This window comes from Micromonospora sp. NPDC005254 (genome assembly GCF_042872525.1).
GTDB lineage: Bacteria > Actinomycetota > Actinomycetes > Mycobacteriales > Micromonosporaceae > Micromonospora.
In genome coordinates, this window is sequence record NZ_JBIAKM010000005.1 from 279,577 (window position 1) to 335,246 (window position 55,670).

General features: G+C 72.2%; 54 protein-coding genes (1 of these 54 running past the window's edge). 33 read left to right on the forward strand and 21 right to left on the reverse strand.

Annotation, left to right across the window (positions count from 1 at the left end; genetic code table 11):
• Positions 1 to 746 carry the 5' portion of an NADP-dependent succinic semialdehyde dehydrogenase gene (locus ACFYPR_RS17725; RefSeq protein ID WP_387260898.1) on the reverse strand. Its footprint begins 670 nt before the window's first position, so the window shows 746 of its 1,416 coding nt (coding positions 1-746); the start codon lies at positions 744 to 746; its stop codon lies off the left edge, out of view.
• A 12-nt stretch (positions 747 to 758) separates the two neighbouring features.
• Positions 759 to 1,022, reverse strand: a complete 264-nt coding sequence (locus tag ACFYPR_RS17730) for a DUF6343 family protein (protein WP_354858297.1) — start codon at positions 1,020 to 1,022, stop codon at positions 759 to 761.
• A 187-nt stretch (positions 1,023 to 1,209) separates the two neighbouring features.
• Here ACFYPR_RS17730 and ACFYPR_RS17735 point away from each other — a divergent pair, with 187 nt between their 5' ends.
• A complete protein-coding gene (locus tag ACFYPR_RS17735) occupies positions 1,210 to 2,061 on the forward strand; it encodes a GDSL-type esterase/lipase family protein (protein ID WP_355065590.1) in 852 nt (283 codons plus the stop codon).
• A 19-nt stretch (positions 2,062 to 2,080) separates the two neighbouring features.
• Here the strand turns inward: ACFYPR_RS17735 and ACFYPR_RS17740 are convergent, their stop codons facing one another.
• The 3 genes from ACFYPR_RS17740 to ACFYPR_RS17750 all read right to left on the reverse strand — a co-directional run bounded on the left by ACFYPR_RS17740 (position 2,081) and on the right by ACFYPR_RS17750 (position 3,975).
• Positions 2,081 to 2,830 (reverse strand): EcsC family protein, encoded by a 750-nt coding sequence (locus ACFYPR_RS17740; protein WP_387260901.1) that lies wholly within the window; start codon positions 2,828 to 2,830, stop codon positions 2,081 to 2,083.
• A gap of 46 nt (positions 2,831 to 2,876) precedes the next feature.
• Complete coding sequence (locus ACFYPR_RS17745; RefSeq protein ID WP_354858304.1) at positions 2,877 to 3,023, reverse strand: hypothetical protein; 147 nt, start codon at positions 3,021 to 3,023, stop codon at positions 2,877 to 2,879.
• Positions 3,024 to 3,129: 106 nt separating this feature from the next.
• Positions 3,130 to 3,975 carry a peptidase M23 gene (locus ACFYPR_RS17750; RefSeq protein WP_387260903.1) on the reverse strand — a complete coding sequence of 282 codons (846 nt, stop codon included), beginning with the start codon at positions 3,973 to 3,975 and terminating at the stop codon, positions 3,130 to 3,132.
• A 401-nt stretch (positions 3,976 to 4,376) separates the two neighbouring features.
• On the opposite strand from ACFYPR_RS17750, the gene ACFYPR_RS17755 reads away from it, so the two are divergent.
• The 4 genes from ACFYPR_RS17755 to ACFYPR_RS17770 all read left to right on the forward strand — a co-directional run bounded on the left by ACFYPR_RS17755 (position 4,377) and on the right by ACFYPR_RS17770 (position 6,688).
• Positions 4,377 to 5,297, forward strand: coding sequence for a PAC2 family protein (locus ACFYPR_RS17755; protein ID WP_354858309.1), 921 nt, complete (start codon positions 4,377 to 4,379; stop codon positions 5,295 to 5,297).
• A 37-nt stretch (positions 5,298 to 5,334) separates the two neighbouring features.
• Positions 5,335 to 6,132, forward strand: a complete 798-nt coding sequence (locus tag ACFYPR_RS17760; protein ID WP_354858311.1) for an exodeoxyribonuclease III — start codon at positions 5,335 to 5,337, stop codon at positions 6,130 to 6,132.
• 26 nt (positions 6,133 to 6,158) lie between these two features.
• Positions 6,159 to 6,476, forward strand: coding sequence for an antibiotic biosynthesis monooxygenase (locus ACFYPR_RS17765; protein WP_354858312.1), 318 nt, complete (start codon positions 6,159 to 6,161; stop codon positions 6,474 to 6,476).
• A gap of 71 nt (positions 6,477 to 6,547) precedes the next feature.
• Positions 6,548 to 6,688, forward strand: a complete 141-nt coding sequence (locus ACFYPR_RS17770) for a hydrolase (RefSeq protein ID WP_354858314.1) — start codon at positions 6,548 to 6,550, stop codon at positions 6,686 to 6,688.
• A 20-nt stretch (positions 6,689 to 6,708) separates the two neighbouring features.
• Here the strand turns inward: ACFYPR_RS17770 and ACFYPR_RS17775 are convergent, their stop codons facing one another.
• Together ACFYPR_RS17775 and ACFYPR_RS17780 are read right to left on the reverse strand one after the other, a co-directional pair.
• Positions 6,709 to 7,374 carry a class F sortase gene (locus ACFYPR_RS17775; protein WP_355065584.1) on the reverse strand — a complete coding sequence of 222 codons (666 nt, stop codon included), beginning with the start codon at positions 7,372 to 7,374 and terminating at the stop codon, positions 6,709 to 6,711.
• Between the two features lie 178 nt (positions 7,375 to 7,552).
• Positions 7,553 to 8,269, reverse strand: a complete 717-nt coding sequence (locus ACFYPR_RS17780) for a hypothetical protein (protein WP_354858356.1) — start codon at positions 8,267 to 8,269, stop codon at positions 7,553 to 7,555.
• A 130-nt stretch (positions 8,270 to 8,399) separates the two neighbouring features.
• On the opposite strand from ACFYPR_RS17780, the gene trmB reads away from it, so the two are divergent.
• Together trmB and ACFYPR_RS17790 are read left to right on the forward strand one after the other, a co-directional pair.
• Positions 8,400 to 9,101 (forward strand): tRNA (guanosine(46)-N7)-methyltransferase TrmB, encoded by a 702-nt coding sequence (gene trmB / locus ACFYPR_RS17785; protein WP_387181968.1) that lies wholly within the window; start codon positions 8,400 to 8,402, stop codon positions 9,099 to 9,101.
• Positions 9,102 to 9,177: 76 nt separating this feature from the next.
• Complete coding sequence (locus ACFYPR_RS17790) at positions 9,178 to 11,691, forward strand: DEAD/DEAH box helicase (RefSeq protein WP_387260905.1); 2,514 nt, start codon at positions 9,178 to 9,180, stop codon at positions 11,689 to 11,691.
• 14 nt (positions 11,692 to 11,705) lie between these two features.
• Here ACFYPR_RS17790 and ACFYPR_RS17795 read toward each other — a convergent pair whose 3' ends face one another.
• Positions 11,706 to 12,809: an LPXTG cell wall anchor domain-containing protein gene (locus tag ACFYPR_RS17795; RefSeq protein ID WP_355136191.1), complete on the reverse strand. Its 1,104-nt coding sequence runs from the start codon at positions 12,807 to 12,809 to the stop codon at positions 11,706 to 11,708.
• Positions 12,810 to 13,212: 403 nt separating this feature from the next.
• Here ACFYPR_RS17795 and ACFYPR_RS17800 point away from each other — a divergent pair, with 403 nt between their 5' ends.
• The 3 genes from ACFYPR_RS17800 (at position 13,213) to ACFYPR_RS17810 (ending at position 16,627) form a co-directional block, all read left to right on the forward strand.
• Positions 13,213 to 14,436 (forward strand): CynX/NimT family MFS transporter, encoded by a 1,224-nt coding sequence (locus ACFYPR_RS17800; protein ID WP_387260908.1) that lies wholly within the window; start codon positions 13,213 to 13,215, stop codon positions 14,434 to 14,436.
• Between the two features lie 450 nt (positions 14,437 to 14,886).
• Entirely contained in the window at positions 14,887 to 15,531 is a 645-nt protein-coding gene (locus tag ACFYPR_RS17805) for a hypothetical protein (protein ID WP_354858325.1), read from the forward strand.
• 190 nt (positions 15,532 to 15,721) lie between these two features.
• Positions 15,722 to 16,627 (forward strand): type IV toxin-antitoxin system AbiEi family antitoxin, encoded by a 906-nt coding sequence (locus ACFYPR_RS17810; RefSeq protein ID WP_387260911.1) that lies wholly within the window; start codon positions 15,722 to 15,724, stop codon positions 16,625 to 16,627.
• A gap of 129 nt (positions 16,628 to 16,756) precedes the next feature.
• Here ACFYPR_RS17810 and ACFYPR_RS17815 read toward each other — a convergent pair whose 3' ends face one another.
• The 4 genes from ACFYPR_RS17815 to ACFYPR_RS17830 are packed head-to-tail and all read right to left on the reverse strand — an operon-like array spanning position 16,757 to position 20,788.
• Positions 16,757 to 17,704 (reverse strand): ABC transporter substrate-binding protein, encoded by a 948-nt coding sequence (locus ACFYPR_RS17815; RefSeq protein ID WP_387260914.1) that lies wholly within the window; start codon positions 17,702 to 17,704, stop codon positions 16,757 to 16,759.
• On the reverse strand, positions 17,704 to 18,627 hold the full coding sequence (locus ACFYPR_RS17820; protein WP_354858330.1) for an ABC transporter ATP-binding protein: 924 nt from the start codon (positions 18,625 to 18,627) through the stop codon (positions 17,704 to 17,706). The genes ACFYPR_RS17815 and ACFYPR_RS17820 overlap by 1 nt, the downstream gene beginning before the upstream one ends.
• A 20-nt stretch (positions 18,628 to 18,647) precedes the next feature.
• Entirely contained in the window at positions 18,648 to 19,745 is a 1,098-nt protein-coding gene (locus ACFYPR_RS17825; RefSeq protein WP_387260917.1) for a FecCD family ABC transporter permease, read from the reverse strand.
• Positions 19,742 to 20,788 (reverse strand): iron ABC transporter permease, encoded by a 1,047-nt coding sequence (locus ACFYPR_RS17830; protein ID WP_354858335.1) that lies wholly within the window; start codon positions 20,786 to 20,788, stop codon positions 19,742 to 19,744. The genes ACFYPR_RS17825 and ACFYPR_RS17830 overlap by 4 nt, the downstream gene beginning before the upstream one ends.
• A gap of 147 nt (positions 20,789 to 20,935) precedes the next feature.
• Between ACFYPR_RS17830 and ACFYPR_RS17835 the strand changes: the two genes are divergently transcribed.
• Positions 20,936 to 21,295 (forward strand): YciI family protein, encoded by a 360-nt coding sequence (locus ACFYPR_RS17835; protein WP_354858338.1) that lies wholly within the window; start codon positions 20,936 to 20,938, stop codon positions 21,293 to 21,295.
• Between the two features lie 15 nt (positions 21,296 to 21,310).
• On the opposite strand, the gene ACFYPR_RS17840 is transcribed toward ACFYPR_RS17835, so the two are convergent.
• The gene (locus ACFYPR_RS17840; RefSeq protein ID WP_354858340.1) at positions 21,311 to 21,679 is read right to left on the reverse strand and encodes a cytidine deaminase; all 369 of its coding nucleotides are present in this window, start codon (positions 21,677 to 21,679) and stop codon (positions 21,311 to 21,313) included.
• Positions 21,680 to 21,799: 120 nt separating this feature from the next.
• Here ACFYPR_RS17840 and hrpA point away from each other — a divergent pair, with 120 nt between their 5' ends.
• Positions 21,800 to 25,864, forward strand: a complete 4,065-nt coding sequence (gene hrpA, locus ACFYPR_RS17845; protein WP_387260920.1) for an ATP-dependent RNA helicase HrpA — start codon at positions 21,800 to 21,802, stop codon at positions 25,862 to 25,864.
• A gap of 49 nt (positions 25,865 to 25,913) precedes the next feature.
• On the opposite strand, the gene ACFYPR_RS17850 is transcribed toward hrpA, so the two are convergent.
• A complete protein-coding gene (locus ACFYPR_RS17850; protein WP_354858343.1) occupies positions 25,914 to 26,843 on the reverse strand; it encodes a LysR family transcriptional regulator in 930 nt (309 codons plus the stop codon).
• An 83-nt stretch (positions 26,844 to 26,926) separates the two neighbouring features.
• Here ACFYPR_RS17850 and ACFYPR_RS17855 point away from each other — a divergent pair, with 83 nt between their 5' ends.
• The 9 genes from ACFYPR_RS17855 (at position 26,927) to prcA (ending at position 37,613) form a co-directional block, all read left to right on the forward strand.
• Positions 26,927 to 27,610 (forward strand): succinate dehydrogenase cytochrome b subunit, encoded by a 684-nt coding sequence (locus ACFYPR_RS17855; protein WP_354858344.1) that lies wholly within the window; start codon positions 26,927 to 26,929, stop codon positions 27,608 to 27,610.
• A gap of 1 nt (position 27,611) precedes the next feature.
• Entirely contained in the window at positions 27,612 to 29,549 is a 1,938-nt protein-coding gene (locus tag ACFYPR_RS17860; protein ID WP_387260922.1) for a fumarate reductase/succinate dehydrogenase flavoprotein subunit, read from the forward strand.
• On the forward strand, positions 29,546 to 30,307 hold the full coding sequence (locus ACFYPR_RS17865) for a succinate dehydrogenase/fumarate reductase iron-sulfur subunit (RefSeq protein WP_354858349.1): 762 nt from the start codon (positions 29,546 to 29,548) through the stop codon (positions 30,305 to 30,307). Before ACFYPR_RS17860 ends, ACFYPR_RS17865 begins: the two co-directional genes overlap by 4 nt.
• Positions 30,308 to 31,362: 1,055 nt before the next feature.
• Positions 31,363 to 33,321: a hypothetical protein gene (locus tag ACFYPR_RS17870; RefSeq protein ID WP_387260924.1), complete on the forward strand. Its 1,959-nt coding sequence runs from the start codon at positions 31,363 to 31,365 to the stop codon at positions 33,319 to 33,321.
• Positions 33,322 to 33,447: 126 nt separating this feature from the next.
• Positions 33,448 to 34,965 (forward strand): depupylase/deamidase Dop, encoded by a 1,518-nt coding sequence (dop, locus tag ACFYPR_RS17875; protein ID WP_354863300.1) that lies wholly within the window; start codon positions 33,448 to 33,450, stop codon positions 34,963 to 34,965.
• 104 nt (positions 34,966 to 35,069) lie between these two features.
• A complete protein-coding gene (locus ACFYPR_RS17880) occupies positions 35,070 to 35,285 on the forward strand; it encodes a ubiquitin-like protein Pup (protein WP_088948111.1) in 216 nt (71 codons plus the stop codon).
• Positions 35,286 to 35,291: 6 nt separating this feature from the next.
• Positions 35,292 to 35,963 carry an endonuclease VII domain-containing protein gene (locus tag ACFYPR_RS17885; RefSeq protein ID WP_354862551.1) on the forward strand — a complete coding sequence of 224 codons (672 nt, stop codon included), beginning with the start codon at positions 35,292 to 35,294 and terminating at the stop codon, positions 35,961 to 35,963.
• Entirely contained in the window at positions 35,882 to 36,721 is an 840-nt protein-coding gene (gene prcB, locus ACFYPR_RS17890) for a proteasome subunit beta (RefSeq protein WP_234581940.1), read from the forward strand. Before ACFYPR_RS17885 ends, prcB begins: the two co-directional genes overlap by 82 nt.
• A gap of 61 nt (positions 36,722 to 36,782) precedes the next feature.
• Positions 36,783 to 37,613 (forward strand): proteasome subunit alpha, encoded by an 831-nt coding sequence (prcA, locus tag ACFYPR_RS17895; protein ID WP_354862553.1) that lies wholly within the window; start codon positions 36,783 to 36,785, stop codon positions 37,611 to 37,613.
• Positions 37,614 to 37,755: 142 nt separating this feature from the next.
• Here prcA and ACFYPR_RS17900 read toward each other — a convergent pair whose 3' ends face one another.
• The 4 genes from ACFYPR_RS17900 to rfbB all read right to left on the reverse strand — a co-directional run bounded on the left by ACFYPR_RS17900 (position 37,756) and on the right by rfbB (position 41,299).
• On the reverse strand, positions 37,756 to 39,066 hold the full coding sequence (locus ACFYPR_RS17900; RefSeq protein ID WP_354862554.1) for a polysaccharide biosynthesis protein: 1,311 nt from the start codon (positions 39,064 to 39,066) through the stop codon (positions 37,756 to 37,758).
• Positions 39,063 to 39,764: a glycosyltransferase family 2 protein gene (locus tag ACFYPR_RS17905; RefSeq protein ID WP_007459917.1), complete on the reverse strand. Its 702-nt coding sequence runs from the start codon at positions 39,762 to 39,764 to the stop codon at positions 39,063 to 39,065. The genes ACFYPR_RS17900 and ACFYPR_RS17905 overlap by 4 nt, the downstream gene beginning before the upstream one ends.
• On the reverse strand, positions 39,757 to 40,128 hold the full coding sequence (locus ACFYPR_RS17910) for a DUF2304 domain-containing protein (RefSeq protein ID WP_354862556.1): 372 nt from the start codon (positions 40,126 to 40,128) through the stop codon (positions 39,757 to 39,759). The genes ACFYPR_RS17905 and ACFYPR_RS17910 overlap by 8 nt, the downstream gene beginning before the upstream one ends.
• 169 nt (positions 40,129 to 40,297) lie before the next feature.
• Positions 40,298 to 41,299, reverse strand: coding sequence for a dTDP-glucose 4,6-dehydratase (gene rfbB, locus ACFYPR_RS17915; protein ID WP_355068955.1), 1,002 nt, complete (start codon positions 41,297 to 41,299; stop codon positions 40,298 to 40,300).
• 88 nt (positions 41,300 to 41,387) lie between these two features.
• Here rfbB and rfbA point away from each other — a divergent pair, with 88 nt between their 5' ends.
• The 5 genes from rfbA (at position 41,388) to ACFYPR_RS17940 (ending at position 45,826) form a co-directional block, all read left to right on the forward strand.
• The gene (gene rfbA / locus ACFYPR_RS17920; RefSeq protein ID WP_354862559.1) at positions 41,388 to 42,275 is read left to right on the forward strand and encodes a glucose-1-phosphate thymidylyltransferase RfbA; all 888 of its coding nucleotides are present in this window, start codon (positions 41,388 to 41,390) and stop codon (positions 42,273 to 42,275) included.
• The gene (rfbC, locus tag ACFYPR_RS17925) at positions 42,272 to 42,895 is read left to right on the forward strand and encodes a dTDP-4-dehydrorhamnose 3,5-epimerase (protein ID WP_363940569.1); all 624 of its coding nucleotides are present in this window, start codon (positions 42,272 to 42,274) and stop codon (positions 42,893 to 42,895) included. The genes rfbA and rfbC overlap by 4 nt, the downstream gene beginning before the upstream one ends.
• Before the next feature lie 68 nt (positions 42,896 to 42,963).
• Positions 42,964 to 44,322 (forward strand): Pup--protein ligase, encoded by a 1,359-nt coding sequence (pafA, locus tag ACFYPR_RS17930; RefSeq protein ID WP_234581936.1) that lies wholly within the window; start codon positions 42,964 to 42,966, stop codon positions 44,320 to 44,322.
• A 68-nt stretch (positions 44,323 to 44,390) separates the two neighbouring features.
• Positions 44,391 to 44,594 (forward strand): hypothetical protein, encoded by a 204-nt coding sequence (locus tag ACFYPR_RS17935; protein ID WP_354862562.1) that lies wholly within the window; start codon positions 44,391 to 44,393, stop codon positions 44,592 to 44,594.
• 206 nt (positions 44,595 to 44,800) lie between these two features.
• On the forward strand, positions 44,801 to 45,826 hold the full coding sequence (locus ACFYPR_RS17940; RefSeq protein ID WP_354862564.1) for a cupin domain-containing protein: 1,026 nt from the start codon (positions 44,801 to 44,803) through the stop codon (positions 45,824 to 45,826).
• Between the two features lie 177 nt (positions 45,827 to 46,003).
• Here ACFYPR_RS17940 and ACFYPR_RS17945 read toward each other — a convergent pair whose 3' ends face one another.
• Together ACFYPR_RS17945 and ACFYPR_RS17950 are read right to left on the reverse strand one after the other, a co-directional pair.
• Entirely contained in the window at positions 46,004 to 47,089 is a 1,086-nt protein-coding gene (locus tag ACFYPR_RS17945; RefSeq protein WP_387184512.1) for a DUF3866 family protein, read from the reverse strand.
• Between the two features lie 55 nt (positions 47,090 to 47,144).
• Positions 47,145 to 48,152, reverse strand: a complete 1,008-nt coding sequence (locus ACFYPR_RS17950) for a cation diffusion facilitator family transporter (protein WP_354862721.1) — start codon at positions 48,150 to 48,152, stop codon at positions 47,145 to 47,147.
• A 118-nt stretch (positions 48,153 to 48,270) separates the two neighbouring features.
• Here ACFYPR_RS17950 and ACFYPR_RS17955 point away from each other — a divergent pair, with 118 nt between their 5' ends.
• The 6 genes from ACFYPR_RS17955 (at position 48,271) to ACFYPR_RS17980 (ending at position 53,205) form a co-directional block, all read left to right on the forward strand.
• Positions 48,271 to 49,269 (forward strand): helix-turn-helix transcriptional regulator, encoded by a 999-nt coding sequence (locus ACFYPR_RS17955; protein WP_387184515.1) that lies wholly within the window; start codon positions 48,271 to 48,273, stop codon positions 49,267 to 49,269.
• The gene (locus ACFYPR_RS17960; RefSeq protein WP_354862724.1) at positions 49,266 to 50,324 is read left to right on the forward strand and encodes a YafY family protein; all 1,059 of its coding nucleotides are present in this window, start codon (positions 49,266 to 49,268) and stop codon (positions 50,322 to 50,324) included. Before ACFYPR_RS17955 ends, ACFYPR_RS17960 begins: the two co-directional genes overlap by 4 nt.
• 10 nt (positions 50,325 to 50,334) lie before the next feature.
• Positions 50,335 to 50,580 (forward strand): hypothetical protein, encoded by a 246-nt coding sequence (locus ACFYPR_RS17965; RefSeq protein WP_354862726.1) that lies wholly within the window; start codon positions 50,335 to 50,337, stop codon positions 50,578 to 50,580.
• A 181-nt stretch (positions 50,581 to 50,761) separates the two neighbouring features.
• Positions 50,762 to 51,076, forward strand: a complete 315-nt coding sequence (gene tatA / locus ACFYPR_RS17970) for a Sec-independent protein translocase subunit TatA (RefSeq protein WP_007459946.1) — start codon at positions 50,762 to 50,764, stop codon at positions 51,074 to 51,076.
• Positions 51,077 to 51,094: 18 nt separating this feature from the next.
• Complete coding sequence (tatC, locus tag ACFYPR_RS17975) at positions 51,095 to 52,048, forward strand: twin-arginine translocase subunit TatC (RefSeq protein ID WP_387260928.1); 954 nt, start codon at positions 51,095 to 51,097, stop codon at positions 52,046 to 52,048.
• A 212-nt stretch (positions 52,049 to 52,260) separates the two neighbouring features.
• Complete coding sequence (locus ACFYPR_RS17980) at positions 52,261 to 53,205, forward strand: diacylglycerol kinase family protein (protein WP_387261242.1); 945 nt, start codon at positions 52,261 to 52,263, stop codon at positions 53,203 to 53,205.
• On the opposite strand, the gene ACFYPR_RS17985 is transcribed toward ACFYPR_RS17980, so the two are convergent.
• Positions 53,168 to 54,085 carry a DMT family transporter gene (locus ACFYPR_RS17985; RefSeq protein WP_387260931.1) on the reverse strand — a complete coding sequence of 306 codons (918 nt, stop codon included), beginning with the start codon at positions 54,083 to 54,085 and terminating at the stop codon, positions 53,168 to 53,170. The two genes, ACFYPR_RS17980 and ACFYPR_RS17985, sit on opposite strands and share 38 nt — an antisense overlap.
• A gap of 319 nt (positions 54,086 to 54,404) precedes the next feature.
• On the opposite strand from ACFYPR_RS17985, the gene ACFYPR_RS17990 reads away from it, so the two are divergent.
• The coding region (locus ACFYPR_RS17990) for an MFS transporter (protein ID WP_387260933.1) at positions 54,405 to 55,670 on the forward strand (1,266 nt) is incomplete at its 3' end.

The following is a 55,670-nucleotide window of genomic DNA, read 5'->3' on the forward strand; positions in this document are numbered from 1 at the left end:
GCGTCCAGGTCGGCCGAGGGCATCACCACGAACGGGTCGCTGCCGCCCAGCTCCAGCACGGTCTTCTTGACCTCCCGGCCGGCGATCTGGGCGATGGAGCGCCCGGCCGCCTCACTGCCGGTGAGGGTGGCCGCGCGGACCCGGGGGTCGGCGAGGATCCGCTCGACGGCGTCCGAGCCCACCAGCACTGTGGTGAACGCCCCCTCGGGGAAGCCGGCGCGACGGAACACGTCCTCCAGCAGCAGCGCCGTCTGCGGCACGTTCGAGGCGTGCTTGAGCAGGCCGGTGTTGCCGGCCATCAGCGCCGGGGCGGCGAAGCGCATCACCTGCCAGAGCGGGAAGTTCCACGGCATCACCGCGAGCACCACGCCGATCGGCTGGTAGCGGATGAACGCCCGGGTCGCCTTCACGGCGGCGGCGTCGGCCGGCTGGTCGGCGAGGAACGCGGGCGCCTTGTCGGCGTAGAAGCGGGCGGCCGTGGCGCACTTGGTCACCTCGGCCTGGGCCGCGACGTACGTCTTGCCCATCTCCGTGGTCATGATCCGGGCGATCTCGTCGCGCTCGGCGTCCAGCAGGTTGGCGGCGGCGTTCATCCACCGGGCGCGCTGGTCGACGGTGGTGCCGCGCAGCTGCCGGTACGCGAGGTTGGTGCGCTCGATGGCGGCGTCGAGCTGTTCGGTGGACATCGCCTCGTAGGTTTTGAGCACCTGGCCGGTGGCGGGGTTGGTGGTGGCGATGTGGGGCATCTCGTCCTCCTGTCACTCGAACAGCGAGTGTCGTACGCCCGGCTCCTCACGGCGGCGAGCGGCGCGGCGGCGCTGGATCACGACCAGGTCGACCACGGCGACGACTGCGAAGATCGCGCAGAGCACGCCGAGCCAGGCGAGCCCCGCCCAGAACGCCAGCACCGCGAACAGCACCATGATCACCAACCCGAAGCCGGCGAGGGTGAGCCGGAGGTTCAGCGCGCTGTACGCGTGGCCGACCGTGCCACGGGCACGCCGGGGCTGCGATCTCGTCATACCTCCTGAGCTACCCCCGATCGGCGCTGTTAACCGGTAGCAATCGCGCGCGCTGGTGGCGCTTATAGCACTCATGCGGCTCTTTCGACGGCGCTCGGCCACATACCCGACAGCAACTTCCCGCCCGACCACGTCCAGCGCATAGAGTTACCGCGCTGTCGCTCTGTGCTGCGAGACGGGGGATGTCATGCCTCGACGCTGGGTTGCCGCCCTGGCCTGTCTCGCCGCGCTGGTCGCGCTGGCCTGCGAGGGCGGCACGTCGGCCTCCCCCCGTCCCACGAAGAGCCCGCCGTCGTCCGGCGGGCCCGGCGGCATCGCCGCGCTCGGCGACTCGATCAGCACCGGCTTCGCCTCCTGCCTGGTGCTCACCTCCTGCGAGCGCAACTCCTGGTCGACCGGGGACGGCCTGCGGGTGCAGAGCCACTATCGCCGGCTGCTCGACCAGAATCCCGCGATCCGCGGCAAGGCGTACAACCACGCCCGGCCCGGCGCCCGCGCCGACGCCCTCGAAGGCCAGGCCCAGGCGGCCGTACGCGACCGCGCCGACTACGTCACCGTGCTGATCGGCGCCAACGACATCTGTCGGGGCGGCGTGGACGCGATGACCCCGGTGACCCAGTTCCGGGCCGACGTCGACCGGGGCCTGCGGGTGTTGCGGACCGGCCGGCCGAAGGCCCGGGTGCTGGTGGTGAGCATCCCCGACCTCTACCGGCTCTGGGAGGTGGGGCACGGCGACGCGCGGGCGGCACGAGCGTGGCGGCGGGGCATCTGCCCGGCGCTACTGGCCAACGCGACGTCGACGGCGCCCGCCGACAAGGCCCGCCGGGCCGCCGTCCGGGCCCGGATCGACGCGTACAACGCGCAGTTGGTGGCGGCCTGCCGGGCGTACGGGTCGCGCTGCCGGCACGACGGGGGCGCGGCGCACAAGGTCCGCTTCACCCTGGACCTGCTCAACCCGCTGGACTGGTTCCACCCCAACGCCACCGGTCAGGGCCGGCTGGCCGAGGTGACCTGGCGCTCGTCCGGCCTGGCCGACTGAACCACCCCGCCCAGGCGTTTCAGGAGCGGCGAGGCTCCGGGACGGCGGTGCCGCGCCGACGGTAGAGCGCCCGGGAGCGCTCGGCCAGGTCCTTGGTGGCGGACGAGTTGGCCCAGGTGCCGAGCACTATCGCCGCACCCGGAACGATCTTGGCGACGAGTCGCTTGGCGGCCCGGACGCCGGCCATCTGCGCCAGCCGGACGCCGAGCTGCAACATGACCCGCCCGAGCGGGCGCTGGCCGCCCAGGCCGAAGAGCGCGTCGGCGCGTTCCCGGCCGGCGGCCACCCCGAGCGCCAGGCGGGCGCTCTCGGCGACCTTGTGCACCCGCTGGAGCACGAGCAGGTCGGTGGCCCGGTCGCTGTGCAGCGGGTCGACGTCGTACGCGGCGGCGATGTGCAGGACCATGCGCGCCTGGGTCCAGGCCAGCACGCCGACGTCGAGGACGGCGCCGGGCAGCCCGGCCGCTCCGGAGACCGCCCCGGACAGGCGAGCCAGGTTGACGAACTTGCGGGCCGCCTGGTCGGCCAGGACGTCGGACGAGACACCGGGGTGCTCGCTGCGGGCGCGGGCGGCCCACTGCGCGGCCTCCGGCCCGAGCCGGCGCACCGCCTCCAGGGCGAGGTGCTCCGGGGCGTACTGCGGATCGTCGCGCATCCGGTCCCAGAGTCGGGCCGGCGGGCCCTCGGGCGCGGCCGCCGGCACGGCCGGCAGGCCGGCCGACGGCTCGGGCGCGGCGGGCTGACCGCCGCTGGGCGGGGTGTCGGTCACCGGGTCTCCCCAGGGGTGGGTACGGGCAGGACGGCCGGTGGCGCGGTCAGCGACGGCGGTTGGACAGTCGCGCCGCCAACCCCTTGAGCTTCTGCTGGTTGGCGGGCTTGGCCAGCTCGCGCCGACCCCGGTCCACCAGCTGCTGACCCTTGGGCGATCTCAGGAAGGTGCTGATCCGCTGCATCAAAGACATAACGTCCTCCTGTCGGTGATCCCTCAGTCATGTGTACCCCGAACCCGCAACGGATGTACCCGGGACGCGACAGGCTCAACCCTGACCGTCCACAGTGGTCGGTAGGCTACCGCCTGGCCGGCACGATGGCGTCGACCACCCGGGTGGCCCGCCACTCGTGCTGCTGGTAGTGCTCGGGGTACGCGGAGACCTGCACCGCCTGCGCGGCGTCGGTGAGCCGCATCTGCTGCCAGCCGGGCACCTGTTCCAGCGCGCTGAGGAACTGCCGGGTGGCGAACTCGGGGTCCATCAGCCGGCCGACCGGGCCCCAGCCGCTGCTGGAGCGCTGCTGGAACAGACCGACCGAGTCGTGGTCCCAGCCGACGCCCTGGTGCGGGTAGTCCTGCGACTCCGGCAGCACGCCGCTGGCGACGTTGTAGAGGTTGCTCTCCTGCATGGCGGTCGCCACCGCGATGACGAGGCCACGGCGCGGGACACCCATCTTGCGTCCGGTACGGACGATCGCCTCGGCGTTCTCCATCTGGTCGTCGTCCAGGCCGGCGACCGGCGCCGGGTCGGTCGGCTGCGCCGGGGCGACCGTGCGGGCACGCGAGGTGGTGTCCGGGTCAGCGGAGGTCGCGGAGGCGGACGGGGTGGCAGAGGGGGTCGCGGCGCGGTCGAGAGAGCGGGACGCGCGCTCCTGCTCGGCGCGCTGCGCCAGCTCGGCGCTCGAGTCGACCCGCGTCGCCGCGCCGGCGGTCTCGTCGCGGACCTGTGCGACGGCGGCCAGAGCGAGGCAGCAGACCACGCCGGTGGCGAGGGCCACCTGGGCGCGGCGTCGACCGGTCAGGTCGCGGGCGTACGCCCGAAGCCGACTCGCGGCGGTTGTCCGTTCGGCTGAGGTGCCTTCCTCCATTTCGGTAGTGGGGCTGCTCGGGGCGTACGGGTCGTCGAGGGTGCCGTCGTCACGCATCAACCGAGGCTAGGCAGGCGGAAACCCCGATCACGCACGGTGATCACGTGGCCCTCGCCACAGAATCGGGGTCCTCGGGTGGACGAGCGGGGCGGCTCGACCCGCCCGGGGAACGGACCTCGCGTACCGGAGGAAACCGGCGCGGCACGTGGGCCGGCACGGACGGCGACAGGTGCGGACATCGGGCCGCGCGGACCGACATGATCGACAAACTCGGCCTTTGGGCCGAACCGCCCATCGGCCGTTCGGCGTAATCGGGTGGTTCGTCCGATCGCGCCCAGTCGGCGGTCGACGGATCGCCCGACGCAGGAATGCGCCAGGATGGCGGGTACGTTGCCCGAATCGGGTGCCGTCCACCGCGCCGGCATCCGCGTAGGCACATTCCAGGGAGGTCCGCACCGGTGCTCGACCCACACGAGCTCTATCAGCTCACCGACGATCTGCCCGACCTCGGGCAGCCGGTCCTGGTCCAGGCCCTGACCGGGTTCGTGGACGCCGGCAACGCCAGCCGGCTGGCCCGCGAGCAGCTGCTCACCTCGCTCGAGGGGCGGCCGATCGCCACCTTCGACGTGGACCAGCTCTTCGACTACCGCTCCCGGCGACCGGTGATGACCTTCGTCGAGGACCACTGGGAGAGCTTCGACGCCCCCAAGCTGGAGCTGCACCTGCTCAACGACGACGACGAGACACCCTTCCTGCTGCTCACCGGCCCCGAGCCGGACCTGCAGTGGGAGCGGTTCACCGCCGCCGTCGCGGGGCTCGCCGCCCGCTTGGACGTACGGCTCACCGTCGGGCTCAACTCGATCCCGATGGCGGTGCCACACACCCGGCCGACCGGCGTGACCGCCCACGCCACCCGTCCGGAGTTGATCAGCGGGTACGAGCCCTGGCTGCAACGGGTCCAGGTGCCCGGCAGCGTCGGTCACCTGCTGGAGTTCCGCCTCGGCGAGCAGGGTCGCGACGCGCTCGGGTTCGCCGCGCACGTGCCGCACTATGTGGCCCAGACCGAGTACCCGGCCGCTGCCGAGGTGCTGCTGAGCGCGGTGTCGCGCAGCACGGGGCTGCTGCTGCCCGGCGACGGGCTGCGCTCGGCCGCCGAGGTGGTCCGGGTGGAGATCGACCGGCAGGTCGCCCAGACCGAGGACGCTGCCGCCCTGGTCCAGGCCCTGGAGGAGCAGTACGACGCGTTCGCCCGGGGTCGCGGCGAGCGGAACCTGCTCGCCCCCGACGCCGGTCCGCTGCCCACCGCCGACGAGCTCGGCGCGGAGCTGGAACGGTTCCTGGCCGAACAGACCCGTCCCGGCGACACCCCGGGCAGCTGACCCGGCGACACGGCACCGGATGCGGCAGGGTGGAGACATGCGCCTGGCGACCTGGAACGTGAACTCGGTGAAGGCCCGGCTGCCCCGGCTGTTGGAGTGGCTGGCCGGCACCGGGCCCGACGTCGTCTGCCTGCAGGAGACGAAGTGCCCGGACGGCGCGTTCCCGGTGGCCGAGGTGGGCGAGCTGGGCTACACCGTGGCCAGCCACAGCGACGGCCGCTGGAACGGGGTGGCGATCCTGTCCCGGGTCGGCCTGGACGACGTCCGCGTCGGCTTCGCGGGTGAGCCGGGCTTTCCCGCACCGGAGGCCCGGGCCATCTCCGCCACCTGCGGCGGGCTGCGGGTCTGGTCGGTGTACGTGCCCAACGGCCGGACGCCGGACGACCCGCACTACGCGTACAAGCTGGCCTGGTTCGCGGCGCTGCGCGACGCGTTGGAGGCGGAGCTCGCCGGTGGCCTGCCGCTGGCCGTCTGCGGCGACTTCAACGTCGCCCCGACCGACGCCGACGTCTGGGACCCGGCCGTCTTCACCCACTCCACGCACGTCACCCCGGCCGAGCGGGCCGCCCTGGCCGCGCTGCGCGACCTCGGGCTCAGCGACGTGGTGCCGACCCCGATGAAGGGGCCGCACCCGTTCACCTACTGGGACTACCGCGCCGGGATGTTCCACCAGAACAAGGGCATGCGGATCGACCTGGTGTACGCCTCGGCGCCGTTCACCCGGGCGGTCCGCTCGGCGTACGTGGACCGGGAGGCCCGCAAGGGCAAGGGCCCCTCCGATCACGCCCCGATCGTGGTCGACGCGGATCTGGTCCCCGCCGTCGAGGCGTTCTGAGCGCCGGCGCTGGCTAGGGTGGGCAGATGGCAGTCGTGAAGATCAACGCAATCGAGGTTCCGCCCGGCGCCGGCCCCGAGTTGGAGAAGCGGTTCGCGGCGCGGGCCGGCGCGGTGGAGAACTCCCCCGGCTTCCTCGGCTTCGAACTGCTCCGGCCGGTGTCCGGCGAGACCCGCTACTTCGTCTACACGAGGTGGGAGAGCGAGGAGGCGTACCAGGCCTGGGCCTCCGGCCCGTCGCGCGAGGCCCACGCCGCCGCCCCCGGCGACAAGCCCCGCCCGCCGGTCTCCACCGGCGCCAGCCTCCTGGAGTTCGAGGTGGCCCTGCACGTCCCCCAGCCCTGACCACCTCTGCCGACGATCCCGGGCTCGACGGAACCCGCCCGGGCGGCGACGTGCGCTGATAGCGTCCGGCCATGTTCGACGGGTTCGAAGAGTTCGCGATCTGGCGGGAGTGGGCCGACGACGTGCGCGGCGGGCCGGTGCCGGTCGGACACTTCATCCCGGAAGAGGCCCCCGACGAGACCACCCGCCAACTCCTGGACTTCCTGAGCTGACGCGGCCCGGCGGGCGCGGGTCAGGGCTTGCGCGACGACTGGAGGGTGGCGAAGGCGATCACGTTGTCGGCGTAGCCGGTACGACCGCCGATGAACTGGCCACCGCAGGTGATCAGCCGCAGGCCGGCGGGGCCGTCGTGGCCGTAGATCCGCTCGGCGGGCAGCCGGTCCTTCGGGAAGTGCTCGACGGTGTCGACCTTGAACACCACCGTCGACCGGTCCGCGCGGGCCACCTCGATCAGGTCACCGGGCTTCAGCTTGCCCAGGTCGTAGAAGACCGACGGGCCGCTCTTGGTGTCCACGTGCCCCACGATGACCGCCGGACCGGGCTCGCCGGGCGTCGGCCCACGGTCGTACCAGCCGGTCTCGTTGTGCCGTTCCAGCGGCGGTACGGCGATCGTGCCGTCCCGCGCCTGCCCGACGGGCGCCACCGGCGCCGCCACCTTGATCGCCGGGACGGTGAGCCGCACCGGGCGACTGGCCGACAACCCGACCGTCTCGCTGCGGGCCGGGCGGTCACCACCTGCCGGGGCCCAGTCGAACGGGCCGACCGAGCGGCCCAGTCCCGCCCCGGTGGCGAAGACGCCCGCCAGGACCAGCACCACCGCCAGCGGCACCGACCAGGGGCTACGGCCCGACGGACGGCTGCGCCGAGGAGCGACGGCGGTCGGCGGACGGGCGGCCACCGGTGGTCGGTCGGCGACCGGTGGCCGGTCGGCGGGGACACGCGAATCGCGCGCCGGACGCGAGCCCGCGGGCGGCTCTGCGTCGTCGGGCGACCACGAACTGGCGGGCGGGCGGGAACCCGGGGGCGGGCGGGAGCCGGCGGGCGGGGGTGTGGGGCGGAAGATTTCCATGGCGGGCTCAGCGGCGCGCGACGCCACGGACGGTACGGGGTCGACGCAGGGCCATCACGGCGAGGATCAGCCCGGTGATGGTCAACGCCGCGCCGCCGGGCAGCAGCAGGTTGCCGGTCATCCCCCCGGCGCTGCCACCGAAACCGGTGGCCGGGCCTCGGCTGGGCTGGGGCGACGGCACCTTCTTGACCACCTGGAGCATGGTCGACGCGGTCTCACCGTCGCGGCACTCCAACTTGACCCGGTAGTTGCCGGGGCGGGTGCGCTCGCGGACCATCGGCGCGGCGGTGAGCACGCCGCGCTGCGGTTGCACGCCGACCGCGCCGAACGCGTCGGAGACGACGGTGGCGCCCACCGAGTTGTCCCGACAGCTGGCCCGGATGCCGACCAGGTAGCCGGGCTGCACCGTGCTGGGGCTCACCTCGACGAAGACGTCCACCGGCGGAGCGGGCTGGGGCGCGCCTCCGGGTTGGCCCTCGGGCTGACCCCCGGGCGCCGGCGCGACGAGCACGAGCGGGCGGGCGACGGGCACGAGACCAGCGGAGACGAGCGCACCGGGCACGGCGGCGACGGAGACGAGGGCAGCCGGCGCGGCGAGCACCGACGCGGCGGCCACCGGACCGCCAGCGGCGTGTGCGGCGTGTGCGGGGAGGGCGGCCAGCAGGGGGCCGGCGAGCACGGTCACCATCGACAGGGTCACGCCGCCGCGGGTCACTGCCACGATGCCCCCTCTCGACGCCGTAGGACCGCGCCGGGCAGCGGACCGCCCGGCCTGCCGTACCAGATCGATCCTCTCATTACCGGTCGCACATCACATCCGATCCGCGGACGACGTCGCGTACGCTCGGGTCGCTGTGACCACCACCGACCCTGACCCCGCCACCGTCCCGCCCGCGGGCCGGACGATCCGCACCTTCCACCCCCGACGGGGCCGGATGAGCGGCCGCCAGACCGACGCGCTGGAGCGGCTCTGGTCGTCCTACGGCCGGGACGTGTCGGGCGAGCCCGTCGACCTGACCGCCCTGTTCGGCCGTCGGGCCCCGGTGGTGCTGGAGATCGGCTCGGGCATGGGCGACAGCACCGCCGCGATGGCCGCCGCCGACCCGGATCGAGATTATCTGGCGGTCGAGGTGCACACGCCGGGAATCGCGAACCTGCTCGACCTGGTGGACCGCAGTGACCTCGGCAACGTACGGGTGGCCCAGGGCGACGCGTTGGAGCTGGTCAGCGGCCTGCCGGAGGGCGTCCTGGACGCCGTGCACATCTTCTTTCCCGACCCCTGGCCGAAGGCCCGCCACCACAAGCGGCGGATCATCCAGCCGGCGCACGTGGCGCTGCTGCGCTCCCGGCTGGTCCCCGGCGGGACGCTGCACTGCGCGACCGACTGGGCCGAGTACGCCGAGGCGATGCGGGAGACCCTGGACGCGGACCCGGAGCTCGTCGACGCGTACGGCGGCTTCGCGCCGCGTCCGGCGCACCGCCCGGTGACGAAGTTCGAGCGGCGGGCGATCATCGCCGGGCGGCCGGTGGCCGACCTGATCTACCGCCGACGGTGACGAGCCGGCCCGGACGGGTGCCCGGCGGAGGTCGGGTTGGCGCGCGGGGGCATGATCCAGGCACCATGGATGGGATATGACGCTCACCGCCGCGCTGCCGACAAGCGCCGACCCCGACACCCTCTTCGACGCGTTCGCCAGTTGGGCGAAGGAGCGCGGCCTCGACCTCTATCCCCATCAGGAGGAGGCGGTCATCGAGATCGTCTCCGGTGCCAACCTGATCATGAACACACCCACCGGCTCGGGCAAGAGCCTGGTGGCCATCGCCGCGCACTTCGCGGCCCTCGCGGACAGCCGGACGACCTTCTACACCGCGCCGATCAAGGCCCTGGTGTCGGAGAAGTTCTTCGCGCTCTGCGAGGTCTTCGGCGCCGAGAACGTCGGCATGCTCACCGGCGACGCCAGCGTCAACGCCGACGCCCCGATCATCTGCTGCACCGCGGAGATCCTGGCCAACCTCGCGCTGCGCGAGGGCGCCAAGGCCGACGTCGGCCAGGTGATCATGGATGAGTTCCACTTCTACGCCGAGCCCGATCGGGGCTGGGCCTGGCAAGTGCCGATCATCGAGCTGCCGCAGGCCCAGTTCGTCCTGATGTCCGCCACCCTGGGGGACACCACCCGGTTCGTCGACGACCTGACCCGGCGCACCGGGCGGCCGACCGCCGTCGTGCGCTCGGTGGAGCGGCCGGTCCCGCTGATCTTCTCGTACGCGATGACCCCGCTGCACGAGACGCTCGAGGAGCTGCTGGAGACCAAGCAGGCCCCGGTGTACGTCGTGCACTTCACCCAGGCCGCCGCGCTGGAACGCGCCCAGGCGCTGATGAGCGTGAACGTCTGCACCCGCGCCGAGAAGGACATGATCGCCCAGGCGATCGGCGGTTTCCGGTTCACCTCCGGCTTCGGCAAGACGCTGTCCCGGTTGGTCCGGCACGGCATCGGCGTGCACCACGCCGGCATGCTGCCCAAGTACCGCCTGCTCGTGGAAACCCTCGCGCAGGCCGGCCTGCTCAAGGTCATCTGCGGCACCGACACCCTCGGCGTCGGCATCAACGTGCCGATCCGCACCGTGCTGTTCACCGGCCTGTCCAAGTACGACGGGGTGCGTACCCGGCTGCTCAAGAACCGCGAGTTCCACCAGATCGCCGGGCGGGCCGGCCGGGCCGGCTACGACACCATCGGCCGGGTCGTGGTGCAGGCCCCCGAGCACGTCATCGACAACGAGAAGGCGCTCGCCAAGGCCGGCGACGACCCGAAGAAGCGCCGCAAGGTGGTCCGCAAGAAGCCGCCGGAGGGCTCGATCGGCTGGGGCCAGCCCACCTTCGACCGGCTCGTCGACGCCGAGCCGGAGCCGCTGACCTCCAGCTTCGGAGTCAGCCACTCGATGCTGCTCAACGTCATCGGCCGCCCCGGGGACGCCTTCACGGCGATGCGGCACCTGCTCACCGACAACCACGAGGAGCCGGCCGCCCAGCGCCGGCACATCCGCCGGGCCATCGCCATCTACCGGGCCCTGCGCGCCGGCGGGGTGGTCGAGGAGCTGCCCGAGCCCGACGAGACGGGCCGGCGGATCCGCCTCACCGTCGACCTCCAACTCGACTTCGCGCTCAACCAGCCGCTCTCCCCCCTCGCCCTGGCCACCATCGAACTGCTCGACGCCGAGTCCCCGTCGTACGCGCTCGACGTGCTGAGCGTGATCGAGTCGATCCTCGACGACCCCCGGCAGATCCTGTCCGCGCAGCAGTTCAAGGCCCGCGGCGAGGCCGTCGCCGCGATGAAGGCCGAGGGCATCGAGTACGAGGCCCGCCTCGAACTGCTCGACGAGGTGACCCACCCGAAGCCCCTCGCCGAGCTGCTGGAGGCCGCGTACGAGATGTACCGGCAGGGCCACCCGTGGGTCGCCGACCACCAGCTCTCCCCCAAGGCCGTCGTCCGGGACATGTACGAGCGGGCCATGACCTTCACCGAGTACGTGCAGTTCTACGGGCTGACCCGCTCGGAGGGTCTGGTCCTGCGCTATCTGGCCGACGCGTACAAGACGCTGCGCCAGACCGTGCCCGAGGACGCCAAGACCGAGGAGCTGATCGACCTCATCGAGTGGCTCGGCGAGCTGGTCCGCCAGGTCGACTCCAGCCTCATCGACGAGTGGGAGCGGCTGCGCAACCCGTCCGACGTGGCCGAGGTCGCCCAGGCGCACGCCGCCCTGACCGACCGCCCGCCCGCGGTGACCCGCAACGCGCGGGCGTTCCGGGTGCTGGTGCGCAACGCGCTGTTCCGCCGGGTCGAGCTGGCCGCGCTGCGCCGCTGGGACCTGCTCGCCGAGCTGGACGCCGAGGACGGCTGGGACTACGACGCGTGGGCCGACGCCCTCGCGCCGTACTTCGAGGCGTACGACTCGATCGGCGTCGGGCCGGACGCCCGTGGCCCGGCGCTGCTGATGATCGAGCAGGGCCGGGAGCGGTGGACCGTCCGGCAGATCTTCGACGACCCGGACGGCGACCACGACTGGGGCATCAGCGCGGAGATCGACCTCGTCGCCTCGGACGAGGTCGGGGCGGCGGTCGTCCGGATCACGGACGTCGGCCAGCTCTGACGCGTCGCCGCCCGTCAGACGGTGAACCAGATCCGACGGCGACGAGCCACGACGAACAGGGTCGCGCCCGCGACCAGCAGCAGACCGGCGGCGGCGAGCACGCCGCCGGTCGACTGACCGGTCACCGGCAGGCCGCCTCCCCCGCCGTCGGCACAACCGGCGGGCTGCTCCCACCTGTACGGACCGTTGAGGTGGCTGGCCTGCGGATCGAACGCGTCCGACCGAAGCGCGACGGCCAACCCCGCGACGGCCGGGAAGGACACGTCGACGGTGGTGCCCATTTCGACGAGCCGCCGCTGCTCCGGGCCGTGGTTGGGATTGAAGAGGACCAACGAGTTCACACCGACATTCGGTCCCGACACCGCGATGACGAGCTTTTCGCAGGTCGAGCGGGCACGGATGTCCGGGACGACGCAGTGACCCGGATCGAACTCCCAGGAGTACACGGCGATCGCCTCGCTCGCGCCCGCGACGGTCACCGAGAAGAAGTCGTATCCCCGGGGAACCACGATGCCCTTCGCCGTCGCTCCCGGCGCCAGCGAGACGGTTCGTGAGTAGCCCTTGGGGTAGGTCGCGAGCACCACATCGACCGTCCGCCCGGCGGGCGGGTTAGCCAGGTCGACCAGCACGGTGCCGTCGCACCGAGGCTGGAAACTGGCCGTCGGATCGGTGGGCGGCTGCCCGCACCTGCCGTCGAGCGGGGCGCCAGCGGCGACGCCGGACGTCTCGGAGTAGCCGTCGTCCCACTGCACCCACACGGCCAGGTCGGCGAAGGTGGCGGTGCCCGGCAGGGTCTGGGTGCCGGTCACCGGCTTGCCCAGGGAATGCGGGAAGACGCCTTCGGGGCTGGCAGCGATGGGGTCGATGCTGGTGTCGGGCGGATACACCTCGACCTTGACGAACCGGTATCGCGTCGCGTCGGTCGGGGCGGTCTCGGCAAGGACGGTCCACTGGATCTGGTAGGTGCCGTCGGCCATGCACCGTGCCTCGTGGTTGACGGTGAAACCCGGGGGATCTGCGTTCGCCGTGGGCATGAAGGCCAGCGTCCCGGCGAGGCTGACCACAACCGCCCCGAGGGCAGCCAGTGCTCGCCGTCGCCACGATCGGACATTGATCACGGATGCTCCTGCGATGAGGTGAGCGGGAGTGGATCGACCCGGCCGGCGCGACGCCCTGATGCCGGATACGGGTGCCCCTACGCCGCGTCACTCCGGGATGGGAACGGCCGGTGAGCTCGGGCAGATGCTACCGCCGAAGACCCACCGACAGTGACCCGTGTCACTCACCCGACCGGACGAAACGTCCTGTCTCCAGGGCGCGGCTGTCCGGTCCCGCAGGTAACTGGCCAGCAGTCGTGGCGTCGGCCAGGACTGGGACAACTCGGCGCGGACGCCGTACCCCATGCCACCCCGAGCAGCTGAGCCGCCGGGGGCGCGGCGCGGAACTGAACAGCCATCCGCCTTCCAGGCGCTCACCGAACCGCGATGATCACGATCTCGACTGGAACACTAGAGTAAGGGGATGACAGAGGACCGGCCCCTTACCTTGTGGGCGGGACGCGCGGCCGCGCTGCTGGGCATCGTGCTCGTCGCGCTCACCCTGCGCCAGACGGTTGCGGTGATGTCACCGATCCTCGGTGACATCCGGGCGGACATCCCGATATCGAACATCGGCGCCGGGCTGCTCGGCACGTTGCCACCGATCCTGCTGGCGGTATCGGGGTTCGTCGCGCCGCGCGTCGCCCGCGGCATCGGCCTCGACGGCGGCATCGTGCTGGCGCTGCTGCTCATGACCGTCGGCCATCTCGTGCGCGCGGCCGCCCCGGACTACGCGGTGCTGCTCGTCGGCAGTGTCGTCGCGCTCGCCGGCACGGGCATCGGCAATGTGCTGCTGCCGCCGATCGTGCGGCGCTACTTCCCCGACCGGGTAGCGCTGCTGACCGCCGTCTACGTCTGCATCCTGGGCGTGAGCACGGCCCTGCCCGCGGCGGTCGCCGCCCCGGTCGCCGAGCAGGTCGGGTGGCGGTTCTCGCTCGGCATCTGGGCGGCGAGCTCGGGGGTCGCGCTCGTTCCGTGGCTCGTCACCATCGCGCGGGAGCGCCGCCGCCGACTCCCGGATGCCGACGCCGTCGAGTCCTCGCCCACCACCCTCGTCACGCGACTGTGGCGGTCCCGCACGGCCCTATCGATCACCGTCGTGTTCTCGACCAGCACGATCCTTACCTACGCGTGTTTCGCGTGGCTGCCCGAGATCCTCGGCGACATCGCCGACTCGACGCCGACCGAAGCCGGTGCGCTGCTCGCCGTCACCGGCATCATCAGCGCGCCCATCGCGCTCGTTGCGCCCCTGCTCGTCACGCGGCTGCAGGGTGTCGGCCGGCTAATCGCCGCCGGTATCGCCAGCTTCGCGCTCGGCTACCTCGGCCTGCTGCTCGCGCCCGCGACCCTCACACTGCTCTGGGTGCTGCTTATCGGCTCGGGTTCGATCCTGTTCCCGGTCAGCCTCGTGCTCATCAACGTACGCACCCGAACCCAGGCCGGCACCGTCGCGCTGAGCGGCTTTGCCCAGGGGGTCGCGTACGCGCTCGGCGCGCTCGGTCCACTGCTCGTCGGCCTGCTGCACGACGTGAGCGGCGGGTGGACCCTTCCGCTGCTGTTCCTGCTCGCCGTCGCCCTCGTGGCGGCCATCCCGGCGTTCACGCTGGCCAAGCCCACGTTCGTCGAGGACGAGCTCTCCCGCCCGTAATCCAGCCGAGGATCATGATCATGGTTCGATGAGCGCCTCTTCGTCCTCTCTCAAGCGCGCCGCGCCGTGATGTCCATCCTCGCTAACCGAGCCCTGGACGAAGGCCTGACCACGGGGCTGCTATCCGCCACCGCCGACGGGCGAGGGCTCTACTCCGCTCTGGGCTGGCAGATCCGCGGCGAACCGGCCGGAGCGTTCCGACCGGAATGACCAGGCCGGACGGCGCCCACCCCGGCGCACCGGCTTCCGTCGATGCCGATCTTGAAGTTAGCCCGGACCTGCCTCTATCGCGGGCAGCATCTCCGGGACGGTGCCGCTGGCCACCTTCGATCGGACTGGCCACCTATCGGCGGACGGGACAGCGGTCCACCCCTCAACTTCGCTGGGCAATGTCAGACCTGTCGATTAGAATGTATGTACTAATAAAGATCCTGACCTGGGAGGACGCCCGTGACCGCGCCCACCTCCACGCCCATCACCCCCTACGCCACACTGCTCGGTTTCACCCGCTACGTCGACCGCACCGGCCCCACCAAGGCGACCTTCGTCGGCGGGCTGCGCAAGCAGCGCGCCAGCCGGTCCGGCTTCAACCCGCACGGCCAGTTCGTCAAGGCGCTCAAGGCCGACATCGCCTTTCACACCGGCGGCACCCACCTGACCGGGGTGGTTGACGTGGTCAAGCCGCGCTGGCGCCCGCTCTACCAGTCGCTGGTCCCCGGCGCCACGGCCTGGCTGCACTCCCTCGGCGAGCCGGCCGCCGTCGATCTCGCCCAGACCCGCGACGCCCTGGCCATGCTGGGCGACCTACCCGTCAAGATCAACCCCCATTTCGGGGTACGCCACGCCGACGGCCGCGCCGAAGCGGTCCGCCTGCACTTCGACGAGGCCCCGCCGACCGAGGAGTCGGTGCTCGCCACCCTGCACCTGATGGCCCGACACATGGACGCGGTCCTTCCGCACGCCGAGCCGGTCCTGGTCGACGTCCGCCGAGGCCAGGCCCACCGCACACCCGCCGACGCCAAGCCCGACCAGATCGAACGATGGCTCTCCGGCGAAGCCGCCGCCTTCCGCGCCATCTGGTCCACCGCCGCCTAACGACCCACCCCCGCCGCGCCCGCCTCCCAGACCCACATTCACCAAGATCCGCGCAACTTCAGGGATGCTGCTTCAGGATGTCGGGAGGCAGCAAGAACCCCGAAGTTGCGCGGATCTTGGCGTTCCGGAAGCGGCGAGGGGTTATCCACAGGGGCTGCCAACGGGCAGTTCCGGCGGTCAGGGTGACCTCATGCCTGTTTCCCCACGACGGCCGGCGAGGCTGCAGGGGCGCGTCTTCCGCGGCTCTCACGTCGTCGCTCAAGGCCTGCTCACCCGGACGGAGTTGCGCAGCGCGGCATGGCGCCCCGTGTTTCGGGACGTGTACGCGGATGCCAACCTGACGCTCACCCATCGCACTCGTTGCGCCGCCGCGGCACGGTGGGTGCTGCCACCGGGCGTGGTGATCGCTGGCCGCAGCGCGGCAGCGCTCTACGGCGCCGCATCGGCCGCCGACGCGCAGCCCTTGGAGGTGCTTGTGCCCGCCGGTCAGCGATTCGGGCCGGTATCGGGGTTCGTCGTGCACACCGGCACGCTCGCCATCACCGACGTGGCGGTACGCCAGGGCGTCCCACTGACCACGCCGACGCGCACATGTTGGGATCTAGCCCAGTGGCTGCCGACAGAGGAGGCGGTCGCCATTGTGGACCGCTTTGCCCACCAACACCTGGTGGATCTCGCCCAACTGCACACGGACGCCCGAGCGCAGATCGGTAAGCGGGGCTGGAGAAGCATGGCGAGGGTGGTCGATCTGGCCGACGCCGGGGCGGAGTCGACGCCGGAGTCCCGACTGCGGGTGCGGATCGTGCTCGCCGGGGTCACTACTCCCGTGACCGAGTTCGTCGTGGAGCGCGACGGGAAGTTCCTGGCTCGTCTCGACCTGGCCTGGCCGCATCTCAAAGTGACAGTCGAGTACGACGGATTGTGGCACCACGATCCCGAGCAGTTCCACCGCGACCGGCGTCGCCTCAACCGTCTACTCGGTGAGGACTGGATCGTTCTGCACGTCACCGCGAAGCGATTCCGCGAGGACTTCACCGGCTTCCTGACCGAACTCCGCCAAGCCCTGGCTTCTCGCGCCGGCGCCCACCCCCGCTGACCACAACGGCCAAGATCCGCGCAACTTCAGGGATCCTGCTGCCTCGCGAGCTGGTGAGGCAGCAGTTTCCCCGAAACTGCGCGGATCTTGGGGCCGCGATTGCGTGGGCACCCGCGTCTGGGGGCTTTGTCAGGCGGCGGGGAGGTACTTGGCCAGGTCGTCGAGGATCTTGTTGGCGGCGCCGACGCCGATGCCGGTCATCCAGACCTCGTCGGAGACCGGGTACGCCTTGCCGGCCTTGACCGCGCCGAGGCCCTTCCAGAGAGTGCCGCCGGCCACCTTGGCCTGCTCGGCAGCGGCCTTGTCGCCGTACGCGGTCACGAAGATGACGTCGCCGTCGACCTCGTTGATCCGCTCGGGGCTGACCAGGTCGAAGCGCTTGTCCTCCTTGTTGGCGAGCAACTGCCGCTCGGGGCGGCCGAGGCCGGTGTCGCCGATGACGATGCCGGAGAAGGAGTCCGGGCCGTACACCCGGATGTTGCCCGGGATGAACCGCACGATCGACACCTTGCGCGCGGCGGGGCCGCCGAGGGTGGCGCCGAAGTCCTTGGCCCGCTTCTCGTACGCGCCGAGCAGGTCCTTGGCCTGCTGCTCGCGGCCGAGCGCATTGCCGTCGAGGAGGAAGTTGTCCTTCCAGGTGATGCCCACCTTGTCGGTGAACACGGTGGGCGCGATGGCGGCCAGCTCGTCGTAGAACTTCTCCTGGCGGAACTTGCTGCCGAGGATGAGGTCCGGCTTGAGTGCGTTGATCGCCTCCAGGTCGGGCTCGGTGAGCACCCCGACCTCCTTGATGCCGGCGAGCTTGTCCGCGCCGAAGTACGTCGGCCAGCTCTTCGCCTCACCGGCGGTGGCGGCGCCGACGGGGGTGATGCCCAGCGAGAGCGCCGTGTCGATCTTGTCGGTGTCGAGCACGACGACGCGCTTGGGGTCGGCCGGGACCTTGGTGGTGCCCATGGCGTGGGTGATCTCCCGGGTCTCCCCGGTGGCGGAGCCGGCGACCGGGTCGCTCTCACCGCAGGCGGTGAGGCCGGCCCCGAGGGCGACGGCCGCGGCGAGAGCGGCGACGAGACGACGCATCAGAGTCCTTTCGAGGGGTACGTGCCGGCGAGCGGGGTCGCCGCGTCGCCGGTGGCGGGTCGGGCGTCCGGGACGGACGCCGTCGACGAATCGGGGTCGCCCGCGTCAGCGGACGGGGCACCGGCGCCCGACGGCCGGGCGGCGGGGCCGCCGGTGTGCGCGGGCACCACGAGCGGCGCACCGGTCACCGGGCAGGGGACGACGACGCAGGCCAGCCCGAAGACGTCCCGGACCAGGTCCGCGGTGAGGATCTCCCGGGGCGGCCCGGCGGCCACCACCGCGCCGGCGCGCATCGCGATCAGGTGGTCGGCGTAGCGGGCGGCCTGGTTGAGGTCGTGCAGCACGGCGACCACGGTGCGGCCGCGCTCGACGCGTAGCCGGTGCAGCAGGTCCAGCACCTCCACCTGGTGGGCCAGGTCGAGGAAGGTGGTCGGTTCGTCCAGCAGCAGGGCGTCGGTGTCCTGGGCCAGGGTCATGGCGATCCACACGCGTTGCCGCTGGCCGCCGGAGAGGCTGTCCACCGGCCGGTCGGCCAGGTCGGCCACGTCCGCCATGGTCATCGCCTCGTCCACCGCCGCGCCGTCGGACGACGACCACTGCCGCCACCACCGCTGGTACGGCTGTCGGCCGCGCCCGACCAGGTCGGCCACGGTGACGCCCTCGGGCACCAGCGGGCTCTGCGGCAGGACGCCGAGCCGACGGGCCACGTCGCGGGTGGGCAGGTCACGGATGGCGGCGCCGTCCAGCAGGACCGTGCCGCGTCGCGGGGTGAGCAGCCGGGCCATCGTGCGCAGCAGGGTGGACTTGCCGCAGGCGTTGGGGCCGACGATGACGGTGAACGCGTCGGTCGGCAGGTCCAGGGTGAGCCCGTCGAGCACGGTCCTCTCGTCGTAGCCGACGACCAGGTCGCGGGTGGAGAGCATCACACGACTCCTTGAGGGCGTCACGACGACGGCCGCCGTCCACGAAGCAACAGGAAGATCAGGTAGGGGCCGCCGATCGCGGCGGTCAGCACACCGGCCGGCAGTTGGGTGGGTGCGAACAGCCGCCGGCCGGCCAGGTCGGCCAGCACCAGCAGCAGCGCGCCGAGCAGGGCGGCGCAGACCAGCGGGGGCCGTTCGGCGCGGACCAGCCGGCGGGCCAGTTGAGGTGCGACGAGCGCCACGAAGTCGACGGCGCCGACCTGGGCGGTGACCATCGCGGCGACGAGCACGCCGGTGCCGGCGAGCCCGATCCGGCGGGCCACCGGACGCAGCCCGACGCCGCGCGCGGTGTCGTCGTCCAGGGCGGTGCTGTTCAGGGCCCAGCCGGCCCAGGCCAGCACCGGCAGCAGCACCAGCAGGGTGCCGGCGATCCAGCCGGCCTCGGTCCAGCCCTTGCCGGCGAGGGTGCCGATCAGCCAGATCTGCGCCCGCAGGCCGTCGATCGGGTCGGCGGTGAGCATGACCACCTCGGTGAGCGCCCGGAAGGCGAACGCGACCGCCACGCCGGCGAGGACGAACCGCTGCGCGGCCAGTCCGTGCCGGGCGCCGAGGGCGAACAGCAGCACCGCCGCCAGCAGGCCGCCGACCAGCGCGCTCGGCGCCACCAGCACCGCCGCCGCACCGCTGGTCAGCGCCACGGTCGCGGCGAGGCCGGCGCCCTGGGTGATGCCGATGACGTCCGGGCTCGCGAGGGGGTTGCGCGCCACGCTCTGGATCAGCGTGCCGGCCACGCCGAAGGCCGCCCCGGCCACCGCGGCCAGCACGATCCGGGGCAACCGCAGATCAAGGACAACGAGGTCGTACGGGGTGCCGGCGCCGGAGAGCGCGCGCAGCACGTCGGCCGGGGCGACGTACGGGGTGCCCAGGGACAGGCTGAGCAGCATCGCGAGCAGGAGCAGCACGGTCAGCACGGCGGCGACCAGCACCGCCCGGCGGCGGATCTGCAAACTGGCCGGGCCGACCCGCAGCAGTGACCGCCCCGGCAGCCGTGCGGAGCCGCCACCGGCCGAGGCGGCGGGGCCGGCCGGGCCGGGGACCGGGCGCTGGGTGGTCGTCACGCGGTCACCACCCGGGCGCGGCGGACCAGCACGGCCAGCAGCGGCGCGCCGAGCAGGGCGGTGATGATCCCGGCCGGTATCTCGCCGGGCGGGGCGACGAGTCGGCCGACGACGTCGGCGCCGAGCAGCAACGCGGGCCCGAGCAGGGCGGAGACGGCGAGGGTCCAGCGGTGGTCCGCGCCGACCAGGGCGCGGGCCAGGTGCGGCACGGCCAGCCCGACGAAGGCGACCGGTCCGGCGGCGGCCACCGCGGCGCCGGTCAGCAGCACCGCGGCGAGGCCACCGGTGAGGCGGACCAGCCCGATGCGGTGGCCCAGCCCTCGGGCCACGTCGTCGCCGAGAGCCAGCGCGTCCAGGCCCCGGGCCACCAGCGCCGCCAGCAGCAGCCCGACGAGGACGAACGGCAACACCTGGGCGGTGACGCCGAGGTCCCGGCCGGCCAACCCGCCGACGACCCAGAACCGGTACTCCTCGAAGGTGCGGGCGTCGATGCTGAGCAGCGCGTACACCCCGGAGGCGAGACTGGCGTCGAGCGCCGCGCCGACCAGCGCGAGGGTGACCGGGCTCGCTCCCTCGCGGGCCCGGCTGGCGATGGCGAAGACCAGCAGCCCGGCGACCAGTGCCCCGGCGATGCCGAACCAGACGTAGCCGGCGAGTGTGCCGACGCCGAAGACGGAGATGGCGAGCACCACGCCGAACGACGCGCCGGCGCTGATGCCGAGGATGCGGGGCTCGGCGAGGGGGTTGCGGGTGAGCGCCTGGAACAGCACCCCGGCCACGGCGAGCGCGAGCCCGACAGCGAGGCCCAGGGCGGTACGCGGCATGCGCAGTTCCCGGACGATCGTGCTCGCGTCGCTGCCGTCCGGCGCGACGAGGGCGTGCCAGACCGCATCCACACCGAGTGGCCGGCTGCCCAGCGCGAAGCTCGCCAGCACGGCGAGCAGCAGCACCAGTGCCGCCCCGACGGTGACGGCCACCCGTCGGCCGGTACGGGCACCGGACCGGTTGCGGGCCGGCGTCGGCCGGTCGACGAGGGTGGTCACGAGCCTCCTGCACGTTCGAGCTTAGGTTCGCCTAACCTTAGCCGACCTGCAGAAAGTGACCTAACCGGCGTCGGTCGATACCGAAGCGGACGCCTCCGGTTCGCGCCGTCCCCGGCCGCCGCGCCCATCGCGCCATAGGGTGTGACCATGCGATTCGACCAGCACACGGTCGTCCTCCTGGTCCGGCCGTCGGATCCGCCGGACCTGCCACCGGAGGCGATCGACCGGGTGCAGAGCGCCCACCTGGCCCACCAGGCGGGGTTCGTGGAGCAGGGGCTGGTGCTGGCGGCCGGGCCGTTCCTGGACGCCGACGACGGCCAGCTACGGGGCTTCGTCGTGTTCTCGATCTCCCCGGACGAGGTGCGCGCGCTCTACGCCGACGATCCGGCCGTCCGCGCCGGCCTGCTCGTCGCACGGGTGACGAGTTGGATGGTGCCGGAGGGCAACGTGCGGTTCGAGAGCGTGCCGATGCCCCGGTCGATGCTGGAGGCGGCCTCCGGCGACTGAGGCCAGCCGAGCTCGTCAGCCGAGCAGGCCCTCGATCGGGACCACCCGCAGGTCGTCCCCCTCGCCGACGATCACCCGCAGCGACGGAAAGTAGGCGGCGAGCACCTGCCCGCACCGGTCGCACGGCTCGACGACCTCGCGTCCCCGGTCGGTGACCGTGACGATCGTCTCCAACTCGGTCACGCCCTGCGTGGCGGCGGTGCCGATCACGACCAGTTCCGCGCAGATGTCCCCTTTGTCGTGCTGGACGTTCACGCCGGAGAACACCCGCCCGTCGGCGGTCCGGGCGGCCGACGCGCCGGTATGGCGCTGGCTGCGGCACCGCAGTTTGGCGACCGCCGTGGCGGCCTGCACCAACGCCCGGTCGGTGTCCCGCAGCTCCATCCCGGCCCCCCAGCGCTCGACGTCGGCCGCAACTCTAGACGGCCGTCCCCGCGCTGCCGCACCCCTCGCGCGGTAACCCAGGGGCGATCCGCCGCCGCGCTGCCTATCCTTGGGCACGACATGCAGAATCCAGCCGCCTCCGCCGCGACCGATCCCGTCCGCGAGCTGCACCGCCGCCTCACTCCCCTGATGTTCCGCGACCAGCGCCGGCTCCAGCGGCGCCTCGACGGTGCCCGCAAGCTGCGCGACCCGCAGCGCCGGGAGGCGGCGCTGACCGAGATCACCGCCGAGCTGACCCGGGCCGAGCAACGGCTGGCTGCCCGGCGGGCGGCGGTGCCGGTGATCACGTACCCGGCCGGGTTGCCGGTCAGCGAGCGCAAGGACGACATCGCCGCCGCCATCCGTGATCACCAGGTGGTGATCGTGGCCGGCGAGACCGGCTCCGGCAAGACGACCCAGATCCCCAAGATCTGCCTGGAGCTGGGGCGCGGGGTGCACGGCCTGATCGGGCACACCCAGCCTCGGCGGTTGGCCGCCCGGACGGTGGCCGACCGCATCGCCGACGAGCTGGGCACCGAGCTGGGTGACGTGGTCGGCTACAAGGTGCGCTTCACCGACCAGGTCAGCGAGCGCAGCCTGGTCAAGCTGATGACCGACGGCATCCTGCTGGCCGAGTTGCAGACCGACCGGATGCTGCGCCAGTACGACACGTTGATCATCGACGAGGCGCACGAGCGCAGCCTCAACATCGACTTCATCCTCGGGTACCTGCGGGAGCTGCTGCCCCGGCGTCCCGACCTCAAGGTGATCATCACCTCGGCGACCATCGAGACCGACCGCTTCGCCCGGCACTTCGCCGGCCCGCCCACGGCCGACGAGCCGCAGGGCGTGCCCGCGCCGGTGGTCGAGGTCTCCGGGCGCACCTACCCGGTGGAGGTGCGCTACCGGCCGCTGGTCGAGGTCGCCGACGGCGAGGAGGAGGGCGACGGCGACGAGGAGAACGTCCGCGACCAGATCCAGGCGATCGGCGACGCCGTCGAGGAGCTGGCCGCCGAGGGCCCCGGCGACATCCTGGTCTTCCTCAGCGGCGAGCGGGAGATCCGCGACACCGCCGACGCGCTGGGCAAGCTGGTACAGAAGAAGCGCTCCCTGCTCGGCACCGAGATCCTGCCGCTGTACGCCCGGCTGTCCAGCGCCGAGCAGCACCGGGTCTTCGCCGCGCACAGCTCGCGCCGGGTGGTGCTCGCCACCAACGTCGCGGAGACCTCGCTGACCGTGCCCGGGATCAAGTACGTGGTCGACCCGGGCACCGCCCGCATCTCCCGCTACTCCAGTCGGCTCAAGGTGCAGCGGCTGCCGATCGAGCCGGTCTCCCAGGCGTCGGCCAACCAGCGCAAGGGCCGCTGCGGGCGGACGTCCGACGGCATCTGCATCCGCCTCTACGACGAGCAGGACTTCCTGTCCCGCCCCGAGTTCACCGACCCGGAGATCCTGCGCACCAACCTGGCGTCGGTCATCCTCCAGATGACCGCGATCGGGCTCGGCGACCTGGCGGCGTTCCCGTTCATCGACCCGCCGGACAAGCGCAACATCACCGACGGCGTCAACCTGCTGCACGAGCTGGGCGCGCTGGACCCGACCGAGGCCGACCCGGCGAAGCGGCTCACCGCGCTGGGCCGGCGGCTGGCCCAGCTACCGGTCGACCCCCGCCTGGCCCGGATGGTGGTCGAGGGCGAACGCAACGGTTGCGCCACCGAGGTGCTGGTGATCGCCGCCGCGCTCTCCATCCAGGACCCGCGCGAACGGCCGGCGGAGAAGCAGGCCCAGGCCGACCAGGCGCACGCCCGGTTCGCCGACAAGGAGTCGGACTTCGTCGCGTACCTCAACCTGTGGCGCTACCTGCGCGAGCAGCAGCGGGAGCTGTCGTCCAGCGCGTTCCGCCGGATGTGCAAGGCGGAGTACCTGAACTACCTGCGGATCCGCGAGTGGCAGGACATCGTCAGCCAGTTGCGCCAGGTGCTGCGTACCCCGGCGGAGAGCGACCGGCGGGGTGGGCGGCCGGCGCGCGACACCTCGGACGAGGCGGATGCCGGCCGGGGCCGGCGCGGTGGCGCGGACCTGCCGGAGGAGATCGACACCCCGAAGGTGCACCAGTCGCTGCTGCCGGGTCTGCTGTCGCACATCGGGCTGAAGGACACCCAGAAGCACGAGTACCTGGGAGCGCGGGGCGCGAAGTTCGCGCTCTTCCCCGGCTCGGCATTGTTCAAGAAGCCGCCGCGCTGGGTGATGGCCGCCGAGTTGGTGGAGACCTCCCGGCTCTGGGGCCGCATCGCCGGCCGGGTCGAGCCGGAGTGGGTCGAGCCGCTCGCACAACACCTGGTCAAGCGCAGCTACAGCGAGCCGCACTGGGAGAAGAAGCAGGCCGCGGTGATGGCCTACGAGAAGGTCACCCTGTACGGCGTCCCGCTGGTCACCTCCCGCAAGGTCAACTTTGGGCGGATCGACCCGACGCTGAGCCGGGAGTTGTTCATCCGGCACGCCCTCGTGGAGGGCGACTGGCAGACCCACCACCAGTTCTGGGCGGACAACAAGCGGCTGCTCGCCGAAATCGAGGAGCTGGAGAGCCGGGCGCGACGCCGGGACATCCTGGTCGACGACGAAACCATCTTCGGCTTCTACGACCAGCGGATTCCGGCCGACGTGTCCTCCGGCCGGCACTTCGACAGCTGGTGGAAGAACACCCGCCGGGACCAGCCCGACCTGCTCACCTTCACCCGCGAACTGCTCATCAACGACGGCCGGGCCGGGGTGGACGAGAGCGACTACCCCGACGAGTGGCAGGCCGACGGGGTGAGTCTGCCGCTGACCTACCGCTTCGAGCCGGGCACGCCGACCGACGGTGTCACCGTGGACATCCCGCTGCCGCTGCTCAACCAGGTGCCGGCGGAGACGTTCGACTGGCAGGTGCCGGGGCTGCGCGAGGAGACGGTGATCGCGCTGATCCGCTCGCTGCCCAAGGCGATCCGCCGCAACTTCGTGCCGGTGCCGGACTACGCGCGGGCCGCGCTCGCCGCGATCACACCCGGCGAGGAGCCGTTGCTGGACGCGCTCACCCGCCAACTGCGGCGGATGACCGGCGTCACCGTGCCCCGCGACGCCTGGGAGCCGGGCAAGCTGCCGGCACACCTGCGGGTCACCTTCCGGGTGCTCGACGCCGACGAGAAGCCGGTCGCCGAGGGCAAGGACCTGCCGGCCCTGCAACGCCAACTGCGCCAGGAGGTACGCCAGGTGGTGGCGGCCGCCGCGCCGGAGGTCGCCCGGACGGGGCTGCGCGAGTGGAGTATCGACGATCTTCCGCGCACCATCGAGCAGGTGCGCGCCGGCTACGCGGTGACCGCGTACCCGGCGCTTGTCGACGAGGGCGCCACGGTCGGGGTGAAGGTGTTCGACTCCCCCGCCGAGGCGGAGGCGGCGCACTGGGCGGGCACCCGCCGATTGCTGCGGCTCACCGTGCCGTCCCCGGCCCGGTTCCTCCAGGGCCGGCTCAGCAACGAGGCGAAGCTGGCGCTGAGTCGCAACCCGCACGGCGGCGTGCAGGAGCTGATCGAGGACGCGGCGGGCGCGGCCATCGACCGGCTGATCGGCGACGCCGGTGGGCCGGCGTGGGACGCCGAGGGGTTCGCGGCGCTGCGCGAGAGGGTTCGCGCCGACCTGGTCGACACCGTCGTCGAGGTGATGGACCGGGTCCGCCGGGTGCTCGCCGCCGCGTACGCCGTCGAACAGCGACTCGGCGCCACCCGCAACCTCGCCGTGGTGGCCGCGCTCGCCGACATCCGCAAGCAGCTCGCCGGGCTGGTGCACGCCGGTTTCATCACCGAGACCGGGTACGCCCGCCTGCCCGACCTGCTGCGCTACCTGACCGCCATCGAGCGCCGGCTGGACCGCCTGGGCGGCAACCCCCAGCGGGACCGGCAGCAGCAGGACCGGATCGCGGTGGTGCAGAAGGAGTACGACGACCTGCTCGCCGCCCTGCCGCCGGCACGCCGGCAGGAGGCGGCCGTCCGGCAGATCCGCTGGATGATCGAGGAGTTGCGGGTGAACGTCTTCGCCCAGGCGCTGGGCACCCCGTACCCCGTCTCCGAACAGCGGATCTACCGGGCGATGGACGACGCCGAGGGCCGCTGAGACCGACGGACCGGCCGGACGCGACGGCGGCCGGCCGGGCCTGAGGGCTTCACAGTGGTTCCACGCCGGGCGGAAGCTCGCCCCGGTCGATCGCCGACTGGATGTAGTCGAGCAGGATCCGCCGCAGTTCCCGACCCGCGTGGGTCGGCACGATGTCGCGGCGGCGGGCCACCGCGATGGTCCGCCGCACCCCGGGCGGAGCGAGGGGCGTGATCCGCACGCCCGGCCTGCGGGCCAGCACGATGCCCGGCACCAGCGCGATGCCGAGCCCCGCCTCGACGAAGCTGAGCACCGCGTCCATCTCACCGCCGTCCACCGCGAAGCTCGGTTCGAAGCCCGCCTCGCGGCACGCCTGGATGGTGGCGTCGCGCAGGTCGTAGCCCTCGCGGAACATCACCATCGGCTGGTCGCGCAGGTCGGTGATGCGCAGCTCGCCGGTCGGCGACGCGGTGGGCACCTCCCCCACCGAGGCCACCACCAGGCTCTCCCGCAGGATCGGGTCGACCCGCAGGCCCGGGTCCGCGCCCTGGGCCGGCATGATGATCAGGGCCAGGTCGAGGTCACCGCGGAGCAGGTTCCGGACGAGATCCTGCGAGCCGCCCTCCTCGACGCGTAGGTCGACGGTGGGATGCGCGTCGCGGAACCGGCGCAGAACGGGCGGGGCGAGCGAGGTGGCGAGGCTCGGGGTCGCGCCGAGCCGGACGCGACCCCGCCGGAGCCCGACCAGCTCCTGCACCTCCCGGGTCGCGGTCTCCACGTCGGCGAGGATCCGGGTCGCCAACGGCAGGAGCACCTCGCCGGCCGCGGTGAGGGCGATGTTGCCCCGTACCCGCTCGAACAGCGGTGCCCCGAGGTCGGTCTCCAGAGCGTGAATTTGCTTACTGAGAGAAGGCTGAGTGATGCCGACGATGTCGGCGGCTTGGGTGAAATGTCGTACTTCGGCCACCGCAACGAAGTACCGGAGCTGATGGAGCTGCATCTACATAGCCTAAGGCTATTAACACTGCGAGTTTGATGCATTGGACGACTGATCGAAGTGCTCCTAGCGTCGGTCCCGTGGTAATGACGAAAACTCGGTCGCCCATTCGCTCGAACGTCGGCCTCAAGGCCGTCATGGCGGTGACGGGCATCCTGCTGGTGCTGTTCCTGATCGCGCACATGCTCGGGAACCTGAAGGTGTTCACGGGGGAGACCTCGTTCGACCACTACGCGCACTGGCTGCGTGACATCGGCAAGCCGTTGCTGCCCGGTGTCTGGTTCCTGTGGATCCTGCGCACCGTCCTCGTGGTGGCCGTCGTCGCCCACATCTGGGCCGCCACCGTGCTGGCGTTGCGCGCCCGCGCCGCCCGCCCGGTGAAGTACGCCCACCGCAAGAAGGTCCGGGGCAGCTACGCGGCCCGCACCATGCGCTGGGGTGGCGTGATCATCCTGCTGTTCGTGATCTACCACCTCCTGGACCTGACCACCGGCACGCTCAACCCGGTCGGCAACGAGGGCAAGCCCTACGGCAACGTCGTCGCCGACTTCGCGCCGGAGCGCTGGTACGTCACGCTCTTCTACACCCTGGCGATCGTCACGCTCGGCTTCCACCTGCGCCACGGCGCGTTCAGCGCGTTCCGCAGCCTCGGCCAGCAGACGCCCCGGGGCGAGCGTCGGGCGCGCAACGCCGCGCTCGTCTTCGCCGTGGTGCTCTGCGCCGGATACCTGGTGGTCCCGTTCGCCGTTCTCACCGGATTGGTGTCCTGACATGGAACTCTTCACCCAGGGCGACCCGATCGCCGACACGAAGGCTCCCGCCGGCCCGATCGAGAAGCGCTGGGAGACCCGGCGCTTCGAGGCCAAGCTGGTCAACCCGGCCAACCGCCGCAAGATGACCGTGATCGTGGTCGGCACCGGCCTGGCCGGCGGCTCGGCCGCGGCGACGCTGGCCGAGCAGGGCTACCACGTCAAGTCCTACTGCTACCAGGACAGCCCGCGCCGGGCGCACTCGATCGCCGCGCAGGGCGGCATCAACGCCGCGAAGAACTACCGCAACGACGGCGACTCGGTGCACCGGCTGTTCTACGACACCGTCAAGGGCGGCGACTTCCGCTCCCGGGAGTCGAACGTGCACCGCCTGGCCGAGGTGTCGGTCAACATCATCGACCAGTGCGTCGCCCAGGGCGTGCCGTTCGCCCGCGAGTACGGCGGCCTGCTGGACACCCGATCCTTCGGTGGCGCCCAGGTGCAGCGCACCTTCTACGCCCGGGGTCAGACGGGCCAGCAGCTGCTGCTCGGCGCGTACCAGGCTCTGGAGCGGCAGATCGGCCTGGGCAACGTCGAGATGAACTCCCGGCACGAGATGCTGGAGCTGGTCATCATCGACGGCAAGGCCCGCGGCATCGTCGTCCGCGACCTGGTCACCGGCGAGATCAGCACCGAGATGGCCGACGCGGTCGTGCTCGCCTCCGGCGGCTACGGCAACGTCTTCTACCTCTCTACCAACGCCAAGGGCTGCAACGTCACCGCCACCTGGCGGGCGCACCGCAAGGGCGCGTACTTCGCCAACCCCTGCTACACGCAGATCCACCCGACCTGCATCCCCGTCTCCGGCGACCACCAGTCGAAGCTGACGCTGATGAGCGAGTCGCTGCGCAACGACGGCCGGGTCTGGGTGCCCAAGACCAAGGGCGACGACCGCAACCCGCGCGACATTCCGGAGGACGAGCGGGACTACTACCTGGAGCGGATCTACCCCTCCTTCGGCAACCTGGTCCCCCGCGACATCGCCTCCCGCGCCGCGAAGAACGTGTGCGACGAGGGTCGGGGCGTCGGGCCGACCAAGCTCGGCGTCTACCTCGACTTCGCCGACGCGATCGGCCGGCTGGGCCGCAACGCCATCGAGGCAAAGTACGGCAACCTCTTCGAGATGTACGAGCGGATCACCGGCGAGGACCCGTACGAGGTGCCGATGCGGATCTACCCCGCCGTGCACTACACGATGGGCGGCCTGTGGGTCGACTACGACCTCCAGTCGAGCATCCCGGGCCTGTTCGTGATCGGCGAGGCGAACTTCTCCGACCACGGCGCGAACCGCCTCGGCGCCTCGGCGCTGATGCAGGGCCTGGCCGACGGCTACTTCGTGCTGCCCACCACGATCGCCAACTACCTGGCCTCGGGCCCGCTGGAGAAGGTCGACGCCAGCCACCCGGCGGCGGTCGAGGCGCGTACCGACGTCGAGGACCGGATCCAGCGGCTGCTGGCCGTCAACGGGGACCGGACCGTGGACTCCTTCCACCGTGAGCTGGGCCAGATCATGTGGGAGCACTGCGGCATGGAGCGCAGCGAGGCCGGGCTGCGCAAGGCGATCGGCGAGATCCGCGACCTGCGCGACGCGTTCTGGCAGCGGGTCAAGGTGTCCGGCACGGGCGAGGAGCTGAACCAGTCGCTGGAGAAGGCCGGCCGGGTAGCCGACTTCTTCGAGCTGGCCGAGCTGATGTGCATCGATGCCCTGCACCGCGAGGAGTCCTGCGGAGGGCACTTCCGGGCCGAGCACCAGACCCCCGACGGTGAGGCGCAGCGCGACGACGACCGGTTCGCGTACGTGGCGGCCTGGGAGTTCACCGCCACCGGTGAGCCCTCGGTCCTGCACAAGGAAGACCTGAAGTTCGAATACGTCCACCCCACGCAGCGGAGCTACAAGTGAACCTGACCCTGCGCATCTGGCGCCAGAAGGGCCCTGAGGACAAGGGTCGGATGGTGACCTACCCGGTCAACGACGTGTCCCCGGACATGTCGTTCCTGGAGATGCTCGACGTGCTCAACGAGCGGCTGATCCTCGACGGCGAGGACCCGGTGGCGTTCGACCACGACTGCCGCGAAGGCATCTGCGGCATGTGCGGCCTGATGATCAACGGTGACGCGCACGGGCCGCAGCGCGGCACCACCGCCTGCCAACTGCACATGCGGCAGTTCACCGACGGCGAGACGATCGACATCGAACCGTGGCGGGCCAGCGCCTTCCCGGTCATCAAGGACCTGGTGGTCAACCGGGGCGCCTTCGACAAGATCATCGCTGCCGGTGGCTACATCACCGCGCCGACCGGCAGCGCGCCCGAGGCGCACTCCACCCCGGTCGCCAAGGCCAACGCGGACGCCGCCTTCGAGTCGGCCGCCTGCATCGGCTGCGGCGCGTGCGTGGCGGCCTGCCCGAACGGCTCCGGCATGCTCTTCACCGCCGCCAAGCTCACCCAGCTCTCGCTGCTGCCGCAGGGCCAGCCGGAGCGCTACACCCGGGTGATCGGCATGGTCGACGCGCACGACGAGGCCGGTTTCGGCGGCTGCACCAACGCCGGCGAGTGCACGGTGGCCTGCCCGAAGGGCATTCCGCTGAACACGATCGGCCGGCTCAACCGCGACTACCTCGCGGCCACCACGAAGGGCGGCAACACCCCCGGCTCCTGACCCGCCGCCCCGGCCCTTTCTGGCCACCCCTGACCGCCGTGCCCCGACCCTCGGGGCACGGCGGTCAGGCGTTCGGTGGGCACCCGCCGAACGCAGCGACCGTCCCGGTCCGACTCCGGCCCGCCCCGCCCCGGCCCTGGCCCTGGCCCGGTGGGCCTGGCCCGAGCGCAAGATCCACTCGATATCGCCGATGTGGCGGTGTCCGAGGGGCTCGGATGCCGCCGCATCGGCGTAACGGAGTCGATCATGCTGCCGCACCCTCGGCGTACGTGCCGCTTCGGTCCAGCGCGGTGGACAAAAAGGGTGAATGCCCGCGATTTTCGCCACCTCCGGGGGCGTTAGACGGGCAGCACGACCAGATCGACTCGGGTTCCAGGAAGTCGGGCTGTCCCGGCGCCCACGACACCCCGACTTCCTGGAACCCGAGTCGATCAAGAGGCGACCGCCTTTCCATCGGGGCAGGAGCACATTGCGGCCACCCCCGCACGGGCCAGCGACCACCGCGCCCAGCGACGAACACACCGACAGCCGCCCAGCCCGGACCACGAACGGCCAACCCAACCCCGACCGCACGGACGGCAACCCAACACGAACCACGAACGGCCACGCCAGCCCGAACGCACGCAGGACCCAGCCCAGACCACGAACGGCGCCAGCAGCGAGCACACGCACCAGGACCCGCCCCGACCACGAACGGCACGCCAACCCGAACGCACGCACGACCCAGCCCAGTCCACGAACGGCGTCAGCAGCGAACGCACGGACGGCGACCAGCGCGGGGGGGGGGGGGGGGGGGGGGGCCGGCGGGGGGCCGGCCCCCCCCCCCCCCGCCGCCGCCCCCCGCCCCCCCCCCCCCCCCCCCCCCCCCCCCCCCCCACCCCCCCCCCCCCCCCCCCCCCCCCCCCCCCCCCCCGCCCCCCCCCCCCGCGGGCCCCCCCCCCCCCCCCCCCCCCCCCCCCCGCCCGTACCACCGGCACGTCGCCGGCATCCCACACGAGCCCCACCTGACCCGGTACGCTGTGGCGCCCCCACCCTCCGACTTTCCGAGGATCCGCGTGCCGTCCGAGCTGACCGTCACCGACCCACCGGCACCTCCCGCGGTCAACCCGGACACCCCGCCGCCCGCCCGCCCCCACCGCCGGCTGCTCATCGCGCTGGCGGCAGCCTGGCTGGTTCCCGCGGTGGCGTACCCCCTGCACCTCGCCTGGCTGCTGCCCCCGCTCGTGCTGCTGGCCACCGCCAGCCTGCTGCGCGGCGGCCGCACCCTGCTCGACCGGCTCATGCTCGCTGTGCTGCTGCTCGTCGGCGCCACCACCATCGCCGGTCTGCTCTTCTCGGTCTGGCCCTGGGGGCTGCACCCCGTCGCGGTCACCGGCGCCGCGCTGACGGCACTCACTCTCATCGCGGCGGCCACCGGTAGACGTCCCACCCTGCCTCGCCCCGGCTGGACCGACCTGCTGCCGATCGTCGCCACCGTCGCCACCGTCGGCTACCTCACCCTGCCCTGGCTGCGCGCCTCCACCCTCGCCGGACGCCTCAGCCTGCTCGCCCTCGGCGAGGACAACTTCCGCCACGTCGCCCTCGTCGACGCCATCGGCCGGCACGGCGGGTACGTCTTCCTCGACCCGGCCGGTTCCCGGGACGACATCGTCTCGTTGCTCGTCCGCTATCCGCAGGGCTGGCATTTCACCACCGCGCTCCTCGACGCGCACCTGCGCTCGGCCACCGGCACTCCCAGCGGGGTCAGCAGCCTCACCCACTACGGATGGTGGTGCTTCGCCACCCTCGGCCTCCTCGTGCTCACGCTGTTCTGGGCCGCCCAGCGACTGTCCGGTCCGCAGCACCCGCTGCACCGGGTCGTCCTGACCATCGTCATCGGCGCCCTCGTCCTCGGCAGCCAACTGCCCCGCCTGCTGATCGCCGGCTACCCCAGCGAGGTGCTCGGGCTCGCCCTCGCCGTCGGGCTGACCGCGCTTGTCGTACGCCCCCTCGCCGGCAACCGGGAACAACTCGTCATGCTCGGGGCCCTGCTCACCGGAATCGGCTTCACCTACTACCTGTACCTCCCCCCGGCCGGGCTGCTCGTGCTCGGCTGGCTCATCGCGCACCGCCGCGAGCTGACCCAGGTCCGCCGTACGCTGCTCGGCGTCGGCCTGCTCACCGCGCTTCTCGCCCCGCTGCCCCTGCTGCTCGGCATCCTCGGCGCCGGCCAGACCGAAGCGCTCGACGCGAAAGCCGGCCCGGAACTCGCCGAGGCGTGGCACGCCCTGCTCGGCCTCACCCCGATCGTGCTGATCGGCCTGGTGATCCAGGCCCGCCGCGCCGACCGCGCCTGGCGCCGCCACCTCGCGGCCGTGCTGGTGGCCGTCGGGTTCGCCCTCGCCATCGCCCTGGCCAACATCGTCGCCGGCGTCCAGCCCGCCTACTACTTCATGAAGGGCACACACCTCGCCCTCGTCGGACTGATCGTCGGCACCGCCGCCCTGGTCCGGCTGCTGCCCGTCCCGTCCGGCGGCGAGCGCGGTGTCCGCGCCGCCGCGATCCCCGCGCTCGCCGCCGCCCTGGCCGTGCTCACCGTCGTGACCCTCTGCGGGCTCACCGGTTGGCGCGGCAGCGTGCTCGTGGTCGACAAGCAGAGCTGGACCCAGCTGTGGGTCCGGCACAGCGTCGACAAACCGTCGAGAGTGGCCCAGGTCTGCGCCGCCGCGTACCGCCGTCATCCCGTCCAACCGGGCACCGTCACCGTCGTGCTGGACCGGGGCGGCTACCGCGGCTACGTCGAGTCGATCTGCCTCTCCGCTCTGCAGGGCACCACCGCGCAGACGGAAGGGGCCATCTATCTGCCGATGTTCGAGGAACCGGAGCGCACCCGCAAGATCCTGCGCGGCGCGCGCGGCCCGATCCGGCTGCTGATCAGCGACCCGTCCGCGCAGCGACGCGTCGACAAGCTGCTGACCAGGTATCCCGAGCTGCGCCCCCGGGTCACCACCGTGCCAATGATCATCAAGTACTGAACGCGGCGGGCGGGCCACGGGCCGACACCCGTAACCCGCCCACGCCGCCGTGCCCCCGTCCCCGAACAGTCGGACTACGCTCGACGTGACGGGGGACCGGGTCGGGCGAGCGAAGCGGGTAGGTCGATGAGCGTAAGACGGATCATGGGCACCGAGGTCGAGTACGGCATCTCCGTGCCCGGCCAGGCCGGAGCCAACCCGATGGTCACCTCGTCCCAGGTGGTCAACGCCTACGGGGCCCGGCCCGAGCTCAACCGGGGCGGGCGTGCCCGCTGGGACTACGAGGAGGAGTCGCCGCTGCGCGACGCCCGCGGCTTCACGTACTCCGGGGCCGCGTACGACCCCGCCGAGGCTCTCGCCGACGAGGACCTCGGCCTGGCCAACGTGATACTCACCAACGGCGCACGCCTCTACGTGGACCACGCCCACCCCGAATACTCCACACCCGAGGTGACCACCCCCCGCGACATCGTGCGCTGGGACAAGGCCGGCGAGCGGGTCATGGCCGAGGCGTCCCGCCGGGCCGCCACCATCCCCGGCAGCCAGCCGATCCACCTCTACAAGAACAACACCGACAACAAGGGCGCCAGCTACGGCGCCCACGAGAACTACCTGATGCGCCGGCAGACCCCGTTCGCCGACATCGTGGCGTACCTGACGCCGTTCTTCGTGACCCGGCAGATCGTCTGCGGCGCCGGCCGCGTCGGCATCGGGCAGGACGGCGGGCAGAGCGGCTTCCAGATCTCGCAGCGCGCCGACTTCTTCGAGGTCGAGGTCGGCCTGGAAACCACCCTCAAACGGCCGATCATCAACACCCGCGACGAGCCGCACGCCGACGCCGACAAGTACCGCCGGCTGCACGTCATCATCGGCGACGCCAACCTCTCCGAGATCTCCACCTACCTCAAGGTGGGCACCACCGCGCTGATCCTCACCATGATCGAGGAGAAGGCGCTCGGCCCCGACCTCGGCATCGCCGACCCGGTCAGCGAACTGCGCGCGGTCAGCCACGACCCCTCGCTCACGCACCTCATGAGGCTGCGCGACGGCCGCCGGCTGACCGCCCTGGACGTGCAGTGGGCGTACCTGGAGCGGGTGCGGTCCTTTGTCGACGACCGCTACGGCACCGACGTCGACGAGCAGACCGCCGACGTGCTGGACCGCTGGGAGGACGTGCTGGACCGGCTCGGCCGCGACCCGATGCTCTGCGCCGACGAACTGGACTGGGTGGCCAAGCTGCGGCTGCTGGAGGGCTACCGGGAGCGGGAGAAGCTCGGCTGGGGCTCGCACAAGCTCCAGCTCGTCGACCTGCAGTACTCCGACGTACGCCCGGAGAAGGGCCTCTACAACCGGCTGGTCTCCCGCGGGGCGATGAAGACGCTGCTCACCGACGAGGAGACCCGCAGCGCCATGACCGAGCCCCCGGAGGACACCCGGGCCTACTTCCGTGGCCGCTGCCTCGCCCAGTACGCCTCCGAGGTGGTCGCCGCGAGCTGGGACTCGGTGATCTTCGACGTGGGCCGCGAGTCGCTGGTCCGGGTGCCGATGATGGAGCCGGAGCGGGGCACCCGCGCCCACGTCGGCGCCCTGTTCGACCGCTGCGCCAGCGCCAAGGACCTCCTGGAGACGCTGACCGGCGGCTGAACGCGGCGCCGATTGCCCGCTGTGCGCCGCAAGCCGGCGCGCAGCGGGCTTTTCGTCGTCCGAGCGAGGTAAGTTCATCGCAGACGATCGTGGAGGAGGCAGCAATGGCCACTCATGACAGCGGCGGCCAGTCGCAGTCCGGCAAGTCCCGCCAGGGCGAGGAGATCGAGGACGTCACCACGGAGGCCAACCCCGAGGTGGCTGAGCGGCACGCCGAGATCACCGAGGACGTCGACGACCTGCTCGACGAGATCGACTCCGTCCTCGAAGAAAACGCAGAGGAATTCGTGAGGGGCTATGTACAGAAAGGAGGTGAATGATACCATATGTCCGATTCGCCGGACGGTGCCGAGAAGGCATGTCCGCAGTGCAAGAGAGTGCTGGCCAGCACTGAGTTCCACCGTGACCGGCGGAGGAAGGACGGGCTGGCCTTCTACTGCAAGGTCTGCGCCGCCGCACGGTCGGAGGCAAGCCGTCGCAAGCGCGGTATTGCTCCGCAGCGGAGATCACCCAGGCCCGTCGGCGAAGGCCTCAAGTGGTGTCCGGACTGTGAGCAGATCAAGCCCCTGAACGACTTTCCCACCACCTCGACCAAGGCCAGTGGTCGGCACAGCTACTGCAAACCCTGCCACAACGCCCGTGGCAAAGAGACGGCGCAACGACTCTACGGCGGCACACGCGAGTACCACCTCCAGCGGCGCTACGGCGTGGGGGAGAAGGAGTTTCAGGAGCTCCTGGCCGAGCAGGGCGGGGTCTGCGCGATCTGTGGCGGCGCGGACCCGCAACATCTGGACCACGATCATCGCACCGGGTGGGTGCGCGGGATACTCTGCTTCAACTGCAACGGTGGTCTTGGCCAGTTCCGTGACAGTCCTACGAGGCTGGCCAGGGCGATCACGTACCTGAGAGGAACCACGTGGCAGCGGGCTTTGATCCATCCGGGCGTCTACCAGATGTGTTCACCAACGCGGGGACGTCCTCCTTCACCACGTTTCTGAGCCGGGTGGCGCCCGAGATGCTGCCCGGTCGTCGGCCGCTGCCGCCGGGCATGGCCGCCGACCTGGCGCCGCACGCGACCACCATCGTGGCGATCTCGGCCGCCGGTGGCGTGGTGATGGCCGGCGACCGACGGGCCACCATGGGCAACCTGATCGCCCAGCGTGACATCGAGAAGGTGCACCCCGCCGACGCGTACTCGCTGGTCGGCATCGCGGGCACCGCGGGCATCGGCATCGAGCTGATGCGACTGTTCCAGGTGGAGCTGGAGCACTACGAGAAGATCGAGGGCGCGATGCTCTCGCTCGACGGCAAGGCCAACCGGCTGGCGTCGATGATCCGGGGCAACCTGGGCGCGGCCATGCAGGGCCTCGCCGTGGTGCCGCTGTTCGCCGGCTTCGACCTGGCCGCCGCCGACCCGGCTCGGGCGGGGCGGATCTTCAGCTTCGACGTGACGGGTGGCCCGTACGAGGAGACCGGGTACGACGCGATCGGCTCCGGCTCGCTCTTCGCGAAGTCGGCGCTGAAGAAGCGTTTCCGGGCGGGCCTGTCCGTGGACGACGCGACCCGGCTCGCGGTCGAGGCGCTCTACGACGCGGCCGACGACGACACCGCGACCGGCGGACCGGACCTGACCCGCCGGATCTATCCGGTGGTGATGACCGCTACCGCCGAGGGCACCCGCCGGTTGACCGACACCGAGACGGCGGCGATCGCCGAGGGTGTGGTCGCCGGCCGGATGGAGAACCCGGGCGGATGAGCCCCGTCCACCCCCACCAGTCCGCAGTCGTCAGCACAGCGCCGTAAGGAGAACCGCCGCCGTGGCCATGCAGTTCTACGCCTCGCCCGAACAGATCATGCGCGACCGCTCCGAGCTGGCCCGCAAGGGCATCGCTCGGGGTCGCAGCGCCGTGGTCCTGAGCTACTCCGGCGGGGTGCTCTTCGTCGCGGAGAACCTCTCCAGCGCCCTGCACAAGGTCAGCGAAATCTACGACCGGATCGGCTTCGCCGCCGTCGGTCGGTACAACGAGTTCGAGAACCTGCGCCGGGCCGGGGTGCGAATGGCCGATCTGAACGGCCTGAGCTACGACCGGCGTGACGTCACCGGGCGGGCGCTTGCCAACGCGTTCGCGCAGACGCTCGGCGCGATCTTCACCGAGCAGTCGAAGCCGTTCGAGGTGGAGATCTGCGTTGCGGAGGTCGGGGCGACTCCGGACGACGACGAGCTGTACCGGCTCACCTATGACGGGTCGGTCAACGACGAGCCGGGCCGGATGGCCATGGGTGGTCAGGCCGAGGCGATCACCGGTGTGCTGAAGTCGCAGCACCGGGCGGACATGTCCCTCGGTGAGGCGGCCCGGGTGGCGGTGCAGGCGTTGAGCACCGTCGGTGGTGAGGGCGGCGCGGCCCGCACGATCGCCGCGAACCAGCTCGAGGTTGCGGTGCTGGACCGCCAGCGGGTGGGTCGTACGTTCCGCCGGATCACGGGCGCGGCGCTGACGGCGCTGCTGGACGGCGATGTCGCGGCAGCGGAGGAGCCGGCCGAGGCGGGCGGGCCGGACACGCCGGCGCAGCCGACCACGGAGGCGCACAAGCCGACGACGTCGGCGGGCTCCGCAGACCTGGAGGACAAGCCGGCGGACGGCAAGTAGGACGGGTCATGTCGGCGGGCGGCCAGTTCCCGGGCCGCCCGCCGCTTTGCGTTCCCCGCCCGGCCCGGCCGCGGGTCCTGTGCCGCGGGCGGGCCGGTACGTCGGCCGCTGGCGATACGCAGCGGGCGTGGGCGGCGCGGGGTCAGAGCCCTCCGGTCACCCCGGGCGTGACGGCCTCGCGGTGCGGGACGTCGGTGGGGGTCGTGCCGCTGGCGCGGGTGCCGCGCAGCAGGGCGGCCATCGTCGCGGCGACCACCACGGAGCCGATGGCGTAGCCGAGCTCGACCCGTAGCGCGGTGGCGACCGGGGCGAGGGTGGCGACGACCAGCGCGGCCACGCCGACGGCCCAGGCGACGGCCTGCGCCCGGTGCCGGTCGAGGGCGAGCAGCGCCTGGCCGAGGACCATCGCCCAGAGGTAGGCGAGGGTGGCTGCCGCGAGCCAGGCGAAGTCGCCGTGGCCGAGGACGTCGGGCGCGTCGAACAGGGTCTGCACCAGCCACGGGCCGAGCAGGACGGCGAGCACGGCGCCGGTGAGGCCGAGCGCGGTGACGACGCCCAGGGCCCGGCGCAGGAGGCCGTTGAAGGCGGTGCGGTCGCCGGTGGTGGCGGAGGTGGCGAGACCCGGGAGCAGGGACGCCTGCAGCGACGCGAAGACGAACAGCGGGATCCGGACCAGCACCAGCGCGGAGAGCAGGGCGCCGGCGGTGGCCACGTCGGACGGGTCCAGCACCTTGACGTTGATCACGCCGATGTTGACGACGACCTGGGAGAGCAGGCTGGACGCGATGAGCAGACCGAGGCCGCGCAGGAACGAGGCCCAGGCGACGGGGACGCCGCCGCCGATGACCCGCAGGACCGGTGGGGCGGTGACCGCCACGCCGATCAGCGGCGCGGCGATCAGCACCGCGCCGAACCAGACGGGGGAGGTGACGCCGGTCAGACCGAGCAGGGCGACCAGGACGATGCGCAGGCCGCCGTCGACGCCGAGCTGGGTGCCGTACCAGGGGAACAGTTGCAGGCCGGAGAGCACGCCGCGGGTGGTGTGTGCGACGGCGAGCGCGGCGAGCGACCCGATCAGCACGGTGACCATGTCGTTGTCACCGGCGAAGAGCCGGTCGGCGAGCGGCGCCCGGGCGATGACGATCAGCGCGACGATGGCGATGAGCAGACCGAGGGCCAGGGCGGCCCCCCGGGCCAGCACGGGCCCGGGGGTGAGGCCCTGACTGTGCCGGCCGGCGACGAGGCGGGCGACCTCCTGCTCGACGGGCATGAACAGGCCGATGCCGAGCGTGAAGACGATCGTCCAGAGCGCCGCGAGCGACGAGTAGTCGGCCTCGGTGAGGCTGTGCCCGGCGACGGCCAGGTGGACGTAGGAGGCGAGCCCCAGCAGGGCCAGGCCGGCGCCGACGGCGACGGTCCCCGGTGGGACGAGACTCAGGAGCCGGCGGATCACCGGCGAATGAGCGCCAACGTGAGCACGGCGAAGGCGCGACCGAGGTAGATCATGGCCTTGGCCGGGGAGTGGCTGGGAGTGCCCGCCATCCGCTTGCGCATGGCCACCGGCACCTGGCGGATGGTGTAGCCCCGCCGGGCGGTGTGCACAAGCGTCTCGACCGTGTCGCCCAGGTACTCCACCGGGTACCAGGTGGCGAACATGTCGATCACCCGGCGGTTGGCGGCCCGGAAGCCGGAGGTGGTGTCGGTGAGCTTGGTGCGGGCGACACGCGAGAGGACGCCGGAGAGCATGACCATGGCCCAGCGGCGGGGGCCGCGGACGCTGTAGTCGCCCTCGCCGGCGAACCGGGCGCCGATCACCAGGTCGGTCTCGTCGAGCAGGTCGACGAGCTTCGGCACGTACCGGGGGTCGTGCTGGCCGTCGGCGTCGATCTGGATGGCCACGTCGTAGTCGTGGTCGCGGGCGTACCGGTAGCCCAGGCGCATGGCGCCGCCGACGCCGAGGTTGTACGGCAGCTTGGCGACCCGGGCGCCGGCCGCCGCGGCGACGGCGGCGGTGCGGTCGGTGGAGCCGTCGTCGACGACGAGCACGTCGACGCCGGGCAGTTCGCCGCGGACCTCGCCGACGACGTCGGCGATCGAGCCGGACTCGTTGAGCGCGGGGATGATGATCAGGACCCGCTTGCCGTTAACCATCGTGCGACACCAGTTCGTCTCGGGCCGCCCGGTCCGCGTCGATCTCGGCGCGCAGGAGGGCGAAGTCTTCTGCCAGGGTGCGGGTCTCTTCCTCCAGGGCGCTGACCTCCCAGCTGAGGTGCACGCAGACCAGCAGGAGGAAGACGATGCCGAGGAAGAGCACGAGGCTCACGCCGGACTGGACGCCGAGCAGCTCGGCGACGTTGTCCAGCAGGCGGGGGAAGAGCGACAGCGGAATGACGATCACCAGGACGCCGAGCCAGAGCATGCCGTACTTCTCGCGGAGCTGCCGGCGGCGCAGCAGCTCGACGATCGTGGCCAGCAATATCAGGCCGGTCAAGCCGGTGACGAGGGTGAGCTTCATGCGACCTTCCACGGGGCGGGTGGAGCGGCGGAGGCGAACGCGGCGGCCAGGGTGGTGTGCCAGCCCGTGAGGGGTGGCAGACCCGCGGCGGCCCAACGGCCGTGCCCTAGCACACTGTACGCCGATCGGGGGATGGAACGGGGGAACCGATCGTTGGTGATCGCCCGGGTCATGCGGTCGGCGCCGCCTTCAGCGGCTCCCACCAGGCCCGGTTGTCGCGGTACCACTGCACGGTCTGCGCCAGACCGTCGGTGAGGTCGATGCTCGGGGCGTACCCCAGCTCTTGGTTGATTTTGGTGATGTCCAGCGAGTAGCGGCGGTCGTGGCCCTTGCGGTCGGTCACCGGGACGACCCGGTCCCAGCCGGCGCCGCAGGCTTCCAGCAGCAGACCGGTCAGCTCCTTGTTGGTCAGCTCGGTGCCGCCGCCGATGTTGTAGACCTCGCCGGCGCGGCCCTTCTGCTGGACCAGCGCGATGCCCCGGCAGTGGTCGTGCACGTGCAGCCAGTCGCGGATGTTGCCGCCGTCGCCGTAGAGCGGAACGGTGCCGCCGTCGAGCAGGTTGGAGACGAACAGCGGGATGACCTTCTCGGGGAACTGGTACGGCCCGTAGTTGTTGGAGCAGCGGGTGACCACCACGTCCATGCCGTGGGTGCGGTGGTAGGCCAGGGCGAGCAGGTCGGAGCCGGCCTTCGAGGCCGAGTACGGCGAGTTCGGCGCGAGGGGCCAGGTCTCCGTCCAGGAGCCCTCGTCGATCGACCCGTACACCTCGTCGGTCGACACGTGCACGAAGCGGCCGGTGCCGTGGCGCAGCGCCGCGTCCAGCAGCGTCTGGGTGCCGAGCACGTTGGTGGTGACGAACGGCGCGGCTCCGGCGATCGAGCGGTCGACGTGCGATTCCGCCGCGAAGTGCACGATCACGTCGTGCCCGGCGACCACCTCGTCGACCACACCGGGGTCGCAGATGTCGCCCTGCACGAAGCGCAGCCGCGGGTCGTCGCGCACCGGGTCGAGGTTCGCCAGGTTGCCCGAGTAGGTGAGCTTGTCGAGCACGGTCACGCCGGCGGGGTCGACCGCAGGCACGCCCGAGGCGGTGCCACCAGGCACGCCCAGCAGCATGCGGACGTACTCTGAACCGATGAATCCGGCACCGCCGGTGACGAGGATCCTCACGGGTCCAGTAGTGTACGCGAAGCGGTGGGCCGGCTGTCGGCGGCGACCACCGACATGCCGGCGGGCTGGTAGCGGCTAAGCTCCCCCGGTGCGCGGAATCCTACTCGCCGGCGGCACCGGTTCCCGGCTCTGGCCGATCACCCGGGCAGTGTCCAAGCAACTGATGCCGGTCTTCGACAAGCCGATGATCTACTACCCCCTCTCCACCCTGGTGATGTCCGGGGTGCGGGAGATCCTGGTGATCACCACACCGGAGGACCAGGACCAGTTCCGCCGGTTGCTCGGCGACGGCAGCCAGTTCGGGCTGCGGCTGGAGTACGTCACGCAGGCCCGCCCGGAGGGCATCGCCCAGGCGTTCGTGCTGGGCGCGGACTTCATCGGTGACGAGTCGGTGGCGCTGATCCTCGGCGACAACATCTTCCACGGCGTCGGCCTGGGTCGGCAGCTCGCCGCCCACGGCGACCTGGTCGGCGGCCGGGTGTTCGCGTACCCGGTGGCCAACCCGCAGGAGTACGGGGTGGTGGACTTCGACGCCGAGGGGCGGGTGCTCTCGATCGAGGAGAAGCCGGCCCGGCCGAAGTCCCGCTTCGCGGTGCCCGGCCTGTACTTCTACGACAACCGGGTGGTCGACATCGCCGCCAAGCTCACCCCGAGCGCTCGCGGCGAGCTGGAGATCACGGCGGTCAACGAGGCGTACCGGGAGACCGGCGAGCTGTCCGTCACCCTGCTCGACCGGGGCACGGCCTGGCTGGACACCGGCACGTTCGCCTCGATGATGCAGGCCGGCGAGTTCGTCCGGGTGATCGAGGAGCGGCAGGGCCTGAAGATCGGCTGTGTCGAGGAGGTGGCCTGGCGGGCCGGCCTCATCGACGACGATCAGCTGCGCGCGCTCGCCGAACCGCTGGTCAAGAGCGGCTACGGCGACTACCTGTTCGGGCTGCTGGCCGAGAAGAACGAAGCGCGGGTGGGCCGATGAAGATCCGGGAGCTGGGCATCGAGGGCGCCTGGGAGATCACCCCCCAGCAGCACGGCGACCCGCGCGGCATGTTCATGGAGTGGTACCGCTTCGACCACCTCGCCGAGGCGGTGGGGCACCCGCTGCGGCTGGCCCAGGCCAACCTGTCGGTCTCGGCGCGCGGCGTGGTGCGCGGCGTCCACTTCGCCGACGTGCCGCCCGGGCAGGCCAAGTACGTGACGTGTGTGCGCGGCGCGGTTCTCGACGTGATCGTGGACCTGCGGGTCGGCTCGCCGACCTTCGGCCGGTGGGAGGGCGTCCGGCTGGACGACACCGACCGGCGGGCGGTCTACCTCAGCGAAGGGCTGGGGCACGGATTCTGCGCGCTGACCGACGACGCGACGCTGAGCTACCTCTGCTCGGCCACGTACAACCCGACCGGCGAGCACGCGGTGCACCCGCTGGACGAGGAGCTGGGCATCGAGTGGCCCGCCGACGTCCCGCTGCTGTCCGCCCGCGACGACGCCGCGCCGACCCTGGCGCAGGCCCGCGAGCGCGGCCTGCTGCCGGAGTACGACGCCTGCCGGCGGTTCGTGGCCAGTCTCGGGCCGGACGGAATGTCGCACTCAGCCGGTATGTGACCACCCCCGAAGCGCGACCTGTGGTGTGACAGTGACGAACCGGGCCTCCGGGCGGCTAATGTCACACCATGGAGCGGCGAATCTTCGGCCTCGAGACCGAGTACGGCGTCACCTGTACCTATCGCGGGCAGCGGCGGCTGTCCCCGGACGAGGTCGCGCGGTATCTGTTCCGTCGCGTCGTGTCCTGGGGCCGGTCGAGCAACGTGTTCCTGCGCAACGGGGCCCGTCTCTACCTGGACGTCGGGTCGCATCCGGAGTACGCGACACCGGAGTGCGACTCGGTGACCGACCTGGTGGCCCACGACCGGGCCGGCGAGCGGATCCTGGAGGGGCTGCTCGTCGACGCGGAGAAGCGGCTGCACGACGAGGGCATCGCAGGTGAGATCTACCTGTTCAAGAACAACACCGACTCGGCCGGCAACTCGTACGGCTGCCACGAGAACTACCTGGTCTCGCGGCACGGCGAGTTTGGCCGGCTCGCTGACGTGCTCATCCCGTTCCTGGTCACCAGGCAGTTGATCTGTGGGGCCGGCAAGGTCCTGCAGACTCCGCGTGGCGCGGTCTACTGCCTGTCCCAGCGAGCCGAGCACATCTGGGAGGGCGTCTCCTCGGCGACGACCCGCAGCCGACCGATCATCAACACCCGCGACGAGCCGCACGCCGACGCCGAGCGCTACCGGCGCCTGCACGTGATCGTCGGCGACTCGAACATGAACGAGGTCACCACGCTGCTCAAGGTCGGCACCGCCGACATCGTGCTGCGGATGATCGAGGCCGGGGTCGTCATGCGGGACCTCTCGCTGGAGAACCCGATCCGGGCGATCCGCGAGGTGTCGCACGACATCACCGGGCGGCGCAAGGTGCGGTTGGCCTCCGGCAAGGAGGTCAGCGCGCTGGACATCCAGCAGGAGTACCTGGCCAAGGCCACCGAGTTCGTCGAGCGCCGCGGCGGCGACCAGGCCGCCAAGCGGGTCGTCGAGCTGTGGGGCCGGGTGCTCAACGCGGTGGAGAGCGGTGACCTGGAGCCGGTCTCGCGGGAGATCGACTGGGTCAGCAAGCTGCGGCTGATCGAGCGCTACCAGCGTAAGCACGACCTGCCGCTGTCGCACCCCCGGGTGGCGCAGATGGACCTGGCGTACCACGACGTGCGCCGTGGGCGGGGCCTCTACGGGCTGCTGGAGCGTCGCGGCGAGGTGGACCGGGTGGCCACCGACCCGGAGATCTTCGAGGCCAAGGAGACCCCGCCGCAGACCACACGGGCGCGGCTGCGCGGCGAGTTCATCCGGCACGCCCAGGAGAAGCGGCGCGACTTCACCGTCGACTGGGTGCACCTGAAGCTCAACGACCAGGCACAGCGCACCGTGCTCTGCAAGGACCCGTTCCGGGCGTACGACGAGCGGGTGGAGCGGTTGATCGCCAGCATGTGACGGGTGTGCCGGCCCCGGCGGTGGTGTGCCGCCGACGGGGCCCGCCGGCCCGGTAGGCTGGGCGCGCCATGACGACTTCTGAACCATCCGACCGTTCCGAGCGCTCCGGGCGCGGCGCCGAGCGGCAGAACTGGGTCGAACGCCGGCGGGAGAAGATCCGCGCCGAGATCGACCGCAACCGGCGCGGTGAGTACACCGTGCCGACGTGGGTGCTGGCCCTGGCGCTGGTGCTCATCGTGGGCGGCTGGCTCGCCCTGATCTTCCTCGCCTGATCCCGCCCCGCGCTGTCGCGCGAGCGGTGTCCGTTGCTGACCCACCCGCGCTGTCGCGGGAGCGGTGTTCGTCGGTGACCCTCCCGGGGCCAGAGGTTGGCCCGGCCGGGTCGCGTCGACGGGTATCCGCCGACGTCGCCGTCGCGGGCGGGTCCGCCCGCCCACTGCGCCGACGACACCGGGACGCGACGACGCGGGAGGCGATCATGGACGACGACCGGACGGTGCCGCAGCCGGAACGCGGTGGGGGAGGCTGGCAGGACCCCGGGCCGCGCGACGTGGTCCGGGACCGGCAGAACCCCGATCTGCTGACCCCGCCGAGCACGGACGCGGGGACACTGCCCAACCTGCGGTTCTCGTTCTCCGACGCGCACGCCCGCGTGCAGGGCGGCGGTTGGACCCGCGAGGTGACCGTACGGGAGCTGCCGGTCGCCACCGAGCTCAGCGGCGTGGACATGGCGCTGGAACCGGGCGGGTACCGGGAGCTGCACTGGCACAAGCAGTCCGAGTGGGCGTACGTGTCGCGCGGCAGCGCCCGGATCAGCGCCGTCGACCAGGAGGGCCGCAACTTCCTCGACGACGTACGCGCCGGTGACCTGTGGTTCTTTCCGCAGGGGGTGCCGCACCACATCCAGGCGCTCGACGAGGGCGTGGAGTTCCTGCTCGTCTTCGACGACGGCGCGTTCACCGAGAACAGCACGTTCCTGATCAGCGACTTCTTCGCGCACACCCCGAAGGACGTGCTGGCCAAGAACTTCGGGTGGCGGCCTGAGCAGCTCGACTCGATCCCGGAGCGGGAGAAGTACATCTTCGCGGGGCAGGTGCCGCCGCCGCTGGACCGCGACAAGGTGGTCAGCCCGAGCGGGGACGTGCCCCGCAGCCTGAGCCACCGGCTGCTCGCGCAGCAGCCGCAGCGGTTCGCGGGCGGCCAGGTCCGCATCGCCGACGTCACCCAGTTCCCGGCGGCCACCGCGATCTGCGCCGCGCTGGTCGAGGTCGATCCGGGCGAGCTGCGCGAGCTGCACTGGCACCCGACCGACGACGAGTGGCAGTACTACCTCTCCGGCCACGGCCGGATGGGCGTGTTCGCCAGTCAGGGCGTGGCGGGCACCTTCGACATGCGCTCGGGTGACGTCGGGTACGTGCCGTTCGCCTACGGCCACTACATCGAGAACCTCGGCACCGAGCCGCTGGTCTTCCTGGAGATGTTCCGCAAGCCCCGGTTCGGGTGATCCGCTGACCCGACCGTCACCCTCCCACCCAGGTCCCGCCCGCGTCCCACCCGGTCCCCACCCCGGTCCCGCCCGGGGTTGATCATGAAGTTATTGCCCGCCCGCCCGGCGTGTCGGGGCAATAACTTCATGATCAACGCGGGCGGGCGGGCGGGTGGGGGTTGGGGCGGGGTGCGGTCAGGGGAGGTGGGTGGTGGCGTGGCGGCCGGCTGCGGCGGCGGACACGAAGTAGGCGTGGTCGGCGTCGAGGTTGCGGCCCATCGTGGACAGCGGCACGGCGCTGGCGCGCAGCGCGGCGTCCAGGCCGGCGGTGGGCACTCGGACGATCCGGTGTCGGGCCGTCAGCGGCGCCAGCGCCGCGTCGACCTCGGCCGCGAGGGCCGGGTCCAGGTCGTCGGGCACCACCAGCTCCGCCGGGGCGAGGGCCACCCGGCCGTACGCGGTGAGGCTGTGGTGCGACACGCCCCGGTGTCGGGGGCGGGGGTCGGCGTCGGAGATGCGCAGTGAGCCGACCGGCCGGCCGCCGAGCGTGGCGATCGCGTTGACGGCCTCGCCGACGGCGACGCCGGAGAAACCCCACCGGGTGCCGGTGCCCAGGTTGCCGGGCCCCTGGGCCACGATCGCCACGTCCGCGTCCAGCACGTGGCGGGCGGCGAGCAGGCCGCCGTGCAGGGTGGTGGCCTCCAGGTCGCCGCCGAACGCCTGCCCGACGGTGATCGTCCCGGCCAGCTCGTCGCGCAGCCCGGCGAGCGTGCGGGAGAACCAGGCCGGCAACGCCCCGCCGTCGGTGAGCAGGTACGCCACCCGGGCGTGCGGGGCCTCGGCCCGGATGCCGGCCAGAATCGCCGGCAGCGCCGAGTGCAGGTCGGCGGTGACCACCGGCATCCCACCCAGGTCGTCGGCGTCGGCCAGCAGGGCGCGGTGCGGGCTGGCCTCCTCGTCGACGCCGAGCAGGATCGGCTGCAACGGGGTGTAGCGGGCCTTGACCAGGTGCCCGGCGTCGCGGGTGTCACCGGCGTCCGGCGGGTCCGGCGGCAGCCGGTCCGGCAGGGCCACCACGAGGGCGTACCCGCCGGTGCCCAACCCCATCAGCAGCGCACCGGCGTTGAGCAGCACCCGGTCACCCGGCTCGGGCGTGCCGACCAGCTCGGGATAGGCCAGCGCCCGCATGCGCGTGCCGTCGGGCAGGTCGACGTCGAGTTCCACCGCCCCGGTCCACTGCCGCCGCAGCGCCGCCACCGTCCCCGTCCGCCATCGCACCATGACGGGCACGCTAGCCGCGCGGACCAGCCGGCCCGCGCTCGGGTCGGCCCGCCCCTCAGGCGGGGTCGGGCTCGCCGCCGGCGTCCGCGCTCGGCCTGGCCTGGGTGTCGCGCGCCCGCCCGGCGGCTCCCGGCAGCGAGCGGGTCGGGTCGAGGAAGACGTAGCGGATCTCCGGGTACCGGCCGGTGAGCCGCCGCTCGGCCTCGTCGGCGGTGGCCTCGATGGCCGCGCCGGTGGCCTCGTCACGGAAGTCGACCTTCGCGGCGACGAGGATGTCGTCCGGGCCGAGCTGCATCGTCAGCAGGGTGTCGATGCGCTCGACCTCGGGCAGCCCGGCCAGGTCGCGTTCGATCTCGCGGCGCAGCCGCTCCGGGACGGCCCGGCCGACCAGCAGCGACAGGTTGTTGCTGGCCAGGATCCCGGCGACGGCCAGCAGCAGCAACCCGATCAGGATCGACGCGATGCCGTCCCACACCTCGTCGCCGGTGGCCTGGGACAGGCCGACGCCGAGCGCGGCCAGCAGCAGGCCGATCAGGGCCGCGCTGTCCTCCAGGAAGACCGCCTTGACGGTGGTGTCGGCGGTCAGTCGCAGGAACCGGCGGGGTGTGGTGTCCCAGCGCTGGGACTCGCGGCGGACCTGCCGCACGGCCCGGGCCAGCGAGATCGACTCGATGACGAACGACACCGCGAGGACGATGTACGAGATCAGATAGTTGCCGCTGTGCTCGTGCACGAGGATGGTGGTGACACCGTGGGTGACGGCGAAGCCGGCGCCGGCCACGAAGGTGAACATGGCGGCGAAGAACGCCCAGACGTAGCTCTCCTTGCCGTACCCGAAGGGGTGTCGTTGGTCGGCCGGGCGGGCCCCGCGGCGCAGCGCCTGGAACAGCAGCACCTCGGTGGTCGTGTCGGCGACCGAGTGCGCCGCCTCGGAGAGCATCGCGGCCGACCCGGAGATCAGCCCGGCGACCAGCTTGGCGATCGCGATGGCGAGGTTGGCGGCGCCCGCGACGACCACGGTGCCGACGCTCTCGCTCTCGGTATTCATCTCGCCCTGCGACATGAGGGCAACACTATGGCCGCGGGCGGCGACGCGCCGGGGGAGGGGTCCGATCCGAACAAGTGTGCGGCATGCCCGCGTGGGTGCACGCCTGCGCCGCGTCGGCTGCTAGCGTCTACCCGTGTCGCGGACCCGCACCGAACGCCTGGTCAACCTGGTGATCTGCCTCCTGTCCACGCGACGGTTCCTGACCGCCGCGCAGATCGCCGCGACCGTGCCCGGCTACGAGCACGACCCCGACGACGCGCGCGACCACGAGGCGTTCCAGCGCAAGTTCGAGCGGGACAAGGCCGAGCTGCGCGAGCTGGGCGTCCCGCTGGAGACCGGCACGGCCAGCGTCTTCGACGCCGAGCCCGGCTACCGCATCGCCCACCGCGAGTACGCGCTGCCCGACATCCCCCTGGAACCCGACGAGGCCGCCGCGGTCGGCATCGCCGCCCGCCTGTGGCAGCACGCCGGGCTGGCCGCCGCCGCGTCGTCCGGGCTGGCCAAGCTGCGCGCCGCCGGGGTGGACGTCGACCCGCAGGCCACCCTCGGCATGGAGCCGATGGTCACCGTCGATCCCGCGTTCGCGCCGCTGACCGCCGCCGCGCGGGACCGCCGCGAGGTCGGGTTCGACTACCGGGTGCCCGACCGGGACGCCCCCAGCCGCCGCCGGCTGCAACCGTGGGGCGTGGTCTGCTGGCGCGGGCGGTGGTACGTGGTCGGCCACGACCTGGACCGCGCGGCGACCCGCTGCTTCCGCCTGTCCCGGGTGGTCGGCGCGGTCCGGGTGACCGGCGCACCCGGCGCGTACGAGCCGCCGGCCGGCGTCGACCTGATCAGCCACGTGGCCCGCTGGTCCGGGCCGGTGGAGCGCACCGGCCGGGCCACCGTGCTGGCGACGCCCGGGCGGGCCGCCGGCCTGCGTCGCTGGGCGGTGCAGGTGACCGCCGGGCCGGACGGCGACCAGCTGGTCCTGCCGTACGCCGACCCGGACTCTCTGGCCGGCCAGCTCGTCGGGTACGGCCCGGACGTGCGGGTGCTCGACCCGCCGGAGGTCCGCGAGGCGGTCATCCAGCGACTCAAGGAGATCGCCGTCCGGCACGACGAGCTGACCGTCTCCGGGGGTGCCCGGTGACCCGCCCGGCCGCCCGCGGCGGTTCCCGCGCCTCCGCCGACCGACTGGCGCGGCTGCTCAACCTGGTTCCCTACCTGCTGGCCCGGCCCGGCATCGAGATCGCCGAGGCGGCCGGTGACCTGGGCGTCACCGAACGACAGCTCCGGGAGGACCTGGAGCTGCTGTGGGTGTGTGGGCTGCCCGGTTACGGCCCCGGTGACCTGATCGACATGGCGTTCGACGGCGACCGGGTGACCATCACCTACGACGCCGGCATCGACCGGCCGCTGCGGCTCACCCCCGACGAGGCCCTCGCGCTCGTGGTGGCGCTGCGGATGCTCGCCGAGACCCCAGGCGTGGCCAACCGGGAGGCCATCGAGCGGGCCCTCGCGAAGATCGAGGACGCCGCCGGTGACCTGGTGGGCGCACCGGTCGCGGTCCGGCTGCCCGGGGACACCCGGCGGGTCGAGGCGCTGCGCTCGGCCGTGGAGGGCGGAAAGGCGCTGCGGATCACCTACTACACCGCGGCCCGGGACGAGACCACCGAGCGCGTCGTCGACCCGCTGCGGATGCTGATGGTCGGCGGTCGGGCGTACGTGGAGGCGTGGTGCCGGCGCGCGGAGGCGGTCCGGCTGTTCCGGGCCGACCGGATCGACGCGATCACCGAACTGGACGAGCCGGCCACCGTCCCGCCGCAGGCTGTCCCGCACGACCTCACCGAGGGTGTCTTCCGGCCGTCGCCCGACCTGCCGCTGATCACACTGCGGATCGGGCGGGGCGAGCGGTGGATCACCGAGTACTACCCGTGCGAGCGGGTCGAGGCCGGCGACGGCGACCAGTGGCTCGTGTCGCTGCGGGTGACCGACCTGGGGTGGGCGCGGCGGTTCGTGCTGGGCCTCGGCCCGGACGTCACAGTGGTCGCCCCGGTCGAGCTGGCCGAACAGGTCCGGGCGACAGCCGCCGCCGCGCTCGACGCGTACGCCGTGCCGGCGGCTGTTCCCCGGCGTGCGCCGGCCGATTCCGTGCCGGCCGGCGTGCCGTCGGGCGATCCGGCGGTGGCCGCCCGCACCCAGTAGGCTGACCGGCGTGCTGATCTGGATCGTGCTCGCGGTGGTGCTGCTCCCGCTCGTGGCGCTCGCGCTGGCCGTCCGCCCGGTGCTGAGCCGGCTGCCCCAGCTGCGCCGCGCCGCGGTGGCGTTGCAGCGGCGGGCCACTGAGGCGGAGGCGCTCCGGGAGACCGCCGAGGCGTTGCAGCAGCGCGCCGAGGGTGTCCAGCGCCAGCTCGACACCGCCCAGCAGCGACTCGCCGTGATCAAGGCCAAGCGCGGCTGACCGACCTCTGTCGGCCACCGTCGTCCCCCGGCCGGGTGGCGATGGTTGACTGATCATCGCGGTTGGTCAAGACTTCACCGGCCGGGCCCTGATCATCATCCCCGGCAGGTGGCATTCGGTCCATCCACACGTACGATGGGCTGCGTATCACCCCCCGGACACAGAGCGACTGGAGCTTCTCATGGGTGCCCTCAAGCCGTGGCACATCGCAGTTCTCGTGGTTGTGCTGATCCTGCTCTTCGGTGCGAAGCGGCTTCCCGACGCGGCCCGCTCGCTGGGTCGCTCGCTGCGGATCATCAAGGCCGAGACCAAGAGCCTGCAGGACGACGACCGCGACCTGGCCGAGAAGGCCGACGCACAGGCCGGCTACCAGCCGCTGCCGCCGCACGCCGGCCAGCAGGCGCCGTACGCCGGGCAGCCGCAGCAGGCGCCGTACCAGCAGGCGCCGGCGCAGCAGCCGGTCGTCGACCCGGTGCACCGCGTCCGCGACAACTGACCGAAGGGCCCCACCACCGTGGCCTTCGCCCTGCGTAAGCGCGGCCCGAGCACCTTCGAACGGGCCGCCGACGGCTCGATGACGCTCATCGAGCACGTCCGTGAGCTGCGCAACCGTCTCTTCCGCGCGTCGCTGGCAATCATGATCGGCTTCGGCTTCGGTATCTGGCTGGCCGAGCCGGTCCGGGTGCTGCTGTCGAAGCCGTACTGCGATCTGCCCGGGTCGGTCGACCCGGAGACCAACAAGTGCCTGTTCGTCCAGCTCGGTCCGGCGGACGTCTTCCTGCTGAACCTGAAGATCGGCCTGTGGGTGGGCCTGATCATCGCGGCGCCGATCTGGCTCTACCAGCTCTGGGCGTTCATCGCGCCCGGGCTACACCGGCACGAGCGGCGCTACGCCTACGCCTTCACGGCCCTGGCGGCACCGCTCTTCGCCGCCGGCGCGGTGCTGGCGTTCTTCGTCACCGCCAAGGGCCTCGAGTTCCTGATGAACGTGTCCGGCGACGACATCTCGACCACCCTGGAAGTCACCCGCTACATCTCGTTCGTCACCAACCTGATCCTGCTGTTCGGTGTGGCGTTCGAGTTCCCGCTGGTCGTGCTGATGCTCAACTTCGTCGGCCTGGCGAGCGCGAAGCGGCTGCTCAGCTGGTGGCGGGTGGCGATCTTCGTGTTCTTCGCGTTCTCCGCCGTGGTCACCCCCACCCCGGACCCGTTCGGGATGACCGCCCTGGCGGTCTGCCTCTCCGCGCTCTACTTCGGCGCGGTGGGCGTCGCGTTCATCAACGACAAGCGGCGTGGGCGGGGCAAGGAGGTCTACGCCGGTCTCGACGACGACGAGGTCTCGCCGCTGGAGTTCGACACGGACCCGGTCGTGGCCGGGCAGCGGGTCGACGCGACCGCGCCGATCGGCGCGCCCGAGCCGATCGCGAAGCCGGCGCCCATCGAACGCCGCTACGACGACATGACCTGACGGCCCCGCGCCGCCGGAGTCCACCGACGCCGTCCCCGCCTGCCGGGGGCGGCGTCGTCGCGTCAGCGGCCCCGTCAGACGCTCACCCCACGCGCCGGCGGTGAGACTGATCGTGACGTCGGCCGCCCCTGGTGAACGGCGGGTGTCCGACCGGTACGGTGCTGCCCGTGACCGCAGACGATCACCTGCCCGGCCCGCCCACCGATGGGCCGATCGAGCGCACCCCGCCCGCCCGCGACTCGGTCGACCGCGCCCGGGACGAGGGTGGCCCGGTGGCCGTGCTCGCCAACCCGACGGCCGGCCGGGGGCGGCACCGGGCGCTGCTGCCCCGACTGCTGGACGGGCTGGCCGCCGCCGGCCGCCCGGTCCGGTTGCTGTCGGCGTCCAGTCCGGACGAGGCGGAGGCGGCGTGTCGTACCGCTGTCGCCGACGGCGTCGGCGCGCTGGTCGCGATCGGCGGGGACGGCACCGTGCACCGGGCCATGCAGGCCGCCGCCGGCACCGACGTGCCGTTCGGGCCGGTACCGGCCGGCACCGGCAACGACTTCGCCCTCGACACCGGCTTTCCGGCCGATCCCGTCGCCGCCGTGGCGGTGATCGCCGAGGCGCTGCGCGCCGGCCGGACCCGCGTCGTCGACCTGGCCCGGATGACCGGCGCCGACGGGGCCGAGCGCTGGTACGGCGCCGTCCTCGCGGCGGGCTTCGACGCGATCGTCAACGAGCGCGCCAACCGGATGCGCTGGCCGCGCGGCCCCCGCCGGTACGACCTGGCGATCGTGGTCGAGCTGGCCCGGCTCCGGCCCCGCCGCTACACGCTGCGCCTGGACGGGGTGCCGCACGAGATGGACGCGGTGCTGGTGGCGGTGGGCAACTGCCCGACGTACGGCGGTGGGATGCGGATCTGTCCCGAGGCCGATCCGACCGATGGGCTGCTGGACGTGGTGGTGGCCGGTCGGGTCGACCGGCGGACCCTGATCCGGGTCAAGCCGCGCATCTACCAGGGCACCCACGTGAGCCACCCGCTGGTGAGCAGCTACCGGGCCCGCACCGTGGAGTTGGCCGCCGACGACATCGTCACGTACGCCGACGGGGAACGCTCGCTGCGCCTGCCGGTGACGATCACTGCCGTGCCGGGGGCTCTGCGACTGCTGCTCTGACCCGTACCGCGCCGATGCTGGCGGCGATGACCAGCACGATGGCGGCGCATTCCAGCAGCGTCAGCGCCTGCCGCAGCACTAGCCATCCGGCGAGGGTGGCGATGGCCGGGCCGAGGCTCATCAGCACCGCGAAGGTGGCGGTGGGCATCCGGCGCAGCGCCAGCAGCTCCAGGGTGTACGGGAGCCCGGAGGCGAGCACCGCGAGGGCGGTGCCCAGCGCCAGCACCCTCGGGTCGAGCAGGACGGCGCCGCCGTCGACGATGCCCAGCGGCAGGGTGACCAGCGCGGCGAGGGTCAGCGCGAGGGCCAGCCCGTCCGCGCCCGGGAACCGGCCGCCGACCCGCGCGCTGAGCACGATGTACGCCGCCCACATCGCGCCCGCGCCGAACGCGAAGGCCACCCCCGCCGGGTTGAGCCGGTCGAAGCCGCCCTGCCCGAGCAGCGCCACCCCGGCCAGCGCGAGCCCGGCCCAGCACCAGCTCGCCAGCCGACGGGCGGTGAACACCGACAGCGCCAGCGGACCGAGCACCTCCAGGGTCACCGTCGGGCCGAGCGGGATCCGCTCGATGGCCTGGTAGAACAGCGAGTTCATGCCGGCCAGGGCCAGCCCGAACGCGCCGGCCGCGAGCCAGGCCGAGCGGTCGTACCCGCGCAGCCGGGGCCGGCACACGACGAGCAGCAGCACCGCCGAGATCGTCAGCCGCAGGGTGACCGCCCCGGCCACCCCGGTACGCGGAAAGAGCAGCGCGGCCAGGGCGGAGCCGAACTGCACCGACAGCGCCCCGCCGAGCACCAGCCCCACGGCGAGGACGCCGCCGCGGCGCTGCGGGGGCGCGTCGGCCGGGCGCGGTGCGGGCAGCAGGGTCTCTGTCACGAGCACGACGCTAGGCGGTCAGCCCGCAGTGCTCTCCGGCGGTGTCGACCGTCGGAAGAACGCGAGCCGCGTCGCCCGGTTGGTGGCGAGCGGGTCGCGCTTCGGGGATACGAGAGCGTCGATGGCCAGCTATCCTGCTCGGACCGGTATTGATCCACAGTTGGGAGCTGGCATGCGCCTCGCCATGGTCACGGTCTCCGCTTCGCCGCGAGGGCACGCCCGGCACTGATCGGGCGCCGCCGGAGATCACCTCCGGGGGTCTGGTGCTCCTCGCCGCGGAGCGGTCCCACGACGACCGTTTCCTTCCCTGGCTCGAGGAGCTCTTGTGCGTGCCCTTATATCCGCGCGTCTCGGCGCGGACTTCACCAAACTGTGGACCGCTGCGGCGGTGTCCAACGTCGGCGACGGTGTCACCATGGCCGCCGGCCCGCTGCTGGTCGCCTCCGTCAGCGACAACCCGGCCCTCATCGCCGGCGCCGTCTTCGCGCAGCAACTGCCCTGGCTGCTGTTCGCCCTGGTCAGCGGTGCCTACGTCGATCGGCTCGACCGTCGCCGTCTGGTCGTGGTCGTCAACCTGGCCCGCGCCGCGGCCCTGGCGGCGTTGTCGACGACCATCGCGACCGGAACTGTCTCGGTGGCCGTCATCTACGCGGTGCTCTTCCTTCTGGGTACGGGCGAAACCCTCGCGGACACCGCGCTGGGTGCCCTGCTCCCGGCGGTGGTCGCCCCGGAGGAACTGCCGCGCGCCAACGCTCGGCTCTACGCGAGCTTCACCATCGGTAACCAGTTCGTCGCGAAGCCGCTGGGCGCGTGGTTGTTCGTCGTCGCGGCGGCGGTGCCGTTCGGGGTCGACGCGCTCACCTTCGCGACGTCCGCAGCGCTGATCGCGGGCATCCGGCGCGTCCCCGTCGTTGGCGATCCGCCTCGGCGGGCCTCGCTGCGTGCCGAGGTCGCCGCCGGCGTGCGGTGGTTGTGGCGGCACCGACTGCTGCGGACCCTCGCCGTGAGCATGGGACTGGGCAACATCGCGTTCGGTGCCGCGTTCGCCGTGTTCGTGCTCTACTGCCGGGAGCGCCTGGGTGTATCCGCCGTCGGCTACGGATTTCTGTTGTCCGCGTTCGCGGTCGGCGGCCTGGTCGGCACCGCAGTCGCCACGATGCTCACGCGCGCGCTCGGCAGCGCCACCGTGTTGCGTGCCGGCCTGGTGATCGAGGTCGTGACGCACGTGTGCCTCGCGACCACGACGACACCCTGGGTCGCCGCCGTCGTGCTGGTCGTGTTCAGCATCCATGCCATGGTGTGGGGCATCACCGTCACCTCGGTCCGGCAACGGGTCGTGCCTGCGCACCTGCGCGGCCGGGTCGGCAGCGTGTACGCATTGCTGGATCTCGGCGGCGCGGCGCTGGGCTCGCTCCTCGGCGGCCTGTTCGCCAGCGCCTGGGAGATCACCACACCGTTCTGGATCGCCGCCGTCGCGATGGCGGCGATCGCCGCCATCGCCTGGCGGCCCCTGCGGGAGGCGGTCGCCGGGGCGGGGGGGGCCCCCCCCCCCCGGCCCCGCCCCCGCGGGGGGGGGGGGGGCCCCCCGGGG

Coding starts and splice junctions, on each gene's coding strand:
- ACFYPR_RS17855 (WP_354858344.1), top strand. CDS start 26,927: ATGACGAAAACTCGGTCGCCCATTCGCTCGAACGTCGGCCTCAAGGCC.
- hrpA (WP_387260920.1), top strand. CDS start 21,800: ATGCAGAATCCAGCCGCCTCCGCCGCGACCGATCCCGTCCGCGAGCTG.
- ACFYPR_RS17760 (WP_354858311.1), top strand. CDS start 5,335: ATGCGCCTGGCGACCTGGAACGTGAACTCGGTGAAGGCCCGGCTGCCC.
- ACFYPR_RS17910 (WP_354862556.1), bottom strand. CDS start 40,128: ATGAAGCTCACCCTCGTCACCGGCTTGACCGGCCTGATATTGCTGGCC.
- ACFYPR_RS17800 (WP_387260908.1), top strand. CDS start 13,213: ATGACAGAGGACCGGCCCCTTACCTTGTGGGCGGGACGCGCGGCCGCG.
- ACFYPR_RS17735 (WP_355065590.1), top strand. CDS start 1,210: ATGCCTCGACGCTGGGTTGCCGCCCTGGCCTGTCTCGCCGCGCTGGTC.
- ACFYPR_RS17880 (WP_088948111.1), top strand. CDS start 35,070: ATGGCCACTCATGACAGCGGCGGCCAGTCGCAGTCCGGCAAGTCCCGC.
- ACFYPR_RS17790 (WP_387260905.1), top strand. CDS start 9,178: ATGACGCTCACCGCCGCGCTGCCGACAAGCGCCGACCCCGACACCCTC.
- ACFYPR_RS17940 (WP_354862564.1), top strand. CDS start 44,801: ATGGACGACGACCGGACGGTGCCGCAGCCGGAACGCGGTGGGGGAGGC.
- ACFYPR_RS17750 (WP_387260903.1), bottom strand. CDS start 3,975: ATGCGTGACGACGGCACCCTCGACGACCCGTACGCCCCGAGCAGCCCC.
- ACFYPR_RS17810 (WP_387260911.1), top strand. CDS start 15,722: ATGCCTGTTTCCCCACGACGGCCGGCGAGGCTGCAGGGGCGCGTCTTC.
- ACFYPR_RS17770 (WP_354858314.1), top strand. CDS start 6,548: ATGTTCGACGGGTTCGAAGAGTTCGCGATCTGGCGGGAGTGGGCCGAC.
- ACFYPR_RS17745 (WP_354858304.1), bottom strand. CDS start 3,023: ATGTCTTTGATGCAGCGGATCAGCACCTTCCTGAGATCGCCCAAGGGT.
- ACFYPR_RS17950 (WP_354862721.1), bottom strand. CDS start 48,152: ATGTCGCAGGGCGAGATGAATACCGAGAGCGAGAGCGTCGGCACCGTG.
- ACFYPR_RS17885 (WP_354862551.1), top strand. CDS start 35,292: ATGTCCGATTCGCCGGACGGTGCCGAGAAGGCATGTCCGCAGTGCAAG.
- ACFYPR_RS17815 (WP_387260914.1), bottom strand. CDS start 17,704: ATGCGTCGTCTCGTCGCCGCTCTCGCCGCGGCCGTCGCCCTCGGGGCC.
- ACFYPR_RS17850 (WP_354858343.1), bottom strand. CDS start 26,843: ATGCAGCTCCATCAGCTCCGGTACTTCGTTGCGGTGGCCGAAGTACGA.
- ACFYPR_RS17905 (WP_007459917.1), bottom strand. CDS start 39,764: ATGGTTAACGGCAAGCGGGTCCTGATCATCATCCCCGCGCTCAACGAG.
- ACFYPR_RS17860 (WP_387260922.1), top strand. CDS start 27,612: ATGGAACTCTTCACCCAGGGCGACCCGATCGCCGACACGAAGGCTCCC.
- ACFYPR_RS17730 (WP_354858297.1), bottom strand. CDS start 1,022: ATGACGAGATCGCAGCCCCGGCGTGCCCGTGGCACGGTCGGCCACGCG.
- ACFYPR_RS17765 (WP_354858312.1), top strand. CDS start 6,159: ATGGCAGTCGTGAAGATCAACGCAATCGAGGTTCCGCCCGGCGCCGGC.
- ACFYPR_RS17935 (WP_354862562.1), top strand. CDS start 44,391: ATGACGACTTCTGAACCATCCGACCGTTCCGAGCGCTCCGGGCGCGGC.
- tatA (WP_007459946.1), top strand. CDS start 50,762: ATGGGTGCCCTCAAGCCGTGGCACATCGCAGTTCTCGTGGTTGTGCTG.
- pafA (WP_234581936.1), top strand. CDS start 42,964: ATGGAGCGGCGAATCTTCGGCCTCGAGACCGAGTACGGCGTCACCTGT.
- ACFYPR_RS17840 (WP_354858340.1), bottom strand. CDS start 21,679: ATGGAGCTGCGGGACACCGACCGGGCGTTGGTGCAGGCCGCCACGGCG.
- ACFYPR_RS17835 (WP_354858338.1), top strand. CDS start 20,936: ATGCGATTCGACCAGCACACGGTCGTCCTCCTGGTCCGGCCGTCGGAT.
- ACFYPR_RS17945 (WP_387184512.1), bottom strand. CDS start 47,089: ATGGTGCGATGGCGGACGGGGACGGTGGCGGCGCTGCGGCGGCAGTGG.
- ACFYPR_RS17820 (WP_354858330.1), bottom strand. CDS start 18,627: ATGCTCTCCACCCGCGACCTGGTCGTCGGCTACGACGAGAGGACCGTG.
- rfbC (WP_363940569.1), top strand. CDS start 42,272: ATGAAGATCCGGGAGCTGGGCATCGAGGGCGCCTGGGAGATCACCCCC.
- dop (WP_354863300.1), top strand. CDS start 33,448: ATGAGCGTAAGACGGATCATGGGCACCGAGGTCGAGTACGGCATCTCC.